The following is a 55,258-nucleotide window of genomic DNA, read 5'->3' as shown; positions in this document are numbered from 1 at the left end:
TTCCATGGCGGCCCCTGCGCACGGGGCGCGGCCGTCGGGGAGGCCCAAGAAGTGCAGTCGTCCGCCTTCCACGCCCAGGGCACTCACGGCCGCCTGCGTTTCCGTCTGACGTAGCGCCCGCAAGCGTGGCGCCGGATGGCTCCGGGATGAAGGATGGGACATGGAGCCGTCGGTGAGCACCACGACGACCGGCGGACGGCCGCGGGCGCAAGCCTCGGCGATCAGCCCGCCGCAACCGAGGCTCTCGTCATCGGGATGCGGCGCCAAAACAAGGGTCGTGCCGCCGACAGTGATCTCGTCCAGGGTCCCGAACGGCAGGCCCGCCATCCGCTCCAGGACCGCGCCTGCGCGTGTTAGGCGCGATGGCCCCGCCCTTCCGAGGTCGAGCAGACCGAACGCCGATTTTTTCAGACGACTCGCAACGATGAGCGGCGAAAGGCGGAAAGACGCAAAAGGCGCTACGCCTGCGCGCAACAGTTGATCTTTAGGAGGCGTCCTTCCCATTTTCAAGCCTATTCTCAAGCCACTCGGAGTGCTGACCCAATCAGTAACCAATAAGGAACGAAACCGACTCAGCTTGGAAGCTATACTTCAACGACAACAAGGCGGACGCGTTCACGATATTCTTTAGCGCTCAAAATTGCGAGAAGAAATGTTTCGATGGCGCTAGGTTCCTGTGAGATTGGTCTGAATCTGGATCGACACGGGCTCCGCAATGGCGATGTTACATCGTGAGGTGCTTTCACGATGCCTTGGCTATTTCGCAACGACTGTGGGCTTCGGTCGCGCGTGATGCCTCGCCGTCGTATCGTCCCCTCCCGCACAATCGCTGCATGCGACGGGTCGCCGGCGCGTTGGACGCCTTCCTGACTTCATGTTTTTCACGTCCGTTGCGCGCCGGGCGAGCCGCATTCGGCGTGCCCTTCCGCGCGTCGATCGCCGCATGGTCGTCGCGCGGGTTGCGTCCCGTCCCCGGAGCCGGCGCGTGCGGGTGAACGTCCTTCGCCCGGAGGAGCTGGACGAGGGCCAGCTCGCCGCATGGACGCGCTTCCAAAACGGCGACCCGCTGCTTGCGAGTCCTTTTCTCCGGCCGGAGTTCACGCGACTCGTCGCCCTCGTGCGGCGAGACGTGATGGCGGCAGTCCTGGAGGAGCACGGGGAACTGCGCGGCTTCTTCCCCTTCCAGCGTCGCCGGCGCTCGGGCCGGCCGGTGGCGGGAGGCCTTTCCGATTGCCAGGCCGTCATCGCCGCGCCGGGCTGGGACTTCGACGCGCGCGCCCTCGTCCGGGCCACCGGGCTCGCGGTGTACGAGTTCACGCGGATGCGGGCGGACCAATCCCCCTTCGCCCCGTTCCATCGCAAGGTCGTCGACTCGCCCGCGATCCGCCTGGACGGCGGCTTCGACGCCTACGCCCAGGAGCGCCGCGCGGCCGGGCGCAACGTCGTCACCCAAACCATGTCGCACGCCCGGCGCCTCGAGCGGCAGCTCGGGCCGCTGCGGTTCGTCATGCACGACCCGGACCCGCGGTCCCTCCACCGCTTGATCGACTGGAAGCGCGGGCAATACCAGCGGGACCGCTGGGGCGGCGCCCTGGACGTGTTTTCACACCGTTGGACGGTGGAACTGCTGGAGCGGGTCCACGCCGCGCAAGGGGCGGGCTTCGCGGGCGTGCTGTCGACGCTGTGGGCCGGGGACAGGATGGTCGCGGCCCACATGGGCATGCGCTCCTCCACGGTCCTGCACTACTGGTTCCCGGCTTATGACGAGACCCACGCGAAGCTCGCGCCCGGTCGGATCCTGCTGCTGGAGATGATACGCGGCGCGGCCGCGGCGGACCTCCGCGCGATCGAACTCGGGGCCGGCGACGACGGCTACAAGGACAGGTTCGCCAACGCCGCGTCCGCCGTCGCGTCGGGCTTCGTCGGCGCGCCCTCGCTCCAGCTCTGGGGCCGCAGGCTGTGGCACGCGGCCGAGGCCGTCGCACGCCGTGTGCCCGTCGCGTGGGGCAGGCGGCGAGCCGACGAGTTGCTCTTCCGCCTCGAATGGGAGCGGAGCCACAGGTAGGCCGCGGCCCGGCGCCCGGGAGCGGTTCAGGCCGTCCCCCGCCGCACGGAACGCACAAACCGCTTCACCGGGCCGTAAAGGCCGAGGCGCCGCAGCGCCCGACCCGTCACCGCCCGGATCGGCGAGGAACGGGGAGGCAGCAGCCCGGCCTTCCGCGCCTTTTCCAGCGCCGGCGAGACGTCGTACTCCACGCGCTTGACCGCCGCCGTGCAGCGCGCGGTGTCCAGGACGACGTAGGTGGCGCGGCGCTCTTCGGTCCTCGGCTGCCCGACCGTGCCGGGGTTGATGAGGTAGAGAGCGTCGTCCCGGAGGGCGACCTCGTCCTCCGCGCGGCTCCGAAAGACGCCGTTTCGTAGTTCATAGACGCCGAGCCGGTGCGTGTGCCCGAAGGCGCACACGCGCGCCCCCGACGGGTGCGCGGCGAGCGCTTCGAAGGCCCGCAGCCGGCGCTCGCAGGTGTCGAGCCTCGTCATCTCGCAACCGCCCTCGGGGAGCAGCGCGCCGTGCACCGCGACGACGGCGCCTTCCACGCAGGCCTGGAGCGGCATCTCTGCCAGGAAGCGGACGGCGCCGGCGCTCAGCCGCTTCCGCGTCCAGGCGACGCCCCGGGCGGCGTCGGCGCTGAATCCTTCGGTGGTGATGCGCCCGGCGACGGCCCGGTCGTGGTTGCCGGCGACGCAGATCGGGTCGCAGCGGCGAAGCAACGCGACGCATTCTTCGGGATCGGCGTGGTAGCCGACGATGTCGCCTAGGCACAGCAGCCTGTCCACGCCGTCCGCGGAGACGCTCTCCAGCGTGGCGCGCAGCGCTTCCAGGTTGGCGTGGATGTCCGAAACGATCGCAAGCCTCACCGCGGCCGCCCTGCCTCAAGCCCCGGCGTCGCGCGGGGCCGTTTCCGGCGCGCGGGGCCGCAAGCGGCGCAGCCATCCCCCGCTCAGGCGCCGGGCGCGTTGGTACACCTCTCCGTTGAGGCAAGGCATCGGGTCGCGCCAATCCAGGGACGCGTTCGCGTCGCAGCGCAGCATCCAGGGCAGCCACTCCGAAACCGGCACGCCCGCCGCCCTGGCGGCGCGCCAATCGTCCAGCGGTCGGCACCACGTCGCCCCGGCCCGCGCGGGAGAAACGGCGGGGCGCGGCGATCCGCACATGTCGGCGTGGACGAGGGCGGGCAGGTTCACGCCCGCGACCGCGCCCAGGTGGTGCCACAGGTTGAAACGGGGGTTGATCTCGAGGAGATGCAGCGTGCCGTCCGGGGCGCGCTTGAAATCGAGTTTCGCCACCCCGCGCAGGCCCAACTTCCGCACCAGGGCCCGGCCCAACACGGCGACGTCCGGCGCTTCGGAGAGTTCCAGCGCGGTGCTGTGGCCCAGCGACGGCGGGAGCGTCCGCACCTTCCGCCCGGTGAACTCGCCGGCGACGCCGCCCCGCTCGTCCACGTAGACGTGGTAGCTCTCCATGCGCGTCTCGGGGCCGGGGATGAGCTCTTGGACCAGGAGTTCCGCGCCCGCCGCGGACAAGCGCGGCCACAGGTCGCGCAACGCTTCCGGCGTTTCCGCGCGCACAGCCTTGCCGGCGCCGCCGATCGCTGACCAGCGGCGGTCCCGCGTGAGCGGCTTGACGACCACCGGGAAGCGCAACCCGAAATCCGCCGGCCGTCCGCCCGCCGCCGGATGGACGCGGCGCGTCGCGGGAACGGGCAAGCCGTGGCGTTCAGCCAGCGCTTGGAAGCGGCCCTTGTCCACGAAATCCTCCACCAGCTCCGGATCGGCGACCACGAAGCGGAAGGCACGCGCCAAGCGTTCCCGCTGCCGGGAGACGAGCAGGAGCTGCGAGTCCTCTTGGAAGTACAGGACCGGCGGCTCCGGCTGCGCCGATCCGAACCGCACCAGCGCCTCCACGAGTTCCTCGCCGCCCTCCCAGAAGTCCTTCCACGGGATGGCCGTCCGGGTGAAGCGGGAATGGACAGGCGGGCTTCCGGGGGCGGCTACGACGGCGCAGGCGATCCCCGCGAGGCCGAGCGGCCGGACGAGGTCCATGTCGCCCATGACGCAGGCCAGCGGCAGCGTTTCGGATGGTGTTTTCACAGGACCTGACCAAGCCTCCGCCAACTCGTTCCCAGGCCATTCTGCACGGGTCGCTGCGCATGGCCGGCCGCGGCTCGGCGGTTCCAAGAGGCGCGCGGCGGCACCATGTCCGCGCCCTGGACCGGAATCCACCGCGTGCCGCCGCGGTTGTCCAGATCGTGACTCGGGGACCGCCGCATGAGCGCCTGATCCCGCTTGGCTTGCTGTCCGGCCCCGGCGAGGCACGGCTCGGCCGGCACGGGAGAGGAGGGTCCACAGCCGGCCGAGCCGGCGGTGACCGCGTGACCAATTACATATCAGGTCCGCGGCGGAGCCCCCCTGGGACGGGGAGGAACGACCGGCAGGCTCGCCGTCGGGAAAGGCGCGCCGTCGTGGGAACTTCAGCCGAGAGCTACAAATGGCGGGACTCCGCGCGCGTGCGCAGCATCTGCGTGCGGTGACGCTTACTTCCCGGCGGCGCCGCGCGGTCCGGTCCGATCCGCGGCCCGGACCGCGCGGTCGCCCCGGGGACCGCGGCCGCCTGGGGAGGCCGGTCCCGGCCTCCTATCAACCGTTGCGCGTCGTCGTGCCCTTCACGCCAGGCAGCAAGAAGGCCGCGGGGCGGCGGTGCGGATCGGGGGTGCGGGGACGCCTGCCCGACTGCCAGGGCGAACGATCCGATCCGGTCTTTGTCCGTCCCGCGCCGCCAGGGGATGTTCCGGCCAAGTGCTTGGAAGGATGACAGGCGACAGCGGGATTGAACCCTGGCCTTCGCCGTGCCGGGAGATGCTCTGCCACGACAAACCCAGACATCATGGCGGTTCTGATGCATGGCCACCGGCTTTGGTGGAGCGGCCGATCGAGGAGGCGTTCGCGGCGCCCGGCCGTGCGCGCGCGCTGGCGCAGGACCGGATGGTGCTGGCGGCGCGGGCCGGAGAGCCCGGCTTGGCGCGCCGGCTCGAACGGGCCTATTTCGGCCAGGACGTCCCTACGGCGCCGCACGCCTGAGACGGCGCGGGCCGTGGGCCTCTTTAGGCGGCAGGAATCGGCATGAGCGGCTTCACCATCGCGCGCATCGGGGCCTTCGTCCTCCGTGCTCCCATCGCCGAGCCGGTGGTCACCTCGTTCTTCACCATCCGCGACCGGGTTTCCGTCCTGGTCCGGGTCGAGGACGCGGATGGCGCGCACGGCTGGGGCGAGGTGTGGTGCAACTTCCCGAGCTACGGCGCAGAGCACCGCGGCCTCGTGCTGCACCGGACGATCGCTCCGATGGCGCTCGGACGGACCGTGGACGACCCGGTCGCCTTGTGGCGGGAGCTGGCCATGCGCACCCACGCCTGGGCTCTGCAAAGCGGCGACGCCGGCGCCTTCGCCGCCCCGCTGGCCGGGCTGGACGCCGCGCTTTGGGACTTGAAGGCCCGCCGGGCCGGCCTGCCGCTGGCGCGCCTGCTCGGGGGCGAGGTCCGCGATGTGCCGGTCTACGCCAGCGGCCTCAATCCCGGGAACGGGCCGGAAACGGCCGAGCGCGCCCGCGCCGAAGGGCACCGGCGCTTCAAGCAGAAGATCGGCTTCGGGGAGGAGGTGGATTTCTCCAACCTCCGCCGCATCGCCTCAGGCTTGCGCGGAGACGAGGCGCTGCTCGTGGACGCCAACCAGGGCTGGACCGCCGAGGAAGCGCGGCGGATGGCGCTGCGGCTGAACGAACTCCCGCTCGGATGGGTCGAGGAGCCCATCGCCGCCGACCGTCCGGAGGCGGAATGGCGCGCCCTCGCGGAGGCCTACGCCGCCCCGTTGGCCGCCGGCGAGAACCTGCGCGGCCAGGACCTCCTGCGCGCCGCCTCCGATCCTTGGCTCGGCGTGGTGCAGCCCGACATCGGCAAGTGGGGCGGCGTGTCCGGCTGCTTCGCCGTCGGCCAAGCGGCCGTCGAGGCGGGCAAGCGGTACTGCCCGCACTGGCTGAGCGGCGGGATCGGCCTGATGGCGTCCGCCCACCTGCTGTCCGCCGTGGGCGGTCAAGGCCTGCTGGAGGTCGACAGCAACCCCAACCCGCTGCGCGCCTCCCTGGCACAACCGTTCCCGGACTTGGTCGAAGGGGCCTTCGTCCTCACCCACGCGCCGGGCATCGGGGTGGAGCCGGACATGCGAGCGGCAAGCCCTTTCCTCGTCGCCGAGCACGAAGCGGCGTAGCGGCGTACCCCCGCTGTGGGCGGCCGGTCCGACGAGGGCGGCTCGGTTTTCCCTTCGAGGCAGACCTTGGCAGCCGTCCAAGGGCGCAGGCCAATCCGGCGAAGCGCCCGACGCCGGGCAGTCACCGAGGATCACGGCCGGTTCGCCGGGCCGGCTCCGAGGTGGCGGCACCCGCCGTCCTGGGCGCATGATGCCGCATCAAGCCAGGGAGGAACCGCCATGACCGCCCTCAGCGCCCGCGACCTGATGACCGCCGAAGTCGTGACCTCGCCGCCCGAAACGCCCGTGATGGCGCTCGTCCGCCTGTTCACCGACCGCGGCGTCTCGGCGGTGCCGATCACGGACACCTCCGGCACCCTGCTCGGCATCGTCACCGAGCGCGACCTGATCCGGCGCTTGGCCGATGAGGACGAGCGGCCCGCGGGTTGGCTCGCCCGCTTGACCGATCGGCCGAACGCCAGGGCCGAACGCTACGCCCGAAGCCACGGCGCCACCGCGCGCGAGGTGATGACCGACGTGGTGGTGACGGTCGCGCCCGACGCCACCGCCAACCACATCGCCCACCTCATGGAGCAGCACGGCATCCGCCGCGTCGTGGTGGCGGAGCAGGGGCGCCTGCTCGGCATGGTCACCCGCACCGACCTCCTCCGCGCCCTCGTGGCGGACCAGCCGCCGGAAGGCGAGGTGTCGGACGAGCGCATCCGCGCCGCCATCCTGGCGGCGATGCAAAGGGAGTCCTGGGCCGACACCCTCCACGTCACCGTGGATGTGCGCGGGGGCGAGGTGGAGTTCTACGGGTTCAGCCGCTCCGCCTCGGTCCAGCGCGCGCTCCGCGTCCTGGCCGAGAACGTGCCCGGAGTGGGCAAGGTGACGGACAACACCCAGCAACTCCGGACGCTGCTCGAAAGCTGACGAGCCGCGCCCCGAAGCGCAGGCGCCCGCAGTGGGACGGGCTTTGTGATGCCTGCCGACACGAAGGGGCCGGTGCGGCAGGTGAGCGCCGTCGCTCACGACGCCGAGCGGCCAAGGTCGTCCGGGCTCCTGGCCACCAAGCCCCCCGCTGGGCTCGTCGGGTCGATGGCGCCCGCGCCCTAACCGGACCGACGCCGAGGGTGGGCTGTGCCGCCCCATCGTTGGGGGGCGGGACCCCCCTCCCTGCGCATCTGGACGCTCGCGCCGGCTGGAGGGGGACTAGGTGCGGCGCCCGGCTTCCATCCCCGCAGCGCGCGACCATCTGCCAGGCACGGGCGGACAGCGGCGGGGAACGGGCGATGACGGCACCACGGCGACTGCGGCTCGGCGCCTTCATGCGCCCCGTGAGCATCCACACCGGCGCTTGGCGCTATCCCGGCGCTTGGCCGGACGCCAACTTCAACTTCGCCGCCTACAAGCATTTCGCCCGGACGCTGGAGCGCGGGAAGTTCGACGCGCTGTTCCTCGCCGACCACATGGCGGTGCTGAACATGCCGACGGAGGCGCTGAAGCGCAGCCACACCGTCACCTCCTTCGAGCCGTTGACCCTGCTTTCGGCGCTCTCCACGGTGACGGAGCGCCTCGGGCTGATCGCAACGGCCTCGACCACCTACAACGAACCCTACCACGTCGCCCGCAAGTTCGCGTCGCTGGACCACATCAGCGGCGGCCGTGCTGGTTGGAACCTCGTCACCACCGCCAACCCGGACGCGGCGCTGAACTTCGGCCATGACGAGCACATGGCGCACGGCGAGCGCTACAAGCGCGCGCGCGAGTTCTTCGACGTGGTGACCGGCCTTTGGGACAGTTGGGCGGACGACGCCTTCGTCCGGGATGCCGGGAGCGGCGTCTTCTTCGACCCGGACCGCTTGCACGTCCTGAACCACAAAGGGCCGGAGCTGTCCGTGCGCGGTCCGCTCAACATCGCCCGCCCGGTCCAGGGCTGGCCCGTGGTCGTGCAGGCCGGCTCGTCGGAAGCGGGCCGGCAGATCGCGGCCGAGACGGCGGAAGCGGTTTTCTCCGCCCCTTCCACGCTCGCGGACGGCCAGCGCTTCTACGCCGACGTGAAGGGCCGCATGGACCGGCTCGGGCGCGACCGCGACAGCCTCAAGATCCTGCCCGGCTGCTTCGTCGTGGTGGGCGAGACGCTCGCCGGAGCGCGCGAGAAGCGGGCGCTCCTCGACAGCCTGGTCCACTACGACAGCGCCGTCGCGTCGCTCTCGGTCGCGCTCGGCGTGGACGCCTCGCGCTTCGACCCGGACGGGCCGTTGCCGGAGATCCCGGAAACCGAATCCAGCAAGAGCGGCCGGGAGCGGGCGATCGCGCTGGCGCGGCGCGAGAACCTCACCGTGCGCCAACTCGCCCAACGACTGGGCGGCTACGCGGGCTTGGCGATGGTGGGCACGCCGGCCTCGATCGCCGACGCGATGGAGGAGTGGCTCGCGACGGACGCCTGCGACGGCTTCAACGTCATGTTCCCCTACCTGCCCGGAGGCTTGGAGGAGTTCGTCGACCACGTGGTGCCTGAGTTGCAGCGGCGGGGGCTGTTCCGGCGCGAGTACGAGGGCGCCACGCTGCGCGAGAACCTCGGCCTGCCGCGGCCGGCCAACCGGTTCTTCCCGCCTCGCCCTTAGAGCAAGCGAGAGCGGAGGCCGACCGCCGCGGCGGTCCGGCGGGAACCCTGGCGACGACACCCGCCATTTCCCGAGCGTCGCCGGGAACGTGGCCGCGCCCCGTGGCCGAAAGCGGCACTGGGCGAGACATCCCGCGCTTCGACCAGGGCCGCACGGTTGGTCCAAGCCACCGCCTTTGTTGGCCACCCGCCACGCGGCGCCCCAGTCCGGCCGCGCAGGTCGACGTCGCGGTGGGCCTGCGCGCGTCGCGTCGCCAAGTCGTGCAAGGTTCCACCGTGTGCTGCCGCTCGGCTCCTCGGCGTCGAAAGCCGGACGGGCTTGCGCTTGCGCTTGCCTCCGCCGCAGCCTACCCGGCCCGCGCAGCGAAAGGCACCGAGCATGCCGCGAAAGACCACGCACGCACCGCCGCCGCCGAGCCGCAACGGCAGGGTCAGGGGCGCGGTTGGCGGTACCCCGGCCGACCGCCTGATCCGGGCGTGGCTGGACGGGGACCGCGACGGCTTCGAAGACCTCGCTGAGGAGTTCATCGCCGGCGGCAGGGACGGCGTGCTGGCGGCGGCCGTGCGGAAGCTGTCCGAAAGGTACGAGGACGACGCCGTCGAGGATTTCGCCGACGACCTGACGGAGGTGGCGGAGGCGGCCGAAGGCCAGCGCGATTTCAACTTCGCCAGCCTCGTGCTGCTGCCGGTCGTGGCCGAGGGAGGCCCCCCGCCCGACCCGGCGACGCTGGCCCGCGGCTTGGCCGCTTCGGGCGCGTTCCCGCCCGGGGCCGAGGTGGCCTTCGCGGCGGGATGGAGCACGGCCGAAGCCGTCCAGGCTTTGTCCCCGTGCGCCGTCCGGCGCGTACTGCTCGACGTCGCGGGCGGGCGGCCGTCCGCCGACCTGCCCCTTGCGCCGCCCGGCGGCGGATCGGACGGCGGGATCGCGGTGCTGGCCGGCGCCGTGGTGTTCAGGACCGAGCCATCCGAGGACGACGCCGATCTCGACCCGGAGGCGCTGGACGCCGCCGAGGAGGCGCAAGACCGCGAGCGCATGGACGCGTTCGAGCGCTGGCGGGCCTCGCTCGGACCGGAGGCCACGGAAGGCGCTCTCATCCTCCCGTTCTGCACGCCGTCGGCTTTGGCGTACGAAATCGGAGCCTTTCTCGACGGGGCCGGGCCAGAAGGCGGCGATGTGCTCGACGAGATCAGAGATTTCGTCGAAACGGCGAAGGGCGAGGCGGACGGCGAGGAGGTGCTGGCCCGTTTGACCGCCCGCGAAGGCGGCGTCGAGTTGGCGGTCCTGACGCGGTCGGGCCGGGAGCTGGACCGCCGCGTCTTCGACCTGGGGGACAGCGGCCTCACGGGCGCCGACGTATCGCGCTTCCTGGAAGGCAGCGTGCCCATCGTGGACGGGACCGGGTAGCCCGATCAACCCCGCGCGGCTTGACCGCCGAGCTCGACCCGGTGCTGGTTGGCTGGGGGCGGCATCCACCAAAAGGCGGATCAGGCTCCAAGAGGAGGCGCCCTTGGCCCGCATACCCTACGCCGACCCGAACAAGCCCGAAACCAAGGAACTGGCGGACCGCATCGTCCGCGAGCGCGGCAGCGTGCTGCACCTCTACGCCATGCTGCTGCACAGCGGCCCGGTCGCCGAAGGCTGGCTGCGGTACCTGACCGCCATCCGGCACGAATGCGCGCTGCCCGGGTCGCTCCGGGAACTGGTCATCATGCGGATCGCCCACCTGAACGGCGCGGCCTACGAGGCCGAGCAGCACGCCCCGATCGCGCTCAAGGAAGGGCTGACCCGGGCCCGGGTGGACGCCCTGCCGGACTGGAGGGGCACCGGCCTGTTCGACGTCACCCAAGAAGCGGTGCTGGCCTACTGCGACTCGATGACCCGCGAGATCCATGTGCCCGCCGAGACCTTCGCGCCGGTCCGGGATGCCTTGGACGAGCGGTGCTTGGTCGAGCTGACGGCCACCATCGGGGCGTACAACATGGTGTCCCGCTTCATCGAGGCCCTGGGCATCGACTCGAAGGACGACCTGTCCACCAAGGAGGCGAGCGGCCATGTTCGGCCTTGAAGGGAAAGTCGCCTTCGTCACCGGCTGCGGTTCGCAGTCGGCGGGGTGGGGCAACGGCAAGGCCATCGCCGTCCTGTTCGCGCGGCGGGGCGCGGCGGTCTACGGCGTCGACGTGAACCGGGAGGCGGCCGAGGAGACCCGGCGCATCGTCGAGGGCGAAGGCGGCACCTTCGTCGTCGGCGTCGGGGACGTCACGGATAGGGCGGCGGTCGATGCGCTGGTGGCCGATTGCGTGGCTCGCCTGGGGCGCGTCGACATCCTGGTCAACAACGTGGGCCATTCGTTGCCCGGCGACCCGGCCACCATGACCGAGGAGGCCTGGGACAGCCAGATCGACGTCAACCTCAAGAGCGCCTTCCTGTGCTGCAAGGCCGTCCTCCCGCGGATGGAGGCCCAGGGGAAGGGCGTGATCGTCTCCATCGCCTCGACCGCCGCCATCCGCTACACCGGAAAGCCCCAGGCGGGCTACGCCGCCGCCAAAGCCGGACTGGTGCAGTTCAGCCGCGTGGTGGCGATCGACTACGCCCGCCGCGGCGTCCGGCTGAACTGCGTGCTGCCGGGATTGATGGACACCCCGCTCGTGGAGAAGATCGCGCAGGACTTCGCCAGCCGCGAAACCGGGATGGACAGGGACGCCTTTTACCGCCGCCGGCACGGGCAGGTGCCGATGGGCCGCATGGGCGAGGCGTGGGACGTCGCGAACGCGGCGCTGTTCCTGGCGTCCGACGAGTCGAAGTACATCACGGGGACCGAGATCCTGGTGGACGGCGGGCTTTGCGCGGCCGCTCGCGGCTGAGGCGCGGCCCGCCGCACCGCCGATCGGCGGAAGGCCGGACACGCAGGGAGGGCAACGAGATGACCAAGTTCGCGGGACAAAGCATCGGCAGGCGGGCGGTCCTCGCCGCCGCGGCCTGGAGCGGCGCGGCGCCTGCGGCCGCTCAAAGCCGCTTCCCCAACCGTGCCGTGAGCATCGTCGTGCCGATCCCGGCCGGCGGCGGGACCGACTACGCCGCCCGGCTGATCGCGCCGCCGATGGGAACCTTGTTGGGCCAGCCCGTGGTGGTCGAGAACCGCCCCGGCGGCAACGACGTCGTCGGGCTGATGCACGTCGCCCGGTCGCAGCCCGACGGTCACACGCTCCTCATGGGCTACTGCGGGACGATGGCCGGGCGGGCGGCGATCGGCGGCACCGGCGGCGTGAGCACGACGGACGACTTCGTGCCCATCGGGCAGGTGTCCGACACACCGCAGCTCTTCGTCGTGCACCCCTCGCTGCCGGTCAACAACCTGCAGGAGCTGGTCGCCTACGCCAAGGCCAACCCCGGCAAGATCAGCTACGCCTCGGCGGGCAACGGCTCGATGCACCATCTCGGGACCGAACTGCTGAAGTCGCGGACCGGCATGGACATGCTGCACGTCCCTTACCGGGGGACCGGGGAAACCATCGGCGACCTCATCGCCGGCCGCGTCCAGTTCTACATGAACTCGCCCCCGCCGCTGGTCAGCTTGGTGCGGGACGGCAAGGTGCGGGCGCTCTGCGTCAGCTCCAACGAGCGGCATCCGGGCCTGCCGGACGTGCCCTCCTTGACCGAGAACGGCCTGCGCGACCTGCCCCTCAACGTCTGGTTCGCCCTTTACGCGCCGAAGGCCGTTCCAGCCGACGTCCGCCAGAAGCTCACCGAGACTTTGGAGCAGGCCCTGTCCGACGAGGGCCTCAGGAAGAGGGCGTTCGAAGCCGGGTCGCTGGTGAGGTACGCCGGGCCGGACGAGGTGGCCCGGAGGCTCCGCTCCGAGATCGCGGGCTGGAAGGACACGGCGCAAGCCGCCAACATACGCGCCGACTGAACTGCTTGGACGCGGCACTGCATCGCCGCCGGTCGCGGAGCGGGCGGGCAGCATCCCGGCGAGGCGCTCCGTCGCCGTGGAGTGCGGCGCCGGCGACGCCAGGGTGTGTGGCGCACGCGGCCCCGCTCCTGGTGTCGGACGGAGCTCGCTGCTCCGTAGCGGCCGAAATCGTCGTTGGGCGCGAGCGGACCCCGGCAGATCATCGAGGAGGGAGGGCCGCTTGCCGAACGCATCGGACAACGAGGCGCCGCTGCCGCGCGTGGTGGCGCTCGAAGGGTGTTCCAACCTGCGCGACCTCGGCGGCTACCGCGCCGCCGACGGCCGCCGCGTGCGGTTCGGGCGCGTGTTCCGTTCCGCCTCCCTCGCCGGGCTGACCGAAGCGGACCTGACGGCCTTCGGCGCGACCGGCATCCGCACCGTCTGCGACCTGCGCGGCGAGCGCGAAGCCGCCCGCGCCCCCTCGCGCCTGCCGGCCGCGGACGCGCCGGAGGTGGTGCGCCTGCCCATCGAACCGCGGGTCGGCGCTTCGCTGCGCGACCTGCTCGCCCGGGAAGAGGCGACGGGCGAGGACGTCCACGACCTGCTGCGCACCGCCTACACGGCCTACGCGACCGACCACCTGCCGCGCTACCGGGCCTTGTTCGACTTGCTGCTGCGCGAGGAGCGGCTGCCGTTGCTCTTCCACTGCTCGGCCGGCAAGGATCGCACGGGGTTCGGCGCGGCCTTGGTCCTGACCGCGCTGGGGGTGCCGCGGGAAACGGTCGCCGCGGATTACCTCTCCACGAACCGCATCTGGAAGCGCGAGCACGCGCTGCCGCCGAACACGCCGGCCGATGTGCGCGACACCCTGCTGACCGCCCACCGGCCGCTGCTCGAGGCCGCGCTCGACCTAGCCGTTTCCCGCCACGGCGGCAGCCTGGAAGCGCTGCTGGAGCACGGCCTCGGCCTCCATCCCCCACGTCTCGCCCGGCTGCGCGCGGCGCTGCTGGGATAGCGGCCCGCTACGTGCCGGGGTCGATGCGCCGCGCCAGTTCCCAGGCGCGCTCGGCCATGTCGCGGTAGCGGTCCCTGTAGCCGATCGCCCGCGGGTCCGCGGCGTTGCCGTCCAGCGCCCGGCGCCACACGCCGGCGATGATGGACGCCAACCGGAACATCGAGAACGCCACGAACACGTCGAGCACCGGGGGCACAGGCCGCCCCGCATGGGCGCAGTAGCGGGACACGAATTCCGCCTCTGTCGGGATGCCGGTGCCGGACAGGTCGGTGCCGAGCACGCCGGAAACGCCGTCCGGCCCCGGCTCGAAGTGGTAGGTCAGGCAGGCGTAGCCCAGGTCGGCCAGCGGGTGGCCGATGGTGGCCAGCTCCCAATCCAGCACGGCGACGATCCGCGGCTCGGTCGGGTGGATGATGAGGTTGCCCAGGCGGAAGTCGCCGTGGGCGATCGTCGCCTCCTCGTCGGCCGGCAGGTGCCGCGGCAGCCAAGCGGCGAGCCGGTCCATCTCCGGCATCTCCTCGACGCGCGCCGCTTCCCATTGCTGCGTCCACAAGGCCACTTGGCGCGCCATGTAGCCCTCGGGCCTGCCGAACCCCTCCAGCCCCGCGGCGCGCCAGTCCACGCGGTGCAGCGCCGCCAGCACCCGCGCCATGTCCTCGTACACCGCCGCGCGCTCGGCCGGCGTGCCGGTCCTCATCACGCGGTCGAAGAAGACCCGGCCGGGGACGTGGTCCATGACGAAGAAGGCGGTGCCGATGACCGACGCGTCCTCGCACAGCGAACGGACCGGCGGCACCGGCACCCCGCTGCCGGCCAGCGCGCGCAGGATGCGGTACTCGCGCTCCACCGCGTGGGCGCGGGGCAGCAGCTTGCCGGGCGGCTTCTTGCGAAGGACGTAATCGCCGGCTTCCGTGCGCAGATGGAAGGTCGGATTGGACTGGCCGCCCTGGAACTGCCGCACCTCCACCGGGCCGTCGAAGCCCGGCAGGTGTTCGCGCAGGTGGCGCGCCAGGGCGGCCTCGTCGAAGCGGTGCCGGTCCAGCACCGGCACCAGCTCGGGCATGCCGCCGCCGGCGCTCATGTCACTCCGCGGCCCGCGCCGAGGCCTCCGCCCGCGGCGGCTTGTGCTTCGCCAGTTCCATGCGGCCGAGCTGGAAGCGGTGCACCTCGTCCGGCCCGTCCACGATGCGGAGCGTGCGGGCGATCTTGAAGAAGTGGGCGAGCGGGAAGTCCTCCGTCACGCCGCCGCCGCCGTGCGCCTGGATCGCCCAGTCGATCACCTGGCAGGCCATCTGCGGCGCGGCCACCTTGATCTCGGCGATCTCCGCGCGCGCCACCTTGTTGCCCACCGTGTCCATGCGCCAGGCCGCGTGCAGGGTCAGCAGCCGCGCCTGGTCGATCAGGATGCGGGATTGCGCGATGCGCTCGATGATCACGCCCTGCTCGGCCAGGGGCTTGCCGAAGGGCCGCCGCTCCAGCGAGCGCTTGCACATCAGCTCCAGCGCCCGCTCGGCCAGGCCGATGGCGCGCATGCAGTGGTGGATGCGTCCGGGGCCGAGGCGGCCCTGCGCGATCTCGAAGCCGCGGCCTTCGCCAAGCAGGATGTTCTCCGCCGGCACCCGCACGTCCTCGAACAGCAGTTCGGCGTGGCCGTGCGGCGCGTCGTCGAAGCCGAAGACCGGCAGCATGCGCTTTATCGTCAGGCCGGGCGTGTTTCGCGGCACCAGGACCATGGATTGCTGGCGGTACTTGTCCGGGCTGTCCGGCGCCGTCTTGCCCATGACGATGAAGATCGCGCAGCGCGGGTCGCCGGCGCCCGACGACCACCACTTGCGGCCGTTGATGACGTAGTGGTCGCCGTCCCGCACGATCCGCGTTTGGATGTTGGTGGCGTCCGAGGACGCGACGTCCGGCTCCGTCATGGCGAAGCAGGAGCGGATCTCGCCTTCCAGCAGGGGGTCGAGCCACTCGCGCTTCTGCGCGTCGGTGCCGTAGCGGTCGATCGTCTCCATGTTGCCCGTGTCGGGCGCGGAGCAGTTGAACACCTCGCTCGACCAGGGGACGCCGCCCATGATCTCGGCCAGCGGCGCGTATTCCAGGTTGGAGAGGCCGGCGCCGCGCTCCGAATGCGGCAGGAACAGGTTCCACAACCCGGCGGCGCGCGCCTTGGGCTTCAGCTCCTCGACGATCGGCACCGGCTGCCAGCGGTCGGGCGCTTCGGCGAGCTGCTGGTGGTAAAGCCGGTCGTTCGGGCGGATGTGGTCGTCGAAGAAGTTCAGCAGCCGGGAGCGCAGCTCCTCGACCCGTTCGGAATAGGCGAAGTCCATGGCGCTCCCTCCCCGGCGCGCCGGGGCCGGGAAAGCCGGTCCGCAGCGGCCTTGCTGCCCGTTGCCGCGCAGCGTGGCCCAGCGGTCCCGCCCGGGCAAGGCGGCCGCGCGATGCTTGCCAAGTGGCGCGGCGCCGGCCAGCGTTTCGCGCGTCCCCGCCTCGAGAGGGTGCCAAGGTGAAAGCCGTGATGTGCCGCGCCTTCGGACCGCCGTCGGGGCTGACGCTGGAGGAGGTGCCCGCGCCGCGGCCTGGGCCGGGCCAAGTGCTGATCCGGGTCGAGGCCTGCGCGGTGAACTTCCCGGACACGTTGATCATCCAGGGCCGGTACCAGACGCGCCCGCCGCTGCCCTTTTCCCCGGGCGGCGAGGTGGCGGGCGCGGTGGCCGAATTGGGCGAAGGCGTGGCCGGGCCGCCGCCGGGGACCCGCGTGCTGGCCATGACGAGCCACGGCGGCTTCGCCGAAATGGCCGTGGCGGGGGCGGACGCCGTGGTGGCGGTCCCGGAGGGCGTGGACGCCGTGACCGCCGCGGCGCTCTCCTACGCCTACGGGACGACGCTCCACGCCCTGCGCGACCGCGCCGCGCTGCGGCCGGGCGAAACGGTGCTGGTGTTGGGCGCGGCCGGCGGCGCCGGCTTGGCCGCCGTGCAATTGGCGAAGCTGATGGGCGCGCGGGTGGTCGCCGCAGCGTCCGCCGGCAAGCTGGAAACCTGCCGGGACGCCGGCGCCGACGCGGTGGTGGACTATCGGCAGGAAGGATGGCGGGAAAGGGTGCGCGAGCTGACCGGGAGCACCGGGGGCGTGGACGTGGTCTACGACCCCGTGGGCGGCCCGTACTCCGAACCGGCGTTGCGCTCGCTCAATTGGGGCGGCCGCCACCTGGTCGTCGGCTTCGCCGCCGGGGAGATCCCGCGCATCCCGCTCAACCTGCCGCTGCTCAAGGGCTGCGGCATCCTCGGCGTGTCCTACGGCGCCTTCGCCAAGCGGGAACCGAACGCGAACCGGGCGCTGGTGGGCCGGCTTTTCGCCTGGGTGCTGGAAGAACGGCTGCGCCCGCGCATCTCGGCCACCTACGGGCTGGAGGACGCGGCCGCGGCGCTGGACGCGCTACTGTCGCGCAACGTCACAGGGAAGGTCGTGCTGGTCACGGAGCCGCAGCCCGCCGCACGATGAGCGCGTCCGCCGCCGCCTGACGGCCGCCGGCTCCGATACGCGGCGGACGTGTAGTCGAGCGCCCCAATGAATTCCGGCCCGGCCAACCGCCTCAGGCCGGCGGCAGGACCCTGGCCGCGCGATAGCCCGCGATCTGCTCCGTGAACATGGCCCAAGTGTCGACGGAGCCGGTGAAGCCGGCGGCGCGCGCCGCGGCCATGGAGGACAGCACGTCCCACTCCAGGCCCAAGAAGAAGTCGGCGAACGCCCAGTCCGCCACCCGTTCGAGCGGCAGGACGAGGCCGTGCCGCGCGCGGACGCGCTCCCAAACCGGGGCCTTGTCCGCCATCCAGCGCGCCAGCGGCATGGTCCGCACGGCGCCGACCCGCAAACCGAACAGCTCCGCCAGATGCGGCCAAAGCTCGCGCCAGCGGAAGCAGTCGCCGTTGGCCACATTGAAGGCGCGGTCGGCGCAGCGCGGCTCGCCCAGCATCCACAGCACGCCGTCCGCCAGCAGGGCCGCGTCCGTGACCTCGAGCAGCGCCTCCCAGGCGCCGGGCTTGCCGGGGAAGTCGAAGGGCAGGCCCAGCTCCCGGCAGATGGCGGCGTAGGCGCCGAGCGTCGAAACCATGTTGCGGGCGCGGCCGGGGACCACGTCGAGGACGAAGCCGGGCCGGCTCGCGGTCCACGCCCAAGCCTTGCCGCGCCGGCGCTCGGAGACGAGGTCCTGTTGATCGTAGTAGAAGTTGGGCGGCATGTGGCGCGGGTCGTCCTCCCGCGCCGGCGTGCGGTAGGGCCCGATGTGCATCCCGTACCACTTGCCGCCCTGCACCAAGTGGATGTGCGCGAAGCGCGGGAGCGAGGCCTCCGCCGCGTCCAGCAGGTTGCGCAGCATGGCGAGGTTGCCCCCCACGTCCTCGACCCCCGACTCCGCGTGCGGCGCGCGGGAGGCGTATACGACGTGGGTGATGTCCGGCCTCGCCGAGAGGGCGCGCGCGAGGCCCGCCGCGTCCAGGAGGTCGGCGGCTATCCAGGACCCCACGCCGTCCGGGACCCGGCGCGACAGCCCGACCGCCCCGAAGCCGGGCGCGGCGGTCGCCGCGCGCTCGGCGATGCGGGCCGCGGCGGCGCCGCTGGCGCCGACGACCAGGACCACGCGCGCCTCGGCCATAGCTCCGTCCCCCCCCTCGCTGCCTGGCCAGCGTACCGCGCCCGCGGCCCTGTCGCACGACCCGGCGCGGACCCGGGATGCCGCGGTCGCCGTGGCGCCTTCTCCCCCGCGCCGTCGTGGCCGCGGCCCGACGCCGCGTGGTAGCTTCCGGCGCCCACCGAGGGACGACCCAGCCCGGTGACGACGCCGGTCCGCAAGATCATCCACGTCGACATGGACGCCTTCTTCGCGTCGGTCGAGCAGCGCGACGACCCGGCGCTGCGCGGGCGCCCGGTCGCGGTCGGCGGGGCGGGCGGGCGCGGCGTCGTCGCGGCCGCCAGCTACGAGGCCCGGGCCTTCGGCGTGCGCTCGGCCATGCCCTCGCGCACGGCGCTGCGGCTGTGCCCGGACCTCGTCTTCGTGCCGCCCCGCTTCGAGGTCTACCGCGCCGTGTCCCGGGTGGTCCGGGGCGTCTTCGCCGGGTACACGCCGCTGGTCGAACCGCTCTCCCTCGACGAGGCCTACCTCGACGTCACCGAAAACCTGAAGGGCGTCCCGACGGCCGTGCGGGTGGCGAGCGGAATCCGGGCGGAGATCCTCGAGCGCACCGGGCTGACCGCCTCGGCGGGCGTGTCCTACAACAAATTCCTGGCCAAGCTCGCCTCGGGCCAGCGCAAGCCGGACGGGCAGTTCGTCATCACCCCGGAGACGGGTCCGGCCTTCGTCGAAGGCCTCGAGGTCTCGCGCTTCCACGGCGTCGGCCCGGCCACGGCGGCGAAGATGGCGCGGCTCGGCATCCGCACGGGCGAGGACCTGCGGGCAAGGCCGCTGGCCTTCTTGCGGGAGCACTTCGGCAAGGCGGCCGCGGCGCACCTCCACGCCGTCGCGCGCGGGGAAGACGACCGGCCCGTGCGGCCGGACAGGCCGCGCAAGTCGGCGGGCAGCGAGACCACCTACCCGCGGGACCTCGGCGACCCGGGCGAGGTGGAGGCCGGGGTCGAGGCCCTGGCGGACGAGGTCTGGAGGTGGTGCGAGGGGGCCGGAACCTTCGGCCGCACCGTGACGGTGAAGGTGCGCTACGCCGACTTCCGCACCCTGACCCGCAGCCGCACCGGCGCGGGGCCTATCAGCAGCAGGCCGGCGCTGGCGGGCGCCGCCGTCGAGCTGGTCCGGGGCGTGTTCCCGCTCGAGAAGAAGGTCAGGCTGCTCGGGGTGGCCGTGTCCGGCTTCGGAGCGGGCGAGCGCGAGGACGATGCCCAGGTCGCCTTCGACTTCGGGCGGCCGGGTTAGCGCGGGCGGCGTGCCCGGCAGGACCGCACGGCGGCCCGCCCGCTCCCGCAGACAAGGCCTTTCCCTCCTGCCTCGCCTCTCGTTAGCCTCGGCCCGCATTTCGCGCGGGAGGGCGGCCGGCCATGCAATACGTGTGCGACGCCGCGGGGCGGAAGACTTGGTTCCGGATCGAGACGGAGGCCGAGGCCGCCCGGGAGTCGGAGCTGATGCGCCACGCCGTCGAGAAGCACTTCCGGCGGGCGCGGGAGCAGGCCTCGCAGGCCTACAGGCCTGCGCCGGGCCCCTACATCGAGCAGGACATCGGGCGCGCGGCGCACGTCCGCCGCACCATGCCGGTGTTCCTCACGCTGCGCGACGCGGACGGGAACGCGCTCGCCACCGCGATGCTGCCGCCGCAGGCGGGACGGGTTGACCCGGCTTGCAGCCCGATGGTTGTCGGCCCCGGGAACGCCGATCCCTACCCGGAGCACGCCGACGCCATCGGCGCCCTGGGCAGGCATTTCAGCCTCGTCCTCGACCGGGCCCGCTGCTACCCGTACCACCGGTTCTGAGCGGACCTTGGGCCGCCGTTCTCGCGCCGCGACAACCGGCGCCACGCGGGCCTGACCGAGCGCGGTGCGGGTGTCGGGGCCTCGAGCGCGCCACACGCCCGCGACCTGTGGGCGAGGGCGCCGCGCGGTCGGGAGCTAGGCCGCCGGCGCCACCGAAAGGCCGCGCACCTTGTGGCGCTCGATGAGGCGGGCGACCAGTCCTGACGCCTTCGCCTCCTCGACGAACCCGCGCAGGAACGCCGCCCCGGCCCCGTTGGCGCGGGCGGTGCCGATCGCTTGCTGCACCGCGGTGAATTTCCCGTCGAGGATGCGGGACCCGGGAAGCGCCTCCGCGTCGGCCAGCAGGCGCGGCCGCAGGCCGGCCAGGGCCTCCAGCCCGTCGTCCACGAACCGCTTGAAGGCGCTGTCGATGGTGTCCGTCCGCACCAGGGCCGCGTTCCGGATGTTGCGTTCCAACCAGAGGTCGTAAGCCGCCCGGGCGGTGACCGCGATCCGCACCCCGGGGCGGTCCACCTCGGCGACCGAGGCGATGGGCGATCCCGACGGCACCAGGTAGGTCGCCTCGATTTCGCAGTAAGCGGCGGTGAACGCGATCTTCTCCGCGCGCTGCGGCTCCGCGCCGATCAAGCCGATGTCCCACGCACCCGTCCCGGCCGCGTCCGCCAGTTCGCCCGGCCTCGCATACGGCACGTAGCGGACCGGCACGCCGAGCCGGTCGGCGATGGCGCGCGCCATGTCCGGCGACACGCCCTCCGGCTCGCCGGAGGCGCCGCGGCCGGTGACGAGGAGAAAGTTGCCCAGGTTGATGCCGGCGCGCAGCACGCCGGTGGGCGCCAGTTGGGATAGGACGTCCTGGGACATCGGCCGGGCTCCGTCGTTTCGGGATGAAGGTGGCCCACCCGCCGGTGCGGGGCCGTCGGGGGAGGCCGCCGCAGCGGGACGGCACAGGGCGCCAGCTGCGAGGACCGCCATCAGCCGTCGGCGGTGCGGCATCCTCATCTCCTCCGACCCCGCCGGCGGCTCTGGCGCAGCTCTGCGGCAGGGGATTGCATCGCATCGGGGATGCGGCGGCAAGCGGCTGCCCACCACCGGCCGGCCCGGGGGGCGGACGGCCCCGCTCGACGACTTCGCTTCGCCACGTGCTTCCGGGGGGCCGCCGCTCAGGCGCTCTCGATCTCTTCCCGCAGGAGTTCGAGGGCGAGCCATTCCTCCTCGGCCACGTCCAGCTCCGCCTGCTGCGCGGCGAGCGCCGCCGTGAACCTGTCGAAGCGGGCGCGGTCGCGGGCGTAGAGGCCCGGGTCGGAGAGCGCTTGCTGCAGCTTGCCGATGCCGTCGCGCAGCGTTTTCATCCTGCCCGGCAGCGATTGCAGGGCGTGCATCTGGCGCGGCCTGAGCTTCCGCGTCGGGGCGGGAGGAAGCCGCGCCGCCGGCCGAACCGCCGCGGCCGCCGCACCCGCGGCCTTGGGCGCCGCCCGCGGCTCCGTTTCCACGCCGCGTCCCCTCTGCGCGACCATGTCGCTGTAGCCGCCCGCGTATTCCTGCCAGCGCCCGCCGCCCTCCGCGACGATCACCGAGGTCGCCACCCGGTCGAGGAAGTCGCGGTCGTGGCTCACCACCAGCACCGTGCCGCCGTAGCCGGACAGCACCTCTTCGAGCAGGTCGAGGGTTTCCAGGTCCAGGTCGTTGGTCGGCTCGTCCAGGACCAGGAGGTTGGACGGCGTCGCCAGCGCCCGGGCCAGCATCAGCCGCCCGCGCTCGCCGCCCGACAGCACGCCCACGGCCGTGCGCGCCTGGTCCGGCGAGAACAGGAAGTCCTTCATGTACCCGACGACGTGGCGCGGGACGCCGTTGACGAAAACCGTGTCGCCGCTTCCGCCCGTCAGCACCTCCGCCAAGCCGGCCGCCGGGTCGAGGCTGTCCCGCTTCTGGTCGAGGCCGACGGTCGACAGCCCCGTGCCGAGCCGCACCGCGCCCGAGTCGGGCGGCATGGCGCCGGTCAGCAGCGAGAGCAGCGTGGTCTTGCCCGCCCCGTTCGGCCCGACGATGCCCACCCGGTCGCCGCGCATGATGCGCGTGGAGAAGTCCCGCACCACCGTCCGTCCGCCGAGCGACTTGGCGACGCCTTGGGCCTCGATCACCAGCGTGCCCGAACCGGAGGCTTCGGCCGCCGCCATGCGCGGGCCGCCCTGGGGCCGGAGGGCGTCGCGTCGCCGCTGCCGCAGCGCGGCCAGCTCGCCCACGCGCCGCATGTTGCGCTTGCGCCGCGCGGTGACGCCGTAGCGGAGCCAGTCCTCCTCGCGCAGGATCTGGCGCCCGAGCTTGTGGCGTTCGCGCTCCTCCTCTTCCAGCACCGCGTCGCGCCAAGCCTCGAATGACGCGAAGCCCTCGTCGAGCCGCCGGGTGGCGCCGCGGTCCAGCCAAACCATCGCGCGGGACAGCGTTTGGAGGAGGCGCCGGTCGTGGCTGACCAGCACCAGCGCCGAGCGGGACGCGGCCAACTCGGCTTCCAGCCAGGAGATCGCCGGGAGGTCCAAGTGGTTCGTCGGTTCGTCGAGCAGCAGGATGTCGGGCGAGGGAGCCAGGGCTTGCGCCAGCGCGACCCGTCGGGCCTCCCCGCCGGACAAGCGCCGCGGGTCCTCGTCGCCCGTCAGGCCGAGCTGCTCGAGGAGGTACCGTGCCCGGTGGGTGTCGTCGCCCGGTCCCAGTCCCGCTTCGACGTAGGAAAGGGCCGTCTTCGCCCCGCCGAAATCCGGCTCCTGCGCGAGGTAGCGCAGCGTGGCGCCGGGCTGGAGGAATCGGGTACCGTCTTCCGGCGCCAGCGAGCCCGCGGCGATGCGTAGCAGGGTGGATTTCCCGGAGCCGTTGCGGCCCACCAGGGCGAGCCGCTCGCCGGGCGACACCGCGAGGGTGGCGTCCCGCAACAGGGCGGTCGTGCCGACCGAGAAACGGGCGTCTTGCAAAAGGAGAAGCGGCGGGGCCATGGGTTCAGCCGTCCGGATCGCTCTGCGCGTCGACGGCCGGTGGCCGCGACGCCCGTGCCCGCGGGCGGCCGTGGGCGTGCGAAGGGAAGAACAGCCCCGCCGGCGTCTCCGGCGTCGCCGCAGGTGCCGTCATCATCCGGGCAGGTCGCCGAACTTGCCGCCGCCGAGGTCGGCGGCGAAGCTCGCGGTCCAGTCCGAGCCGTCACCGAGAGGGTAGACCGTGACCGCGTCCGTCCGCAGGCACCTCACGCCCACATCGCCCTTCCGCGCTTCGACCTCGGCCGTTTGGGGGTCGAACACCTCTTCCTGAAGCTCGAAGTCGGACGCTTCGAAGCCTTTCTCGCGCGCCGCTGCCGCGAATGCCCCGAGTTGGCCGTCCGTGATCAAGAGATACGAGGCCACGCTTTCCTCCCCTGTGCGCAGTGGCGTTCAAAAACGATCTCGGCGGCCCCCCACGTGCTTCGCCTTTCACGGCGGAACAAGAAGCCAAGAGCGCCCGTGAGCCGTGGCGACCCGCCCGGCCCGTCCGCGATCCGCTTGGTAGCAAGCGGCGGCGCCCGCGCTAAGTGTCGCCGGCCGACGGCCGCCGGCCTCACGGGCCATCCCGGCGGGAACAACCGCCCTCTCCGCGCGCCCGGTAGGAGGGTCGGCGTTGAAGAAGGCCGGTCAGAAGACGACGAGGCGACGCGCCCGGGACGGCGGCTGGCGGCTGCTGGATGCGCTTTGAACCGGGATGGAGCCGCTGCCGCCTGCGCGGCCGAGGCGTCCGGTTCCGCCGCCGCCCGCGCCAAGTGCTTGAAAAGTGGTGGGCGATAGTGGGATTGAACCACTGGCCTTCCCCGTGTCAGGGGGACGCTCTCCCGCTGAGCTAATCGCCCGGCCCGCCGGGTGTTTACCGCGCCGCCGGGGGACCGGCAAGAGTCCTCGCCTTGCCGGACGTACTTGCCTATGGCCTTATCGCCGACCTGCCATGGATCTGCCCCCCGACCTCACCCCCGGCGCGCCCCTGTCCACGCCCGACGAGGAGGCGTGCGCGCCGCCGCCTTACCTCCTGACCCGTCCGGCCGGGGGCACGCCGGCCGTGCCGCTCGTTTTCGCCTCGCCGCATTCCGGCCGCGCCTACCCCGCCAGCTTCGTCGCCGCGGCGCGGCTCGACCCGGTGGCGCTCCGCCGCAGCGAGGACGGGTTCGTGGACGAACTGTTCGCCGCGGCGCCCGGCTTCGGGACGCCGCTGCTCGCGGCCACCTTCCCGCGCGTGTTCTGCGACGTGAACCGCGAGCCCTGGGAACTCGACCCGGGCATGTTCGACGAGCCGCTGCCCCCGTGGGTGAACACGGCCAGCCCACGCGTCGGCGCCGGGCTCGGCACCATCGCCCGCGTGGTGGCGACGGGCGAGCCGGTGTACCGGCGCAAGCTCACCTTCCGCGAAGCGGAGGGGCGCATCCGCCGTTTCTGGCAGCCCTACCACGCCGCGCTGGCGGCGCTGATCGCCGAAACACGCGACGAGTTTGGCTGCTGCCTGCTCATCGACTGCCATTCCATGCCCACGCACCCCGCGCAGGCCGGCAACCCGCCGGATTTCGTGCTGGGCGACGCCCACGGCACCTCCTGCGCGCCGCGCGCGACGCGGCTGGTGGAAGAAGCGCTGTCCGACATGGGCTACCGCGTGCGCCGCAACGATCCGTATGCCGGCGGCTACGTCACCCGCCACTACGGCCGCCCGCGTGATGGCGTCCACGCCTTGCAGATCGAGGTCGCGCGGCCGCTTTACATGAACGAGGAGCGGATCGAGCGCTTGCCTGGCATGGCGGCGTTGCAGGCCGATCTCACGACGCTGATTGCGACGTTGCGCGGCATGGACTGGTCCTTCCTGCGCTAGCCGTCCGCCGGGTCGAACCTCGGCGCGCCTGACGAGAGGGTGAAGCGCCACGCCCTTCCATCTTCGCATCGTTCGTGCGACTGCCCTACGCATGCCCCGGAAGCGCCCGATTCGCGGTGCGACCATCCGGGGCACGGCGCGGCCCGGCCGCGCCGGCGTGGCGTGCGTCGGGCCTCGGACCGCCCGTTCGCCGCGACGGAAACGCATCGCGGGCCCGCCCGGGTCCGTCCACCGGGAGGGCCCCCTTTGCGCCGTTTGCTGCTGCCGAGCGTCATCGCCTTGTCCCTGTCCTGCGCGGCGCCCGCCTCGGCGACGCGCGGCGCGGGGCCGGCGACCGATCCGGGGCAGCTCTGCCGCCAAGCCATCCTCGCCGCGGAGCGGGAGCACCGCCTGCCGGCCGCGCTGCTCCACGCCATCGCGCGCGTCGAGTCCGGCCGGCCAGACCCGCGCACGGGCGCCGGCGTGTCCTGGCCGTGGACGATCAACGCCCAAGGCCAGGGCCGCTTCTTCGAAACCAAGGAGGCCGCCATCGCCGCCGTGCGCGCCTTGCAGGCGCGCGGCGTCACGGTGATCGACGTGGGTTGCTTGCAAGTGAACCTGCACCACCACCCGCGCGCCTTCGCCAGCCTGGAGGAAGCCTTCGACCCGATGGCGAACGCGCTCTACGCGGGCCTCTTCCTCACCCGCCTGCACCAGAACGCGCGCAACTGGGAGCGCGCGGCGGCGCATTACCACTCGCAGACACCCGAGCGCGCCGAAGCCTACCGCTTGAAGGTGCTGGCGGCGTGGCCCGGCATGGCGCACCGCTTGGCGGCGGAGCGCCTGCGCGAAGCCGCCGAGCGCGAACGCGACGCGATGTTCGAGGCGTGGGGCGGCGCCGGCGGCCGGCCGTCGCCGACCGCGTCGGGCATCGGTTTTCAGGCCGTCGCCCTGGGCCTTTCGCAGCGCGGGAGCCGCGCCGCCGTGGCGGGCAGGGGGCTCCTCGACCCGGTCCCGGCGGAGATCGCGGTGGCCCGCCGCGCCGACCGGGCCGCGCGTCCGCGCCCCCAAGAAGTGGCCGAGGCGGCGGCGACGCCGCGCCGCCGCTGACCCCTCAGCCGCCGAATTCGGCCCGCAGCGCCGCGCCGTGCGCGTCGAGCGCCGGCACCGGGCCGAGCGCGCGCACGCCGTCCGAGAGCCGCGCCGCGGGCGCGTTGACCGCCACCGGCCCTTCCGGCGTCTCCACCGCGACGCGCCGCAGCGCCGGGTGGTCGCGCAGGCCGGCGCAGTCGTTGACGAAGCCGTACGCCGTGTTGGAGCGGCGGAGCTTGGCCGCGCACTCGTCGCGCGTGAGGGAGGCGAACATGCGCCCGATGTGCGCGTCCACCACCGGGCGATTGGCCACGCGCTCGTTGTTGACGCGGAAGCCCTCGCGCTGCGGCAGGTCCGGTTCGTCCAGGAAGTGCGCGCAGAAGGAGACCCACTCGCGCTCGTTCTGGATGGAAATCAGCACCAGCGAGCCGTCCTTGGTGGCGAAAGCGCCGTAAGGACAGATGGACGGATGGGCCAAGCCGATGCGCGGCGGCTCCCTGCCTGTGCCCTCGAACTGGAGCAGCGGCACCGTCATCCAGTCCGCCATGCCGTCGAACAGCGACACCGCGATGCCCTTGCCGCGGCCGGTCACGCCGCGGTGGATCAGCGCCTCCAGCACCGCGGCGTGGGCGTTCATGCCGCAGGCGATGTCGCAGGCCGAGACGCCGACGCGCCCCGGCCCCTCCGGCCGCCCGGTGACGGAGGCGAGGCCGCTCTCCGCCTGCACCAGCAGGTCGTAGGCCTTCATGCCGGCGTACTCGCCCTCCTCGCCGTAGCCGGAGATGTCCACGGTGATGAGGCGCGGATGCTTCTCGCGCAGCGCGGCGCTGCCGAAGCCGGCGCGGGCCATGGCGCCGGGGGCGAGGTTCTGGATGAACACGTCGGCGCGGGCCAGCATCCGCGCCAGCAGCGCCTTGTCCCCCGGCTCCTTGATGTCGAGCGCGATGCTCTCCTTGCCGCGGTTCAGCCACACGAAGTAGCTGGACTGCCCGCGCGCAACCGCGTCGTAGCCGCGGGCGAAGTCGCCCTCGGCCCGCTCGATCTTGACCACGCGCGCCCCCGCGTCGGCCAAGCGGGACGAGCAGTAGGGCGCCGCGACCGCCTGCTCCATGGAAACGACGAAAAGCCCTTCGAGCGGGCGCGAGGCGGTCGTCTCATTCGCCATGCGATTCACGCTCCTCGCTGCGCTGCGCTGCGCTGCGGTGCTGCGCGACCGCATGGCTAGTAGCTCCGCGGCAGGCCGAGCACGTGCTCGCCGACGTAGCTCAGGATCAGGTTGGTGCTGATCGGCGCCACCTGGTACAGCCGCGCCTCGCGGTACTTGCGCTCCACGTCGTACTCCTCGGCGAAGCCGAAGCCGCCGTGGGTCTGGATGCAGGCCTCCGCCGCGGCCCACGAGGCGTCGGCGGAGAGCATCTTGCCCATGTTCGCCTCCTCGCCGCAGGGCAGGCCGTCCTCGAACTTCTCGAACCCCAGGCGCAGCAGCGCCTCGGCGGCGCGCATCTGCGCGTAGGCGCGGGCGATGGGGAACTGGACGCCCTGGTTCTGGCCGATCGGCCGGTTGAACAGCACGCGCTCCTTGGCGTAGCCCACCGCCTTGTCGATGAACCACTTGGCGTCGCCGATGCACTCGGCCGAGATCAGCAGCCGCTCGGCGTTCATGCCGTCCAGGATGTAGCGGAAGCCGCGGCCCTCCTCGCCCACGAGGTTCTCCGCCGGCACCTCCATGTTGTCGAAGAAGAGCTCGCAGGAGTTGTGGTTCATCATGGTGCGGATCGGCCGGATGGTCAGGCCGTTGCCGAGCGCCGCCCGCATGTCCACGATGAGGGTGGAGAGGCCCTCCGTGCGCTTCGAGATCTGCTCCCGCGGCGTGGTGCGCGCGAGCAGCAGCATCAGGTCCGAATGCTCGGCGCGGCTGGTCCAGATCTTCTGGCCGTTGACGACGTACTTGTCGCCCTCCCGCTTCGCGAAGGTGCGGAGCATGGTGGTGTCGCTGCCGCTGGTGGGCTCCGTCACGCCAAAGGCCTGGAGGCGCAGCTCGCCGGTGGCGATCTTGGGCAGGTAGCGCTTCTTCTGCTCCGGGCTGCCGTGCCGGAGGATGGTGCCCATGATGTACATCTGGGCGTGGCAGGCGGCGGCGTTGCAGCCGGCGCGGTGGATCTCCTCCAGGATGGCGCCCGCGGCCGAGAGCGGCAGGCCGGCGCCGCCGTATTCCTCCGGGATCAGGGCGCCGAGGTAGCCGGCCTCCGTCAGCGCCTGCACGAACTCGGTGGGGTAGGCGCGCTCCGCGTCCAGCTTGCGCCAGTATTCGCCGGGGAAGCGGGCGCAGAGCTTGGCGACCTCCTCGCGGATCTCGGGGTGGTCTTCGGCGCGGCGGAGCGGCTGGTCCATGGCGGCTTTGTTTCCTTTCTCATCTCCGGGTTTGGACCCGCCGCGGGGGGGCTGGCAAGGCGGCGGGGAACCCGGCGGCGGGCGTCGCGCGTTGGGCCGGCATGAACCCTCGTTCCGTCACGCTCCGGCCCCGTCCCCCCTGGTTCGGCGGCACCCTCCAGACCGTGCGCGCCCTGCGCTGGCCGATCCCCGCGGCGCTGCCGCCGGGCCATCGGTTGTGGCTGCCGCTGCCGGATGGCGACGCGCTGGCCTCGACCCTGCACCTGCCGTCCGCCGCGGGGTCGCCCGCGAAGCCGCTCGCCGCGCTGGTGCACGGGCTGACGGGCAGCGAGGACGATCCCTACCTGCGCGAGCACGCCGCGGGTCTGCTGCGCCGCGGCTTCCCGGTGCTCCGGATCAACCTGCGCGGCAGCGCCAAGAGCCGGTCGCGCAGCACCAGCCACTACCACCTGGGCCGCTCGGCCGACCTCGCGGCGGCGTTGTCGGCCTTGCCGGACGCCCTGACCGGGAGGGGCATCGTGGTGGCCGGATGGTCGCTCGGCGGCGCGCTCGCCCTCCTGCTGCTCGCGCGCGAGGGCGAGCGGCGGGACGTGGCGCCCATCCTGGCCGGTGCCGCGATCTGCCCACCGCTCCAGCCGGAGGTGGCGCACCAAGCGATCGACGCCAACGCGGTGCTCGGCCGGGCGTTGCTGGCGCTGTACCGGGCCGAGGTGCTGGCGGTGCCCGCGCGCGACCTGGACGCCGACCTCCGCCGCGCCGCCGCCCGCGCCACGTCCCTGCACGAGTTCGAGGCGACCGTGACGGCGCCGCGCTTCGGCTACCCCTCCTACGAGGTGTTCACCGAGATGGAGCGGCCCGCCGCCGTTCTGCCGGACATCCGCGTGCCGACCCTGCTGCTGATGGGCGGCGACGACCCGCTGGTGCCGGCGGCGGAGTCTATGGAGGTGATCGACTGGGACGCGTGCCCCGCGGTCGCGCCCCTGGTGGTGCGGGGCGCCGGACATTGCGGCTTCTACGACCTCGGGCGGGAGAACCTGTCCGTCCGGGCCATCGGCGCCTTTTTCGAGGGAGCGGCGGGCGGGGCCGCCGCTGCGGATGTCCCGGTCATTGAGAGGGCCGCGTCGGCCGCCGCAAGGGTCGCCGATCCGGCCCCGGCCTGAGCGGGGCTTTGTTCCTCACGTCCTCACCGACCCTCGCCCGCCGCCCTCGGACGAGAGGCGCGATTCGGGTGCTGGCAAAGCACCTCGGCTCAACCCGGTTGGTGAAGTGGGTTTTCCCGTTGCTTGAGCGTTTGGGCGCTCAGAACCCCGGGCGCGGCGTCAGCTCCATCAGCGCCGTGCCGAGCCCGCCGTCCACCAGGATCTCGGCGCCGTTGACGTAGGAGGCGCGCGGGCTGGCCAGGAACAGCACGGCGTCGGCGATGTCGGCGGGGGTGCCGATGCGGCGGCTGGGGAGCATCGCCTCCCGCCGCTCCTTGATGCCGGGCGCGGCATAGAAGGCCTCCGACATGGGCGTGCGGATGAAGCCGGGGCTGACCACGTTGCTGCGGAGGCCGGACGGCCCCCATTCGAGCGCCAGTTGCCGGGACAGCATGGCGACCGCGGCCTTGCTCGGGCTGTAGGCGCCGGAGCGCGGCTGCGGGTTGGAGGCGGCGATGGAGGCGATGTGGACCAGCGCGCCGGAGCCGCGCTCCGTCATGCCGCGGCCGAAGGCCTGGGCGCAGAGCAGGTAGCCGGTGAGGTTCACCGCCAGCAGCGCGTCCCACTCCGCCACCGGCAGGGTGGAAAGCGGGCCGGGCCGGAGGACGCCGGCGTTGTTCACCAGGATGTCGGCCGGGCCGAGGCGCGCGGCCACCGCCTCCGCCGCCGCCCGCACGCTCGCCTCGTCCGTGGTGTCGCAGCCGAGCGCCACGCACCGCGCGCCCTGGCCCGACATGTCAGCGGCCAGCGCCTCGCAGGCCGCCGCGTCGCGATCCAGCAGCGCGACCGCCGCGCCCGCCGCCGCGAAGCCGGCCGCCATCGCCCGCCCCATGCCGCCCGCCGCGCCCGTGACGACCGCGATCTTGCCCGCGAGCCCGAGCCAGTCTTGCCCCTCAGCCATCGCCGTTCCTCCCGCCTTTCCCGTGATCACACGCGGTCCCGGCGGGGCGGGTCAAGCGACGGGGCCGCCTCCGCCCAGCCCGGCGTGCGGCGCCGCGGCCTCGTCTTCGAGGAACGGGCCTTCCACTGCCATCGGCCGCCGGCCGCGCGCCGCCACCTTCGCCGCCGGGAGCTGCACCGGCAGCCAGGGCAGGGGGCCGCCTCGGGCGCGCGGCAGGTCGGCTTCGCGCAACCCGAACACGACGCGGCCGATCCCGGCGACATAGGACGCGGCGGCGCACATGGCGCAGGGTTCGGTGGACGAATAGAGCGTGGCGCCGGACAGGCGCTCCTTGCCGTGCGCGCGGGCGGCGTTGCGGATCGCGGCCACCTCCGCGTGCGCCGTGGGGTCGCCCTCGGTGACGGCCCGGTTCCCGGTTTCGGCCAGGGGCGCGCCGTCCGTGGCCAGCAGCACCGCGCCGAAGGCCCCGTCGCCCCGCGCTCTCGCTTCGTGCGCGAGGGCGATGGCGCGGCGGAGGCGGGCGGCGTCTTCCGGCGTCACCGGCCGCGCAGCAACCGCGCCGCCTCGGGCGCGAAGTAGGACAGCACGCCGTTGGCGCCGGCGCGCTTGAAGGCCAGCAGGCTCTCCATCATGGCGCGCTCGCGGTCGAGCCAGCCGTTGTTCGCCGCCGCCGTGATCATCGCGTATTCGCCGCTCACTTGGTAGGCGAAGGTCGGCACGTCGAAGCGCTCCCGCACCCGGCGCACGATGTCGAGATAGGGCATCCCCGGCTTGACCATCACCATGTCGGCGCCCTCCGCGAGGTCCAGCGCCACCTCGCGCATCGCCTCGTCCGAGTTCGCCGGGTCCATCTGGTAGGTCTTCTTGTCGCCCACGAGCGCCTGCGCGCTGCCCAGCGCCTCGCGGAACGGGCCGTAGAAGGCGCTCGCGTACTTGGCGGCGTAGGACATGATGCGGGTGTCGATGAAGCCTTCCGCGTCCAGCGCCCGGCGGATGGCGCCGACGCGGCCGTCCATCATGTCGGACGGCGCGATCACGTCGATGCCGGCTTCCGCCTGGTTCACGGCTTGGCGGACCAGCACGGAAACGCTGTCGTCGTTGTGGACGTAAGCGCCGACGCGCGTGTCGCGGATGACGCCGTCGTGGCCGTGGCTGGTGTAGGGGTCGAGCGCCACGTCGCCGACCAGCCCGACCTCCGGGAAGGCGCGCTTCAGCTCGCGCGCGGCGCGGCAGATCAGGTTGTCCGGGTTTAGCGCCTCCGTGCCCTCGGCGTCCTTGGCTTCGGCGGGCGTGACGGGGAAAAGGGCCACGGCGGGGATGCCCAGCTCCGCCGCCTTCTCTACGTGCTTGGCCAAGCGGTCCACCGTGACGCGAACCTGCCCCGGCATGGATGCGACTGGGGTTTCCGCGTCCCGGCCTTCCATGACGAAGACCGGCCAGATCAGGTCGTCCGTGGTCAGCGCGGTCTCGGCGACGAGGCGGCGCGTCCAGGCGTCGCGCCGGTTCCGCCGCATCCGGACGGTGGGGTACGCGCCGGGCGTCGCAGCCGCTTCCGGCGCGAACTCGACGCGGCCGATGTCGCCGGCGGCCGCGTCCCTGCGTCGGTCGGCGTTCATTCGGCCGCCTTGGCCCGCGCGGGCGAGGACGCCGCCGCGAGCGCCTGTTCCAGGTCCGCCAGGATGTCGTCGATGTGCTCGATGCCGATCGAGAGCCGCACGTAGCCCGGGGTCACGCCCGACAACGCCTGGTCCTCCAACGAGAGCTGGCTGTGCGTGGTGGTCGCCGGGTGGATCGCCAAGGAGCGCGCGTCGCCGATGTTGGCCACGTGGTAGAACAGCTTCAGCGCGTCGATGAAGCGCGCCCCCGCCTCGGCGCCCCCGGCCAGTTCGAAGCCCATCAGGCTGCCGTAGCCGCCCTTGAGGTAGGCGTCGGCGCGGCGCTTGGCCTCGCCCTGCATCAGGCTCGGGTGGATCACCTTGGTCACGCCCTCCCGCCCGGCCAGCCAGCCGGCGACGCGGGTAGCGTTGGCGTTGTGGCGCTCCATCCGGAGCGGCAAGGTCTCCAGACCCTGGATGGCCAGGAACGCGTTGAAGGGCGCGAGCGGCGCGCCCATGTCGCGCAGCAGGCAGGTGCGCATCCGCACGATGTAGGCCACGGGCCCCATCGGCTTCGTGGCCTCCGTCCACACCGCGCCGTGGTAGCTCGGGTCCGGCTTGTTGAGCGTCGGGAAGCGGTCGCCCCACTTCGCCCAGTCGAAGTTGCCGCCGTCGATCACCGCGCCGCCGATGGCGGTGCCGTGCCCGCCGATCCACTTCGTGGTGGAGTACATCACCACCGCCGCGCCGTGGTCGAAAGGCCGGCACATCACCGGCGCCGCCGTGTTGTCCATGATGAGCGGCACGCCGAGTTCGCGGCCGATGGTCGCCACCTCGCCGATCGGGAAGACCTGGAGCTTCGGGTTGGGCAGCGTCTCCGCGTAGTAGCAGCGCGTGCGCGCGTCGGTGGCGCGGCGGAAGTTCTCCGGGTCGGCCGGGTCCACGAACCGCGTCTCGACGCCGAACTGCTTCAGCGTGTTGGCGAAAAGGTTCCAGGTGCCGCCGTAGAGGTCGGTCGAGGACACGACGTTGTCGCCCGCCTCGCACAGGTTCATCACCGAAAAGGCGCTAGCCGCCTGGCCCGACCCCAGCGCCAAGGCCGCCGCCCCGCCCTCCATCGCCGCGAGGCGCGTTTCCAGCGCGTCGCAGGTGGGGTTCATGATGCGGGTGTAGATGTTGCCCATCTCCTGCAAGCCGAACAGCCGCGCGGCGTGGGCGGTGTCCTGGAACTGGTAGGAGGTGGTCTGGTAGATCGGCACCGCGACGGCGCCGGTGGTCGTCTCCGCCCGGTGGCTGCCGCCGTGGAGCGCGAGGGTCTCGGGGTTGGTCGAGGTCGGCCGGCTCATCGTCCCCTCCGTCGTGTCGCCTGGGCGGCGCTGCGGTTCAGGCGGTAGTCGTGCCACGCCGGGCGGGCGGGCGCAAAGCGCCTCCGGTAGGCGCCTCGGCGGGCAGCCGCGGGATTGCTGACTCCGCGAGTCGCCTCGGCGCGGACCGTTGAGAGCGAAGGCCCCGCTTCCACGATCAGCTTTACGTCCACGCCAGATTGCAGCTACAATTTGCGCGTGGCCTACAGGTGGGACGAAGCCAAACGCGCCGCGAACCTCGCCAAGCACGGCGTTGATTTCACGGAAGCCGAAGGCTTTGACTGGTCTGCCGCCTTGGTGCGGGCCGACCTCCGCGCCGACTACGGCGAGGTTCGGCTCGTCGGCATGGCGCCGATCGGGGACAGGCTGCACGTCCTGGTCTTCACGATCCGCCGCCGGGGCCTGCGCGTCATCAGCTTACGACGGGCGAGCGCGAAGGAGTTGAAACGCTATGAAGCCGAAGCTTAGGGCACCCACCCCGGAGGAAGAGGAGGCGATCCAGCGGGGCATCGCCGCCGACCCCGACAACCCCGAATGGACGGGAGCCGACTTCGCTGCCGCCCTGCCCGCCGCCGAGGTGGTCCCGGCCGTCGCCGCCGCCCACGCCCGGCGCCGGGCGCGCGGCCCGCAGAAGGCGCCCACCAAGCGCCTCGTTTCCATCCGGCTCGACCGCGACGTGCTGGACGCGCTCCAAGCGTCCGGTCGCGGCTGGCAGGTGCGCGTGAACGAGATCGTCCGCCGCGCGGTCCTAGGCGACAAAGGGTAGGCGCTCGCCCCCGCCCGTCAGCGGATCGCCACAGGGTTGATGATCGCCTGCACCGCGCCGCGGTAGCGCGGCTGGCCGAGCGTGAACATGAACTCCGACACCCCGTCCCGCACCAGGGCGGAGGTGTCGAGGTTCTCCAGGATGTGGATGCCGTTCTGGGCCAAGAGGATCTGGTGGCCCTGCCAGACCACGTTCGGGTCCTTGAAGGGCACGCACTCCACGCCCCAGGTGTCGGCGCCGACCGCGCAGGGCTGCATCCCGGCCAGCAGCTGCGCCCCGGCGCCGTCGATGCCCGGCTCCTCGTCGCCGAACCGCTTCGGGTTCTCGGGCAGCGTCGAAAGCCAGCCGGTGTGCAGCACCACCGCGTCCCCTGGCGTGACGCGCACGTTCTGCTGCTGCATCGCCTGGCGCAGCTCGTCCGCCGTCACCAGCTCGCCGCCGTCGAGGCGCGGCTTGCCCTTGAACTTCGCCAGGTCCACGAGCACGCCGCGCGTGACCATGGGCGGCACGTTCTCCACGCCGAGCTTGGTGACGCCCGTGGTGCGGACGAAGTCCTGCGCCTTGTTGCCGTTGTAGAAGGTGTAGTCCACGCCGAGGTGGGCGAAGGTGTCGATCTGGGTGCCGACGCCGAGCCAGCCCGAGATCATGTCGTCCACGTAGGACATCTTGTTGTTGCCGAAGGTCTGGCCGCCCTCCTGGCCCGGCATCAGGACGGTGACGCCGACGCTGCGCGGCGGGAAGGCGGGGGTGGAGCGGTCCACCACGATGCCCATCGGGTAGGCGCGGCCCTGCGTCACCAGCCGGGCCGCCTCCTGCACCTTCTGCGGCGTCAGCAGGTTCATGTTGCCGAGCGTGTCGTTGGGCCCGAAGCGGGAGGTCCGGACGGGGCCGGCCGCGGCCGCCGTGCCCCCGGCCTGCGCCTGGACCGGCGTGGCGCGGAAGCCCTCGCGGACGGCGAGGCAGCCGCCGCACACGGCGCCGAAGAAGTGCCGGCGTGAGATCCCTTGCATCCTGTTCCCTCCCCATCGTTGCGCCCGCCGCCGGAAAGGCGCGGCGGGCGCAACGATGGTGGCTGAGGCGCCGCGGGCTCCGCAACCGCCGATCCGCCAAGCGCGAACCGGCCCCCCGGGCGCGCCACGGCTCGACACCAATCCTTGGGTACGGCGTTCCGGCCCGCCACAGGAGGTGGTATCCTCGGCGGATGGCCCCCGCTCCCCAATCCCCCGTCGCCATTGGAGGCGACCACGCCGGGCTGCCGCTCAAGCGGGCGTTGCAGGAGGCGTTGGCCGCCGGCGGACACGAACTGCTCGACTTCGGCACCAACGAGGCGGCGAGCGTGGACTACCCGGACTTCGCCCACCTCGTCTGCGCCGCCGTGCAGGACGGGCGCGCCCGCTTCGGCGTTCTGGTCTGCGGCAGCGGCATCGGCATGGCCATCGCCGCCAATCGCCACAAGGGCATCCGCGCCGCCGTGCTGCACGACGCCACCGAAGCGCGGCTGACCCGCGCCCACAACGATGCCAACGTCGCCGCCTTCGGCGCCCGCCTGGTCGGGCCGGAGGTGGCGCTGGACGCGCTCAAAGCCTTCCTGTCCACACCATATGAGGGCGGGCGGCACGACAAGCGCCTCGCCAAGCTCCTTCCGCCTGACCCTTCGCCGGGATCATGAATCCATGAACGAAACCAGCCCAGCTTCCAGCCCCGCCCGCTTCTTCGGCGCCTCGCTCGCCGAAGCCGACCCGGACCTCGCCGCCGCCATCGGCCGCGAGCTGGCCCGGCAGCAGGACGGCATCGAGCTGATCGCCTCCGAGAACATCGTCTCGCGCGCCGTCCTGGAGGCGCAGGGCTCGGTGCTGACCAACAAGTACGCCGAAGGCTATCCCGGCCGGCGCTACTACGGCGGCTGCGAGTTCGTGGACGAGGCCGAAACCCTGGCGATCGAGCGCGCCAAGAAGCTGTTCAACTGCGGCTTCGCCAACGTGCAGCCGCATTCCGGCGCGCAGGCGAACCAAGCCGTGTTCCTGGCCCTGCTCCAGCCGGGCGACGCCTTCATGGGCCTCGACCTCGCGGCCGGCGGGCACCTGACGCACGGCTCGCCCGCCAACCTGTCGGGCAAGTGGTTCAAGCCCGTGCCCTACACGGTGCGGCGCGAGGACCAGCTCATCGACATGGAGGAGGTGGCCCGCATCGCCCGCGAGAGCCGGCCGAAGCTCATCATCGCCGGCGGCTCCGCCTACGCGCGGCAGTGGGATTTCGCCCGGTTCCGCCAGATCGCGGACGAGGTGGGCGCGCTGTTCATGGTGGACATGGCGCACTTCGCCGGGCTGGTGGCGGGCGGCGCGCACCCCTCGCCCTTCCCGCACGCCCACGTCGCCACCACCACCACGCACAAAACGCTCCGCGGCCCGCGCGGTGGCATGATCCTGACGAGCGACGAGGCGCTGGCGAAGAAGTTCAACAGCGCCGTCTTCCCCGGCCTCCAGGGCGGGCCGCTGATGCACGTGATCGCCGCCAAGGCGGTGGCCTTCGGCGAGGCGCTGCGGCCGGAGTTCCGCGCCTACTCCAAGGCGATCGTCGCCAACGCGAAGGCGCTCGCGGAGGAGCTGCGCGGCCAGGGACTCGACCTCGTCACCGGCGGCACGGACAACCACCTCCTGCTGGTGGACCTGCGGCCGAAGCGCGTGACCGGCAAGGCGGCCGAGGCGGCGCTGAACCGCGCCCACCTCACCTGCAACAAGAACGCCATCCCCTTCGACCCGGAGAAGCCGATGGTGACGTCGGGCGTCCGCCTCGGCACGCCCGCCGGCACCACGCGCGGCTTCGGCGAGGCAGAGTTCCGCGAGGTCGGCCGGCTGATCGGCGAGGTGCTGGACGGCCTCGCCCGCGCCAACGACGCGGCCGAGGGCAACGCCGCCGTCGAGGCTTCGGTGAAGGCGCGCGTCCTGGAGCTGTGCGGGCGCTTCCCGATATACCGGGACTAGTTACAAGAAGAAGGAGAAGGCCGGGATGCGCTGCCCCTATTGCGGTCGGGACGACACGCAGGTGAAGGACAGCCGCCCGGCCGAGGAGGGCGCTGCCATCCGCCGCCGCCGCTCCTGCCCCGGCTGCCACAGCCGCTTCACCACCTTCGAGCGGGTGCAGCTCCGGGAGCTGACGGTGCTCAAGAGCGACGGACGCCGCGTGCCCTTCGACCGCGAGAAGCTCGCCCGCTCCATCCGCATCGCGTTGCGCAAGCGGCCGGTGGACGAGGACCGGATCGAGCGCATCGTCAACGGCATCCAGCGCAAGCTGGAGGTGGAAGCGGATTCGGAGGTCACGTCGCGCCAGATCGGCGAGATCGTGATGGAGGCGCTGCGCGCGGTGGACCAAGTGGCTTATGTCCGCTTCGCCAGCGTGTACCGCAACTTCGGCGAGGCGAAGGACTTCCGGGCGTTCCTGGGCGAGTTGGAGCCGGGGTAGCCGCGCCCGGCCCGGTGGAAAGGAGCGCCGCCGCATGATGCCCCACGACGTCACGGAGCACGTGCTACGCGGCCCTTCGGGCCACGCCAGCTTCTACCTCGCTTGCGGCGCCGAGGACGCGCCGCTCATCGTCTTCGTCCACGGCTGGCCGGAACTGTCCGAGAGCTGGCGCCACCAACTGCCCTGCTTCGCCGCCCTCGGCTTCCGCTGCGTCGCGCCCGACATGCGCGGCTACGGCCGCTCCTCCGTGCCGGCGCGGCGGGAAGACTACACGATGCGGCCGATCGTGCGCGACATGCTCGAACTGCTCGACGGGCTAGGCCGCGAGCGCGCCGTTTGGGTCGGGCACGACTGGGGAAGCCCGGTGGTGTGGAGCCTCGCCGCGCACCACGCCGGGCGCTGCCACGGCGTGGCCAGCCTGTGCGTGCCCTACATCGCCGGCGGCTTCGCGCCGCCGAACGTCATCCCCCTCGTGGATCGGGAAACCTACCCGGAGGCGGACTGCCCCGCCGGCCAGTGGGACTACCTGCTCGCCTATGAGGAGGACTGCGCCGCCGCGGTCGCCGCCTTCGAGGCCGATCCCGCCGCCACCGTCCGGGCGCTGTTCCGCGCCGGCAACGCGGCGGCCCGCGGCAAGCCCGCCCGCACCGCCACGATCCGGCGCGACGGCGGCTGGTTCGGCGGCGCCGGCCGGGCGCCGGACGTGCCGCGCGACCCCGCCGTGCTGGCGACCGAGGCGGAGATGCACCGCTACGCCGCCGCCCTGGGCCGCAACGGCTTCGCCGGCCCCTGCGCCTGGTACATGAACCACGCCAGCAACCAAGCCTACGCCGCGGCCGCGCCCGAGGGAGGGCGGCTGTCCATGCCCGTGCTGTTCCTGCACGCGGCCCACGACCAAGTCTGCGAGACGATCGATTCCCGCCTCGCCGAGCCGATGCGGCGGGACTGCGCCGACCTGACGGAAGCGACCGTCGCCTCCGGCCACTGGATGGCGCAGGAGAAGCCCGCCGCGGTGAACGCCGCCCTCGCGCGCTGGCTGGCGACGCGGCTGCCGGGGGTCTGGCCGAAGCCCTGACCGGGAGCCGGGCCGCTTCCCCGTGGGGACGCATGCCCGGCGGCGCCGGCCGACAGGGCCCCGGCCCTTGCCGAACCGCCCGCCCCCGCGCTCAAACCGCCCTGCATGGCTGCCCCCGACGATCTCCACCACATGCGCGCCGCCCTGTCGCTCGCGCGACGGGGCCTCGGCAGCACCTGGCCGAACCCTTCGGTCGGCTGCGTGGTCGTGCGCGACGGCTCGGTGGTCGGGCGCGGCTGGACCCAACCGGGCGGCCGCCCGCACGCCGAGACGGAGGCTCTGGTGCGCGCGGGGGAAGCGGCCCGGGGCGCGACCGTGTACGTCACCCTGGAGCCTTGCTCGCACTGGGGCCGCACGCCCCCTTGCTGCGACGCGCTGGTCGCCGCCGGCGTCTCGCGCGTGGTGGTGGCGACCGGCGACCCGGACCCGCGGGTGGACGGGCGCGGCCTCCGCCGGTTGCGGGACGCCGGGATCGCCGTGGAGGCGGGACTGCTGGAAGCCGAGGCCCGCGCCGTCATCGCCGGCTTCGTCCGTCGCATCACCCTCGGCCTGCCGCTCGTCACCCTGAAGCTCGCCACCAGCCTGGACGGGCGGATCGCCACCGCCACGGGGGAGAGCCGCTGGATCACCGGCGCCGCCGCGCGCCGGGCGGCGCACGGGCTGCGGGCCACCCACGACGCGGTGCTGGTGGGCAGCGGCACCGTCCTGGCCGACGACCCGGACCTCACCTGCCGCGTCCCCGGCATGGCCCGCGTGCCCATCGCGCGGGTGGTGGCCGACACGCGGCTCAGGACGCCGCTCGCCTCCCGGCTGGTCGCGACCGCGTTCGCCGCCCCAACTTGGATCGCCACCCGCACCGGGCAGCCGCCGGCGGCGTTGGCGCCCTACCTCGAAGCCGGCGTCGAGATCCTGCCGATCCGTGCGAGAGAAGGGGGGGTGGACCTCGCCGCCCTGCTCGGCGCCCTGGCCCAGCGGGGCGTGACGCGGGTGCTGGCGGAGGGCGGCGCCGGCCTGGCCGCCGGGCTGTTGCGGGCCGGGCTGGTGGACCGGGTCGCGTGGTTCCACGCCCCGGGCGTCATGGGCGGCGACGGATTGCCCGCCGTACGCCCCTTGCCGCTGAAAAGCCTGTCCGCCATGCCCAGATTCCGCCGCGTGGCCAGCCGCGCCGTGGGCGAAGACTGGTTGACCGAATTCGAGCGATGCGAGGACAGCGGGCCGCCATGTTCACAGGAATCGTGACCGACCTCGGCACGGTGCGGGAGGTCCAGCCCATCGGCGGCGGGCACGACATGCGCCTGGTCATCGGCACCTCGCCCGCCTTCCTGGCCGAGCCGGCGCCGGCTGCGGTCGGCGCCTCCATCGCCTGCTCCGGCGTCTGCCTCACCGCCGTGCAACTCGGCGGCGACTGGTTCGCGGTGGACGCCTCGGCCGAAACGCTGTCCAAGACCACCCTCGGCCGGGCGCGCGGGGGCACCCGCATCAACCTCGAACGCTCGCTCCGATTGGGCGACGAACTCGGAGGCCATCTGGTGTCCGGGCACGTGGACGGGGTAGCCGAGGTGCTGTCCGCCACGCCGGAGAACGCCTCCGTCCGCTACCGCTTCCGCCTGCCGCCAGGCCTGTCGCGCTTCGTCGCGGTCAAGGGCTCCATTGCGATAGACGGCGTCTCGCTCACGGTGAACGAGGTTGACGGCGATGCCTTCGGGGTCAACATCATCCCCCACACCGCCGCCGTCACCACCTTCAGCACCCTGCAACCGGGCTCCTTGGTGAACATCGAGATCGACACGCTGGCGCGCTACGTCGCCCGGCTGAAGGAGACCGCATGAGCGCCACTCCGCCGCCCGGCGCGACCGCCGAAGCGCCGCCGCAGCGCGTCCACTTCCACGACTTCGTGTCGCCCACGGAGGAACTGCTGGACGAGGCGCGCTCCGGGCGCATGTTCGTGCTGGTGGACGACGAGGACCGCGAGAACGAGGGCGACCTCGTGATCCCCGCGCAGTTCGCCACGCCCGAGGCCATCAACTTCATGGCCAAGCACGCGCGCGGCCTGATCTGCCTGGCGCTCACGCGCGGCCGCGTGGAGAAGCTCGGCCTGCCGCTGATGGCCCAGGCCAACGGCACCCGGCACCAGACCGCCTTCACCGTCTCCATCGAGGCGCGCGAGGGCGTCACCACCGGCATCTCCGCCGCCGACCGCGCCCACACCGTCGCCGTCGCCATCAACCCGGAAACCGGGCGGGACGACATCGTCACCCCCGGCCACGTCTTCCCGCTGGTGGCGCGCGACGGCGGCACCCTGGTCCGCGCCGGCCACACGGAGGCGGCGGTGGACTTCGCGCGCCTCGCCGGCCTCAACCCCTCGGGCGTGATCTGCGAGATCATGAACGACGACGGCTCCATGGCGCGGATGCCCGACCTCGTCGCCTTCGCCCAGCGCCACGGCCTCAAGCTCGGCACCATCGCCGACCTGATCGGCCACCGCCGCCGCACCGAGCGCCTGGTCCGCCGCGTCGCGGAAGGCCACATAGACCACGCGGTGGGCGGCGAATGGCACCTCGTGGTCTACACCAGCACCCTGGAGTACGGCGAACACCTGGCGCTGGTGAAGGGCGACGTACCGGGCGCGGCCGGCGACGCGCCGGCCATGGTGCGGATGCACGCGGCCAACCTGCTGCACGACATCATCGCCGGCTCAGGCACGGGCGACCTGCACAGCGCCATGGCGATGATCGCCGAAGCCGGCCGCGGCGTCGTCGTGGTGATCCGCGACGGGCGCCCCACCGGCGTCAGCGAGCAGGTCCGGCTCGGCGGCCGCGACCGCCGCGTGGTGCCGCCCGAGATCCGCGACTACGGCATCGGCGCGCAGATCCTCGCCGACCTCGGCGTGCGCGACATGGTGCGGCTGTCCGACAACCCGCGGCCGATCGTGGGGCTGGAAGGCTACGGGCTGCGGGTGGTCGAGACCCGGCCTTTGCGCAAGGGAGGGCCGGGCGCGTGAGCACTATAGACGCGGTTTCGCGGGAGACGCCTTCCATACCGGGGCCGCCGCCGCGCCTGCTGGTGATCCAGGCGCCGTACTACGAACAGGTGGTGGGCGGGATGCGCCGCGGCGCGGAAGGCGTGTTCGCCGAAGCCGGCGCGGGCGTCGAGGTGGTGGACGTGGCCGGCGCCTTCGAGCTGCCGGCGGCGCTGCGCATGGCGCTGTCGCAAACCGGCACGCGCTTCGACGGTTATCTGGTGCTCGGCTGCGTGGTGCGCGGCGAGACCGACCACTACGACCACATCTGCCGGGAGACCTGCCGGGGCGTGATGGACCTTTCGACCGAAACCGGCGCCGCCATCGGCTTCGGCCTGCTGACGGTGGACACCCTGCAACAAGCGGTGGCCCGCTCCGGCGAGAACAGGATGAACAAGGGCGCGGAAGCGGCGCAGGCGCTGCTCGGCCAAGTGGCGCTGCGCCGGCGTTGGAAGCTCGCGTGAGCGGCGCCAGAAAACACGCGCCGCGCCGGAGTAGCGGCGGCGGCCGGCCGCGCACCGGCGCCCGCGTCGCGGCGGTGCAGGCGCTCTACCAGAGCGAGCACTCGGGCGAGGCGGCGGAAACGGTGATCGACCAGTTCATCCGCCACCGCCTGGGCGCGCTCCCGGGCCAGGACGGCTTCGAGGACGGCCGCGTGCCGGAGGCCGACGTGCCGCTCTTCGCCGCCATCGTCCGCAAGGCGGCGGCGAACGGCGAGGCTGTGGACACCGTCATCTCCAACCACCTCGGCGTCGATTGGCCCATGCCGCGACTAGACCCGGTGCTGCGCGCCCTGCTGCGCGCCGGCGCCGCGGAACTCATGGGCGGCGCGCAGCCGCCGGCGCGGGTGGTGATCAACGAGTACCTCGACATCGCCCACGGCTTCTTCTCCGGCGAGGAGCCGCGCTTCGCCAACGGCGTGCTCGACGCCGTGGCGCGCTCCCTGCGGCCCGAGGAGTTCCCCGCCGCCGGCCGGGCCTGACCCCGTGCCGCCGTCGCCGCCGCTGCCGGGCGAGTTCTCGCTCATCGCGCGGCACTTCCGGCGGCTCGCCGGCCCCGGCTCGCTCGACCTCTCCGACGACGCCGCGGTGTTCGACCCGCCGCCGGGGCGGCAACTCGTGGCGGCGGCGGACGCGATGGTGGCCGGCGTCCACTTCCTCCCCGGAGACCCGCCGGACACGATCGGCCGCAAGCTGCTGCGCGTGAACCTGTCCGACCTCGCGGCCATGGGCGCGGCGCCGCTCGGCTACCTGCTGACCGCGGCGCTGCCGCGCGGCACGCCCGACGAATGGACCGCTTCCTTCGCCGACGGCCTGGAAGCGGACAACCGCGCCTTCGGCGTCCACGCGCTCGGCGGCGACACGGTGTCCACGCCGGGGCCGGCGACCTTCTCGCTCGCCATCCTCGGCACCGTCGCGCCCGGCGCGGCGCTGCTGCGCGGCGGCGCGAGGCCGGGCGACCGCCTCTGGGTGTCCGGCACGCTCGGCGACGGCGCGCTCGGCCTGCGCGTGCTGCGCGGGGAGTTGGCGCCGGACCCGGCCGGGCACCTCGCGCGCCGGTACATGCTGCCGGAGCCGCGCTTGGCCCTGGGCGCCGCGCTGGCCGGCGTGGCGACGGCGGCGATGGACGTGTCGGACGGGCTGGCGCAGGACCTGGGCCACCTGTGCCGCGCGTCCGGATGCGCCGCCACCGTGGACGCGGCGGCCCTGCCGCTGTCGGACGCGGCCCGCGCCGCGGTCGAAACGGACCCCGCGCTGCTGTCATTGGTGCTCGCCGGCGGGGACGACTACGAACTCCTCTTCGCGGCTCCTCCGGCGCTGTCGGAGGAGGTGCTGACCCGTGCGGCGGCGGCCGGCACGCCGGTCACGCCGGTCGGCGCCTTCGCCGACGGGCCGCCGGAAGTGTCGGTGCTGGGCGCGGACGGGGCGCCCGTGCCGCTGCCGCAAGGAGGTTGGAGCCATTTCTGACGCGCCGTCCCCGAGCGCCATGAAGCGGCAGGTCCTGCTGCTGTTCTTCTGCTCCGCGCTGACGCAGGCCAGCACCGTCGGCCAAGCGGTCATGGCGGCGCTGATCGGCCACTCGCTCGCCGAGGACAAGTCGCTCTCGACCCTGCCCGTCGCCATCCAGATGACCGCCACCATGGCCGCCTCCATCCCGGCCGGCATCGTCTTCGCCCGGCTCGGGCGGCGCCCCGGCTTCATCCTGGGCGCGGTGGCGGCGCTGGTCGGTTCGCTCACCTTCGCGGCCGGGGTGTGGTGGGGCAGCTTCCCGGTCTACTGCCTGGGCGCCGTGTTCGCCGGCCTGGGCTTCGGCGTCGGCCAGCACTACCGCTTCGCCGCGGCCGAGGTGGCGACGCCGGGCTACCGGCCGCGCGCCATCTCGCTGGTGATGACGGGCGGCGTGCTCTCCGCCGCGCTCGGGCCGGAGATCGTCAAGCACACGCGCGACATGGTGGTGCCGCACCTGTTCCTCGGCACCTACCTGACGCTCGCGCTGCTGCCGCTGCTCTGCATCGCGCTGCTGTCCTTCGCCCGGCTGCCGCCCCCGCCGCCCCGCAACGCCGGCGGCGCGCCGGTGCGGGAGATCGTCGCCCGCCCGGCCTTCGTCGCCGCCGTCGTCACCGGCATGGTCGCGTTCGGCACCATGAACCTCATCATGACCTCGACGCCGGTGGAGATGATGCTCTGCGGCTTCGGCATCGGCGCCTCCGCGACCGTCATACAGGCGCACGCCGTCGCCATGTACGGGCCGGGCTTCTTCACCGGCCGGCTGATCTCCCGGTTCGGCACGGCCCGGGTCGCCGCCACGGGCGCCGCGCTGTCGGCGCTGTGCGTGCTCGTGGGCCTGCAAGGGCAGGGCTTCTGGCACTTCGCGGCGGCGCTGACGCTGCTCGGCGTCGGCTGGAACTTCATGTTCGTCTCCGCCACCACCATGCTCTCCGCCGCGCACGACCCGGCCGAGCGCGTCAGGGCGCAGGCGGCCAACGACCTGATCGTCTTCGGCACCGTCGCCTGCACCGCCTTCCTGTCCGGGGCGGTCCACGCCGGCGGGGGCTGGGCGGCGCTGAACCTCTCTATCCTGCCGCCGCTCGCGGTGGCGGTGGCGCTGCTGGCTTGGCAGCGGTGGCGCGCGAGCGGACGTGACGCCGCCTCAACAGTAGCGCCGTCGCCCGCAGTCCCGGCGAGCGGACGTCCAGCGCACCGCTGACCGATGCGGCTATAGAGCCTATCGCCGGTCGTGCTCGATCCACTGAAGGAATTCGGCCGGGCGCAGCACCTGGATGCCGCGCCAGGGACGCAGCACCAGCAGGTCTTCGTCGCCGGTCACGATCGCGTTCGCCCCTGCCGCCAGCGCCAGTTCGAGATAGCGGTTGTCCTTGGGATCGCGGCAGTCCCGCGGCTCGACCCAGAGCGCGGCCGCGGCCAGCAGTTCGAGGGCTTCGCGGCGGCGGTCCTCCGTCACAACGCGCGCGAACTTCGGGCGCGCCAGGACTCCGGCGATCTCCCGCTGCACCGCGTCCGACAAGGCGATGGTGGTCCTCGCCCGCGCGACGGCCAAGGCACGGCGAGCCGTTCCGTTCGGGTTCAGCGCAGCCGAGACGACGGCGCTCGCATCGACGACGGTGACGCTCAGCCCCGGCGCTCCGCGTTGTAGGCCGCCAACTCGGCCTCGATCTCGGCCTCTGTGAGGCCGGCTTCCCGCGCCTCGGCCGCGGTGCGCTCGAACAGCGCGACCAGCGGATCATCGGCGCCGGGCCGGACCAACCGATCCACGAGGCGCCCGACCGCCTCCAGCCGCCGCGCGTCGGAGAGGGCGGCCGCCATTACCGCCTCAACGGGAATTTCGATCTTCGACGCCTGGCTCATGGCGAGACTCCAATCATGACCCCATCCTATCGGGGACGCCGGCCGGAACCACCCTGGGCCGCTGAGCCTCGGCCCGCGCGCCGGGGCGAGGTTGCGGAGGAGGTGGGCGGCGCTCGATCTTGCCATCCCGCCGCCCGCGGCCCAGGTGGGCGGACCGCCGTTCCCGCCCCGGCATACGTTGCGACAGGAGTGACCCCATGCCCCACCCGGCCCTCTCGCCCGACGCCGTCGCCGTCGTCACCGGCGGCGCGTCCGGCATCGGTTTCGCCGCCGCCGTGCGCTTCGCCCGCATGGGCCTGAAGGTCTGCATCGCCGACCTCGGCGGCGACCGCCTCGCCCACGCCGCCGAGGCGCTGGCCGCCGCCGCCCCGCGCGGTGGCGCCGACGTCATGGCCGTGGCGACCGACGTCGCGGAGGCCGACGAGGTGCGCCGGCTGGAGGCCGCCGTCCGCGAGCGCTTCGGCGGCACCGACGTCCTGATGAACAACGCCGGCATCCAGCCCGGCAGCGGCGTGTTCGGCCCGGCGGAGAACTGGCGGCGGGTGCTCGGCGTGAACCTGTGGGGCGTCGTCAACGGCACGCAGGCCTTCGTGCCGGGGATGATGGAACGCGGGCGCCCGGGCCTCGTCATCAACACCGGCTCCAAGCAGGGCATCACCACGCCGCCCGGCGACCCGGCCTACAACGTGTCCAAGGCGGGGGTGAAGGCCTTCACCGAGGCGTTGCAGCACGAACTGCGCAACACGCCGGGCTGCCGCCTCAGCGCGCACCTGCTGATACCGGGCTTCGTCTTCACGCCGCTCACCGCGAAGGGCCGCGCCGACAAGCCGGCCGCGGCCTGGACGCCGGAGCAGACCGTGGACTTCATGCTGGAGCGCCTTGAGGCAGGCGACTTCTACATCCTCTGCCCCGACAACGACGTGCCGCGCGCGCTCGACGAGCGCCGCATCCTGTGGGCGGCGGGCGACATCGTGGAGAACCGGCCGCCGCTCTCGCGCTGGCACCCGGACCACGCCGCGGCCTTCGCCGCCTTCGTGGAAGGGGAGAAGGAGCGCCCCTGACGACCGGGCGCGACCGGCCGCGCCTGGACATCGCACGATCAATAGGCTAATATTCCTAGATGACTTCCGCGCCCGACGCAAGCCCCCGTCCCACCCAGCCGCTTGAGGGGAGGGGTTTGTCCAAAAGCGACGAAGGACGGTCCCGATTCCGCCCGACGCCGCCGCCGTCCATCACCGGGAGCGCGCGGCGCCCCGCGCCTCGGCCCCGTTCCGCAAGGGAGGGCATTTTGTCCGAAAGCGCCAAAAGCCGCTTCCATCCAGCGGCGCCGCCGGCGAAAGGCGGCGCGGGGCGCCCCTCCTCCCGCTTGGACGCTTGGCCCCGGCGCGCGGCAGCGGGGATTTTGTCCGAAAGCGACGAAAGGCGTTCCCGACCGATGATGGAACCGACGGAGACCGGAGCGGCCCACCCCCCGCCGCACCGGCGCGGCCCGCCCCGCCGCCTGGAAGGGGCATTTCGTCCGAACGCCGCAAAAAGCGGTTCCGCCCGATGACCGCCTCCGCCACGCGCCGCCGCGCGCCGCCCAAGGCCGCGGTGTTCGACGCCTACGGCACGCTGCTCGACGTCCACGCCGCCGTCGGCCGCCACGCCGCCAGGCTCGGCGACAAGGCGCAGCCGCTCTCCGCGCTCTGGCGGAGCAAGCAGCTCGAAGCGACCTGGATTTTGTCCGCTTGCGGCGCCTACGAGGATTTCTGGGCCATCACCGACCGCGCCCTCGGCCACGCCATGCGGGTCCACGGCGTTTCGGACGCGGCGCTCCGGGCCGACCTCCTGTCCGCCTACCGCGAACTCGACGCCTACCCCGACGCCGCGCCCACGCTCCAAGCCCTGCGCGCGGCCGGCCTCGGCACCGCCATCCTGTCCAACGGCACGCCGGAGATGCTGGCGAGCGCCGTGGCGGCCGGCGGGCTCGGCCCGCTGCTGGACGACGTGCTCTCCGTCCACCCGCTGCGACGCTACAAGCCCGACGCGCGCGTGTACGCTTTGGCCACCGAGCGCTTCGCGTGCCAGCCGCACGAGATCGCCTTTGTGTCCTCCAACGCCTGGGACGCCTACGGCGCCGCTCGCTTCGGCTTCCGCGTGTTCTGGGCGAACCGCGCCGGCGGGCCGTTGGAGTATTGGCTCGACGAGTTGGCAGAAGCGGCGCTGCCCGGCCTCGCCGCCCTGCCGCAGCGCTTGGCGTGACGCCCGCCGCGCGCCTCGCCGCCGCCATCGACCTGCTCGGCGCGATCGAGCAGGCCGGCCGCAAGCCCGCCGACGCGGTCGCCAACGACTTCTTCCGCGCCCGCCGCTACATCGGCGGCGGCGACCGCCGCGCCGTTTCCGATCGGGTCTGGGGCGTGCTCCGCCGCCGCCTGCGCCTCGGCTGGTGGCTGGAACTCGTGGGGGCGCAACCGACGCCGCGCCTGCTGGTCGCCGCCGACCTGCTGCTGGCCGAGGGCCTGGACCCCGCCGCCGTGGCGCGGCAGGCCTTCTCCGGCGGCCAGTACGCGGCGGCGGCGCTCGATTTGTCCGAAGAGCGCGCGCTGCGCGCCATCGCCGCCCGCCGCCGCTCCGGCGGGGCGCTGGAGCACCCGGGGATGCCGGAGGCCGTGCGGCTCGAACTGCCGGACTGGGCGCTGCCGGGCTTCCGCGCCCGGTTCGGCCCCCGCCTCGCCGCCGAGGCGGCGGCGATGCAGGAGCCCGCGCCGCTCGACCTCCGAGCCAACCTGCTGAAGACGACGCGCGAGGGCGCGGCGGCGCTGCTTGCGGCCGAGGGGATCGAAACGGAGCCGACGCCGTTCTCGCCTTGGGGCCTGCGCGTGCCGGAGCGCCGCCCCGTCACCTCCACCCGCGCCTTCCAAGAGGGGCTGGTGGAGGTGCAGGACGAGGGCAGCCAGCTCGTCGTCCTGCTGACCGGCGCCGAGCCGGGGATGCGCGTGGCCGATTACTGCGCCGGCGCCGGCGGCAAGACGCTGGCGCTCGCGGCCGCGATGGGCAACCGCGGCCGCATCACCGCCTGCGACGTTTCGACGCCGCGGCTGGAGGGCGCCGTCCGTCGGCTGCGCCGGGCCGGTGTGGACAACGCCGAGCGGCACCTGCTGGAGCCGGGCGACCGTTGGGCCAAGCGCCGCGCCGGGACCTTCGACCGGGTGCTGGTGGACGCCCCCTGCACCGGTACGGGCACCTGGCGGCGCAACCCGGACGCCCGCACCCGCACCGGCCCGGAGGACCTCCGTGAACTCCTGCCCAAGCAGGCCGCGATCCTGGACGCCGCCGCCGGCTTGGTGCGGCCCGGCGGCGGGCGCTTGGTGTACGCGACCTGTTCGGTCCTGCCCGAGGAGGACGAGGAGCAGGTCCGCGCTTTCCTCGGCCGCCACCCCGATTTTGGCCTCTTGCCACTTTCCGCCGCTTGGGCCGAAGCTGGAACCGTTCCGCCGCCCGGGGACGGCGAATTCCTCCTGACAAGCCCGGCCCGGCACGGAACCGACGGCTTCTTCGCCGCGATCCTGCAACGTGGGCGTTGACCGGCCGAACACGGAGAAAGGGAGCGCGCAGCATGATCTGCGTCCGCCGCGCCAGGCCTGGCGATGCCGCCGCCATCGGCGCCGTCCACGTGTCCGCTTGGCGCAACACCTACGCCGGCGTGCTCCCGGACGATTACCTCGCCGGCCTCTCCGCCGTGCGCCACGCGGCCGGCTACGAGCGGGCGATCGCCGACCGGCGCAACGGCCACGCCATGTTCGTCGCGGTCGCGTCCGGCCCCGACGCGCCGCCGGGCAGGCCGGAGGGCGGGGGGGACGGGGGCGGCGCGGTGGTCGGCTTCGTGTCCGGCGGCAGGGGGCGGCGCCCCGGCCTGTGCGGCGAGCCGGTGGCCGGGAGCGGGGAGGTGGAGACGCTCTACCTCCTGGACGACTACCGCGACCGCGGCATCGGCCGGCGCTTGATGCGCGCCATGGCGGCCCATCTGGCCGCGGTCGGCTGCCGCTCGGCCGTGCTCTGGGTGCTCAGCGACAACCCGACGCGGTGGTTCTACCAGCGCCTGGGCGGCCGCGCGGCGGCGCGGGAGGTGATCCGCTTCGCCGGCCGGCAGGTGGAGCAGACGGCCTACCTCTGGGACCCCATCAACATCCTGCTGATGGCGACCGCGTCGGCGCCCGAGCGTTGACCCGCCCCGCGGACGCCCGACGCTTGCGGCGCGCGGCGCTCCCGTGCTGCAAGGCGCCATGACAGACCCCGCCGCCCCCCCGGCCGCTCCCTTGGCCGCCTCCGGGCACGACCGCATCCTGATCCTCGACTTCGGCAGCCAGGTCACGCAACTCATCGCACGCCGCCTGCGCGAGAACGGCGTCTACTGCGAGATCTGGCCCTGCAACGCCGCCCCGGACGCGCGCATCGCGGAGTTCGCCCCGCGCGGCGTCGTCCTCTCCGGCGGCCCGGCCAGCGTGACCACGGACGAGAGCCCGCGCGCGCCGGACTTGGTCTTCCGGATGGGCGTGCCGGTGTTGGGCATCTGCTACGGCCAGCAGACGCTCGCGGCGCAGCTCGGCGGCGCGGTCGAGAATTCCGACCACCACGAGTTCGGCCGCGCCTTCGTGGACGTGACGGGCGAATGCGCCATCACCAAGGACCTTTGGGCGCCGGGCGCGCGCGAGCAGGTCTGGATGAGCCACGGCGACCGCATCACGCGCCTTCCCCCGGGCTTCCGCTCCGTGGCGAGCAGCGAAGGCGCGCCCTTCGCCGTCATCGCCGACGACGAGCGCCGCTTCTACGGGACCATGTTCCACCCCGAAGTGGCGCACACGCCGCACGGCTCCCAGCTCCTCCGCAACTTCGCCCAAGGCGTCTGCGGCTGCCGCGGCGACTGGACGATGGCGGGCTTCCGCGCCGAGGCGGTGGAGCGCATCCGTGCCCAGGTCGGCAGCGGCCGCGTGGTGTGCGGCCTCTCGGGCGGCGTCGATTCCTCCGTCGCCGCCGTGCTGCTGCACGAGGCGATCGGCGACCAGCTCACCTGCATCTTCGTGGACCACGGCCTGCTCCGCGCCGGCGAGGCGGAGGAGGTGGACCGCACCTTCCGCGACCGCTTCAACATCCGCCTCGTCCACCGCGACGCGAGCGACGTGTTCCTCAAGGCGCTGGCGGGAACCACCGACCCGGAGCGGAAGCGCAAGACCATCGGCAGCCTCTTCATCGACGTGTTCGAGGAGGAGCAGGCCAAGATCGGCGGCGCCGATTTCCTGGCGCAGGGCACGCTGTACCCGGACGTGATCGAGAGCGTGTCCTTCGCCGGCGGCCCGAGCGTCACCATCAAGTCGCACCACAACGTCGGCGGCTTGCCGGAGCGGATGCGGATGCGCCTGGTCGAGCCGCTGCGCGAGCTGTTCAAGGACGAGGTGCGGGCGCTCGGCCGCGAGCTGGGGCTTCCGGAGGCGATCGTCGGCCGCCACCCCTTCCCGGGGCCGGGCCTCGCCATCCGCATCCTCGGCGAGGTGACGCGCGAAAGCTGCGACATCCTCCGCAAGGCCGACCGCATCTACCTGGAAGAGATCCGCGCCGCCGGCCTCTACGACGCCATCTGGCAGGCCTTCGCCGTGCTGCTGCCGGTGCGCTCCGTCGGCGTGATGGGCGACGGCCGCACCTACGACCAGGTCTGCGCGCTGCGCGCGGTGACGAGCACGGACGGCATGACCGCCGACGTGTACCCTTTCGACATGGGCTTCCTGACGCGCGTGTCGAACCGCATCGTCAACGAGGTGCGCGGCATCAACCGCGTGACCTACGACATCACCTCGAAGCCGCCCGGCACCATCGAGTGGGAGTAGCGGCGCGGCCGGGCATGGTCCCCGGCCGCGCCGTCCTTCAAGCCGGGTTCAGATGAACCACTGGCCCGTGGCTTCGTAGTTCGCCATCGCCTGCGCGGCGAGCGCTTCCCAATCCACGGGCTGCGCAGCCTGTTCGACGGGCGCCGGGGCAGGGGGCGGCTCCTCCGGCGCGGCCACCAGCGCGGCCTCCAGCGCGGCCTCGACCGGCTCCGCTTGCACCACGGCCGCCTGCTGCACGCCCGCGCCGCCCTGGCGGCCGCCGTCGGCGACGGAGATCCTCGCCCAGTCGACGTGCAGGTTCACCTGCGCGGGCGTGGTGGCGTCCGGGCCGCCGTTGAACCAGGTTTGCCCGTCGCTCGACACCCAGCCCGAGAAGCCGAGCGCCATCGGCTCCTGCGGCACGTTCGACGTCGTCGAGTACATCTCCCGGCCGTCGATGTAGTAGGTCAGCCGCTCGGGCGTCCAATCCACCGCGTAGGTGTGCCACTGCGAGGTGTCGAGGCTGAAGCTCTGGCCCTCGTAGTGGTCGGCGCCGCCGCCGCCGTCCCAATGGACGGTGAAGTGCGCCTTGCTGCGGTCGCCTTCCGGCGTTTCCAGCAGGTCGATCTCCGGCGGGTAGACGTTGTCCGTCGGCCAGAGGACGAGCACGCCCTGCGTGCCCTGGCCGGGGTCCACCTTCGCGCGGACCTCGAAGCGGCCGTAGGTCTGGCCCTCCCAGCCCTGCGACAGGCCGCCCGCGCTCCACCAGCCGCCGTGGTCGGTCATGCTGATCGTCAGCTCGCCATCGCCCACACGCACGTCGTCGTTCGACCACTGGAAAGCGCCGCCGTTGCCCGAGTCGCCGCCGTACATCACCGGCCAGGTGTCGCGGTCCACCGCGCTCCCGTTGAACCCGTCGAACAGGACGGTGCGCCAGCCATCGGCGTTGAGCGCGTTCGGGTTCTCGTCGTTGTAGGTGCCCATTCCGAGTCGGTTCTCCAATCCGTCCGGCGCGGCGTTCCCGTCGCGTCCCGGACTGCTCCGTTGCGGAAATGTCAGGACCGGGCCGCCGTGAGGGCGCGGCCTGGTGTGGGCGCGCCGCGGCCGCGGCGCGTCCGGTCGGACGCCCGCGTCCCATCGACCGCGCGCCGGGAGGCGGGCGGCAGGGGAGAGGGCGCGTCGTGTCGTGGAGGCCGCCGCCGTTGCCGCGGCGGCCCGAGGACCGGGCTAGTGGGTGCCGATCCGGTCTTCCGGCTGGCGCGGCGCGGCCGTCACCTGCCCGCCCACCGCTTCGCCCCGGCCGGTTTCGGCGCCGTCGAAGGTCGAATGGGCAGCGGCGGGGAAGAGCGGCGCGTCGTCCAAACTTGGTGTCCTTCTCCGGCGTAAATCACTCATAAGTTGATGAGCGTTGCGCCCTGTTAATCCAAAGGTGATCGCGAATACAAGAGTTGTATTTGAGGAACCGTGGTGTTCCGAAATGGAAAAGCGCGCGCGTGATTCGGCACGCGCAGGCCATGTCCGCCGGGCGCCCGCGTCAGGTCGTGGGTTGGGACAGGATGGCGCGATGCAGGCGCTGGACGTGGGAATTGTAGTCCGAGTTGATGTTCGTGCCGTCGTAGTTCAGGTTCGAACTGCCCGAGTAGCGGATGCTGAAGCGCCGCGGGTCATGGAGGATGTCCACCACAGCCTGCTGGCCGCGGCGGCTCAACGTGCTGCGCAAGAGGCTGGGCGCGCGACTCGATGACCCAGCCCTGGGAAGCGCCGGCGCGCCGGATCTGTTCGGCGCGTATCGCGCTGGAACCGCGGCCGCTGAACTCGCCGCCGATCTCCCGTTGCAGGGGACCTGGCGGCAGGCCGCCACGGCCGCCCCGGCGAGGCCGATCCCGAAGGCGTTCCGGAGAAGGGCGCGACGCTCCATGGGGCTGCTCCCGATGCGGCAGAGCGGTTCCGGTTTCCCGGGGGATGTGCCCCGGCGCGGCGGTCGCGCAACCGGGCTCGGCCCCGCCCGGACCAGCCCTGCGCAGCGCGCGAAGATCACGATTGCAAAGCGCGCCGCGCTCGGGTTCCTTCTCCGCCGACCTCACGCTTTCGGGAAAGGCCCTCATGCCGCTGGACACGACCACGACCGCCGCCGCGCCGGACGCCCCGTCCACTCCGCCCGCCGCGGAATGCGACGTGCTGGTGATCGGCGGCGGCCCGGCCGGGTCCACCACGGCGGCGCTGCTCGCGGAGCGCGGCCGCCGCGTGGTGCTGGTCGAGAAGGACGTCCACCCGCGTTTCCACATCGGCGAATCGCTGCTGCCGCAGAACCTGCGGGTCTTCGAGCGGCTCGGCCTGCGCGAGGACCTCGCCCGCATCGGCGTGTTCAAGCCGGGCGCGGCCTTCGTCTCCGACGCGCACGATGGCAAGCAGGTGGCCTTCCCCTTCGCCGAGGCCACCAACCGCGACTACACCCACAGCTACCAGGTGAAGCGCGCCGAATTCGACGAGATGCTGTTCCGCAACGCCGCCGCCCGCGGCGCGGAGGCGCACGAGGGGATGCGCGTGACGGAGGTGGCGCTCGACGCCGCCCGCGGCTCGCTCGTCACGGCCGAGGACGCGCGGGGCAACGCGCGGACCTGGCGCGCGCGCTTCGTGGTGGACGCCTCCGGGCGCGACACCTTCTTCGCCAGCCGCATGGGCAGCAAGAAGCGCAACAGCCGCAACAACACGGCGGCTTTGTTCTCCCACTTCAAGGGCGTGAAGACGCGCGACGGCTCGGCGGAGGAGGACGGCTACATCGGCATCCACCTCTTCGAGCACGGCTGGTTCTGGTTCATCCCGCTCCAGGGCGGGATCATGAGCGTCGGCGTCGTCAGCGACCCGGACTTCTTCAAGCGCCGCCGCGGCACGCTCGACGAGTTCCTGCGCGAGGCCATCGCCATGTGCCCCTCCACGGCGGCGCGGGCGCGGGACGCGGAGATGGTGATGCCGGCGCAGGCGACGGGCAACTACTCCTACCGCTCGGACACGATGGCCGGCGACGGCTGGCTCATGGTCGGCGACGCCTTCGCCTTCATCGACCCGGTCTTCTCCTCGGGCGTCTGCCTCGCCATGGCGAGCGGCGACTTGGCGGCCGACGCCGTCCACACCTGGCTCGACGACCGCGCCGCCGCCGCGCCGGCGCTGCGTCGCTTCGAGAAGAAGGTGCGCGGCGCCATCGGCTCGCTCTCCTGGCTGATCTACCGCATCAACGACCCGGTCATGCGCGACATGTTCATGGCGCCGAGCAACCGCTTCCGGATGCGCGAGGGCTTGGTCAGCATGCTGGCCGGTGACGTCCACAGGAACCCGCACCTCCGGGTGCCGGTGCTGGCCTTCAAAACGTGCTACTACGGCCTGCGCGTCGCGCGCCGGCTCGGCTGGCGGCCGGACGGGGCGGGCATGGTGCGCGTCGCAACGCCCGCCGCGCCGGCGACGGCCGCGGCGGAAGCGGGCGCGACGGCCACGGCGCGGTGAGGAGGCCCCTGGCTCAGCGCGCGCCGGCTTCGAGCCAGCGGCCCGCCGCCGCGTCGGCGC

General features: G+C 72.9%; 56 protein-coding genes and 1 tRNA gene (1 of these 57 only partly in view). 35 read left to right on the top strand and 22 right to left on the bottom strand.

Features of this window, described 5'->3' with window-relative positions; all coding sequences use genetic code 11:
• On the bottom strand, positions 1–327 hold the 5' end (the start) of the coding sequence (locus tag ABD067_RS17770; RefSeq protein ID WP_343896705.1) for a PIG-L deacetylase family protein. Its footprint begins 381 nt before the window's first position; 327 of the gene's 708 nt are visible here — the first part of the coding sequence; the start codon lies at positions 325–327; its stop codon lies off the left edge, out of view.
• A 658-nt stretch (positions 328–985) separates the two neighbouring features.
• On the opposite strand from ABD067_RS17770, the gene ABD067_RS17765 reads away from it, so the two are divergent.
• Positions 986–2,065 carry a GNAT family N-acetyltransferase gene (locus tag ABD067_RS17765; RefSeq protein WP_343896704.1) on the top strand — a complete coding sequence of 360 codons (1,080 nt, stop codon included), beginning with the start codon at positions 986–988 and terminating at the stop codon, positions 2,063–2,065.
• Positions 2,066–2,091: 26 nt separating this feature from the next.
• On the opposite strand, the gene ABD067_RS17760 is transcribed toward ABD067_RS17765, so the two are convergent.
• On the bottom strand, positions 2,092–2,916 hold the full coding sequence (locus tag ABD067_RS17760; protein WP_343896703.1) for a metallophosphoesterase family protein: 825 nt from the start codon (positions 2,914–2,916) through the stop codon (positions 2,092–2,094).
• Between the two features lie 15 nt (positions 2,917–2,931).
• Positions 2,932–4,149 carry a carboxylate--amine ligase gene (locus ABD067_RS17755; RefSeq protein WP_343896702.1) on the bottom strand — a complete coding sequence of 406 codons (1,218 nt, stop codon included), beginning with the start codon at positions 4,147–4,149 and terminating at the stop codon, positions 2,932–2,934.
• 825 nt (positions 4,150–4,974) lie between these two features.
• On the opposite strand from ABD067_RS17755, the gene ABD067_RS17750 reads away from it, so the two are divergent.
• The 9 genes from ABD067_RS17750 (at position 4,975) to ABD067_RS17710 (ending at position 13,825) form a co-directional block, all read left to right on the top strand.
• Positions 4,975–5,136, top strand: coding sequence for a hypothetical protein (locus tag ABD067_RS17750; protein ID WP_343896701.1), 162 nt, complete (start codon positions 4,975–4,977; stop codon positions 5,134–5,136).
• Positions 5,137–5,178: 42 nt separating this feature from the next.
• Positions 5,179–6,315 (top strand): mandelate racemase/muconate lactonizing enzyme family protein, encoded by a 1,137-nt coding sequence (locus tag ABD067_RS17745; protein WP_343896700.1) that lies wholly within the window; start codon positions 5,179–5,181, stop codon positions 6,313–6,315.
• A gap of 219 nt (positions 6,316–6,534) precedes the next feature.
• A complete protein-coding gene (locus ABD067_RS17740; RefSeq protein ID WP_343896699.1) occupies positions 6,535–7,227 on the top strand; it encodes a CBS domain-containing protein in 693 nt (230 codons plus the stop codon).
• A 359-nt stretch (positions 7,228–7,586) separates the two neighbouring features.
• Positions 7,587–8,921, top strand: a complete 1,335-nt coding sequence (locus ABD067_RS17735) for an LLM class flavin-dependent oxidoreductase (RefSeq protein ID WP_343896698.1) — start codon at positions 7,587–7,589, stop codon at positions 8,919–8,921.
• A gap of 378 nt (positions 8,922–9,299) precedes the next feature.
• The gene (locus ABD067_RS17730; RefSeq protein WP_343896696.1) at positions 9,300–10,325 is read left to right on the top strand and encodes a serine/threonine-protein kinase; all 1,026 of its coding nucleotides are present in this window, start codon (positions 9,300–9,302) and stop codon (positions 10,323–10,325) included.
• Positions 10,326–10,428: 103 nt separating this feature from the next.
• Positions 10,429–10,986 (top strand): carboxymuconolactone decarboxylase family protein, encoded by a 558-nt coding sequence (locus tag ABD067_RS17725; RefSeq protein WP_343896695.1) that lies wholly within the window; start codon positions 10,429–10,431, stop codon positions 10,984–10,986.
• Positions 10,973–11,782, top strand: coding sequence for an SDR family NAD(P)-dependent oxidoreductase (locus ABD067_RS17720; protein WP_343896694.1), 810 nt, complete (start codon positions 10,973–10,975; stop codon positions 11,780–11,782). The genes ABD067_RS17725 and ABD067_RS17720 overlap by 14 nt, the downstream gene beginning before the upstream one ends.
• A 59-nt stretch (positions 11,783–11,841) precedes the next feature.
• Entirely contained in the window at positions 11,842–12,831 is a 990-nt protein-coding gene (locus ABD067_RS17715) for a Bug family tripartite tricarboxylate transporter substrate binding protein (protein WP_343896693.1), read from the top strand.
• A gap of 220 nt (positions 12,832–13,051) precedes the next feature.
• Positions 13,052–13,825, top strand: coding sequence for a tyrosine-protein phosphatase (locus ABD067_RS17710; protein ID WP_343896692.1), 774 nt, complete (start codon positions 13,052–13,054; stop codon positions 13,823–13,825).
• A 7-nt stretch (positions 13,826–13,832) separates the two neighbouring features.
• Here the strand turns inward: ABD067_RS17710 and ABD067_RS17705 are convergent, their stop codons facing one another.
• Both ABD067_RS17705 and ABD067_RS17700 read right to left on the bottom strand, forming a co-directional pair.
• A complete protein-coding gene (locus ABD067_RS17705; RefSeq protein ID WP_343896691.1) occupies positions 13,833–14,906 on the bottom strand; it encodes a phosphotransferase family protein in 1,074 nt (357 codons plus the stop codon).
• Between the two features lies 1 nt (position 14,907).
• Complete coding sequence (locus ABD067_RS17700; protein ID WP_343896688.1) at positions 14,908–16,152, bottom strand: acyl-CoA dehydrogenase family protein; 1,245 nt, start codon at positions 16,150–16,152, stop codon at positions 14,908–14,910.
• Positions 16,153–16,340: 188 nt separating this feature from the next.
• Here ABD067_RS17700 and ABD067_RS17695 point away from each other — a divergent pair, with 188 nt between their 5' ends.
• On the top strand, positions 16,341–17,324 hold the full coding sequence (locus ABD067_RS17695; protein WP_343896687.1) for an NADPH:quinone oxidoreductase family protein: 984 nt from the start codon (positions 16,341–16,343) through the stop codon (positions 17,322–17,324).
• A gap of 91 nt (positions 17,325–17,415) precedes the next feature.
• On the opposite strand, the gene ABD067_RS17690 is transcribed toward ABD067_RS17695, so the two are convergent.
• Positions 17,416–18,474 carry an SDR family oxidoreductase gene (locus ABD067_RS17690; RefSeq protein ID WP_343896686.1) on the bottom strand — a complete coding sequence of 353 codons (1,059 nt, stop codon included), beginning with the start codon at positions 18,472–18,474 and terminating at the stop codon, positions 17,416–17,418.
• Positions 18,475–18,651: 177 nt separating this feature from the next.
• On the opposite strand from ABD067_RS17690, the gene dinB reads away from it, so the two are divergent.
• Positions 18,652–19,743: a DNA polymerase IV gene (gene dinB / locus ABD067_RS17685; protein ID WP_343896685.1), complete on the top strand. Its 1,092-nt coding sequence runs from the start codon at positions 18,652–18,654 to the stop codon at positions 19,741–19,743.
• A 122-nt stretch (positions 19,744–19,865) separates the two neighbouring features.
• The gene (locus ABD067_RS17680) at positions 19,866–20,294 is read left to right on the top strand and encodes a hypothetical protein (RefSeq protein WP_343896684.1); all 429 of its coding nucleotides are present in this window, start codon (positions 19,866–19,868) and stop codon (positions 20,292–20,294) included.
• Positions 20,295–20,429: 135 nt separating this feature from the next.
• Here the strand turns inward: ABD067_RS17680 and ABD067_RS17675 are convergent, their stop codons facing one another.
• The 4 genes from ABD067_RS17675 to ABD067_RS17660 all read right to left on the bottom strand — a co-directional run bounded on the left by ABD067_RS17675 (position 20,430) and on the right by ABD067_RS17660 (position 24,153).
• Positions 20,430–21,155 (bottom strand): ABC transporter substrate-binding protein, encoded by a 726-nt coding sequence (locus ABD067_RS17675; RefSeq protein WP_343896683.1) that lies wholly within the window; start codon positions 21,153–21,155, stop codon positions 20,430–20,432.
• A 299-nt stretch (positions 21,156–21,454) separates the two neighbouring features.
• Entirely contained in the window at positions 21,455–23,275 is a 1,821-nt protein-coding gene (locus ABD067_RS17670) for an ABC-F family ATP-binding cassette domain-containing protein (protein ID WP_343896682.1), read from the bottom strand.
• A 132-nt stretch (positions 23,276–23,407) separates the two neighbouring features.
• A complete protein-coding gene (locus tag ABD067_RS17665) occupies positions 23,408–23,677 on the bottom strand; it encodes a hypothetical protein (protein WP_343896681.1) in 270 nt (89 codons plus the stop codon).
• 401 nt (positions 23,678–24,078) lie between these two features.
• Positions 24,079–24,153: transfer RNA gene (locus ABD067_RS17660), tRNA-Val, on the bottom strand.
• A 92-nt stretch (positions 24,154–24,245) separates the two neighbouring features.
• Here ABD067_RS17660 and ABD067_RS17655 point away from each other — a divergent pair.
• Both ABD067_RS17655 and ABD067_RS17650 read left to right on the top strand, forming a co-directional pair.
• On the top strand, positions 24,246–25,154 hold the full coding sequence (locus ABD067_RS17655) for an N-formylglutamate amidohydrolase (RefSeq protein WP_343896680.1): 909 nt from the start codon (positions 24,246–24,248) through the stop codon (positions 25,152–25,154).
• A gap of 246 nt (positions 25,155–25,400) precedes the next feature.
• A complete protein-coding gene (locus ABD067_RS17650; RefSeq protein ID WP_343896679.1) occupies positions 25,401–26,243 on the top strand; it encodes a lysozyme family protein in 843 nt (280 codons plus the stop codon).
• Positions 26,244–26,247: 4 nt separating this feature from the next.
• On the opposite strand, the gene ABD067_RS17645 is transcribed toward ABD067_RS17650, so the two are convergent.
• The gene (locus tag ABD067_RS17645; protein ID WP_343896678.1) at positions 26,248–27,390 is read right to left on the bottom strand and encodes a CaiB/BaiF CoA transferase family protein; all 1,143 of its coding nucleotides are present in this window, start codon (positions 27,388–27,390) and stop codon (positions 26,248–26,250) included.
• Between the two features lie 56 nt (positions 27,391–27,446).
• Positions 27,447–28,616, bottom strand: coding sequence for an acyl-CoA dehydrogenase family protein (locus tag ABD067_RS17640; protein WP_343896677.1), 1,170 nt, complete (start codon positions 28,614–28,616; stop codon positions 27,447–27,449).
• A 101-nt stretch (positions 28,617–28,717) separates the two neighbouring features.
• On the opposite strand from ABD067_RS17640, the gene ABD067_RS17635 reads away from it, so the two are divergent.
• Positions 28,718–29,776, top strand: a complete 1,059-nt coding sequence (locus tag ABD067_RS17635) for an alpha/beta fold hydrolase (RefSeq protein WP_343896676.1) — start codon at positions 28,718–28,720, stop codon at positions 29,774–29,776.
• A 139-nt stretch (positions 29,777–29,915) separates the two neighbouring features.
• Here the strand turns inward: ABD067_RS17635 and ABD067_RS17630 are convergent, their stop codons facing one another.
• From ABD067_RS17630 to ABD067_RS17615, 4 genes are read right to left on the bottom strand one after another with little or no spacing between them, the layout of a single operon-like run.
• Positions 29,916–30,716 (bottom strand): SDR family NAD(P)-dependent oxidoreductase, encoded by an 801-nt coding sequence (locus ABD067_RS17630; RefSeq protein WP_343896675.1) that lies wholly within the window; start codon positions 30,714–30,716, stop codon positions 29,916–29,918.
• Between the two features lie 51 nt (positions 30,717–30,767).
• On the bottom strand, positions 30,768–31,256 hold the full coding sequence (locus tag ABD067_RS17625; protein WP_343896674.1) for a nucleoside deaminase: 489 nt from the start codon (positions 31,254–31,256) through the stop codon (positions 30,768–30,770).
• On the bottom strand, positions 31,253–32,332 hold the full coding sequence (hemB, locus tag ABD067_RS17620) for a porphobilinogen synthase (protein WP_343896673.1): 1,080 nt from the start codon (positions 32,330–32,332) through the stop codon (positions 31,253–31,255). The genes ABD067_RS17625 and hemB overlap by 4 nt, the downstream gene beginning before the upstream one ends.
• Positions 32,329–33,657, bottom strand: a complete 1,329-nt coding sequence (locus ABD067_RS17615) for an O-acetylhomoserine aminocarboxypropyltransferase/cysteine synthase family protein (RefSeq protein ID WP_343896672.1) — start codon at positions 33,655–33,657, stop codon at positions 32,329–32,331. Before ABD067_RS17615 ends, hemB begins: the two co-directional genes overlap by 4 nt.
• Before the next feature lie 216 nt (positions 33,658–33,873).
• On the opposite strand from ABD067_RS17615, the gene ABD067_RS17610 reads away from it, so the two are divergent.
• Together ABD067_RS17610 and ABD067_RS17605 are read left to right on the top strand one after the other, a co-directional pair.
• Entirely contained in the window at positions 33,874–34,143 is a 270-nt protein-coding gene (locus ABD067_RS17610) for a BrnT family toxin (RefSeq protein ID WP_343896671.1), read from the top strand.
• Positions 34,127–34,441 carry a BrnA antitoxin family protein gene (locus ABD067_RS17605; protein ID WP_343896670.1) on the top strand — a complete coding sequence of 105 codons (315 nt, stop codon included), beginning with the start codon at positions 34,127–34,129 and terminating at the stop codon, positions 34,439–34,441. Before ABD067_RS17610 ends, ABD067_RS17605 begins: the two co-directional genes overlap by 17 nt.
• A 17-nt stretch (positions 34,442–34,458) precedes the next feature.
• Here ABD067_RS17605 and ABD067_RS17600 read toward each other — a convergent pair whose 3' ends face one another.
• Positions 34,459–35,451, bottom strand: coding sequence for a cyclase family protein (locus ABD067_RS17600; RefSeq protein ID WP_343896669.1), 993 nt, complete (start codon positions 35,449–35,451; stop codon positions 34,459–34,461).
• Between the two features lie 191 nt (positions 35,452–35,642).
• Between ABD067_RS17600 and rpiB the strand changes: the two genes are divergently transcribed.
• The 11 genes from rpiB (at position 35,643) to ABD067_RS17545 (ending at position 45,201) form a co-directional block, all read left to right on the top strand.
• The gene (rpiB, locus tag ABD067_RS17595) at positions 35,643–36,110 is read left to right on the top strand and encodes a ribose 5-phosphate isomerase B (protein ID WP_343896668.1); all 468 of its coding nucleotides are present in this window, start codon (positions 35,643–35,645) and stop codon (positions 36,108–36,110) included.
• Positions 36,111–36,114: 4 nt separating this feature from the next.
• Positions 36,115–37,422 carry a serine hydroxymethyltransferase gene (gene glyA, locus ABD067_RS17590; protein ID WP_343896667.1) on the top strand — a complete coding sequence of 436 codons (1,308 nt, stop codon included), beginning with the start codon at positions 36,115–36,117 and terminating at the stop codon, positions 37,420–37,422.
• A gap of 25 nt (positions 37,423–37,447) precedes the next feature.
• A complete protein-coding gene (gene nrdR / locus ABD067_RS17585; RefSeq protein ID WP_343896666.1) occupies positions 37,448–37,900 on the top strand; it encodes a transcriptional regulator NrdR in 453 nt (150 codons plus the stop codon).
• Between the two features lie 34 nt (positions 37,901–37,934).
• The gene (locus ABD067_RS17580; RefSeq protein ID WP_343896665.1) at positions 37,935–38,975 is read left to right on the top strand and encodes an alpha/beta hydrolase; all 1,041 of its coding nucleotides are present in this window, start codon (positions 37,935–37,937) and stop codon (positions 38,973–38,975) included.
• 105 nt (positions 38,976–39,080) lie between these two features.
• Positions 39,081–40,214, top strand: coding sequence for a bifunctional diaminohydroxyphosphoribosylaminopyrimidine deaminase/5-amino-6-(5-phosphoribosylamino)uracil reductase RibD (gene ribD / locus ABD067_RS17575; RefSeq protein ID WP_343896664.1), 1,134 nt, complete (start codon positions 39,081–39,083; stop codon positions 40,212–40,214).
• On the top strand, positions 40,196–40,804 hold the full coding sequence (locus ABD067_RS17570) for a riboflavin synthase (RefSeq protein WP_343896663.1): 609 nt from the start codon (positions 40,196–40,198) through the stop codon (positions 40,802–40,804). The genes ribD and ABD067_RS17570 overlap by 19 nt, the downstream gene beginning before the upstream one ends.
• A complete protein-coding gene (gene ribB, locus ABD067_RS17565; RefSeq protein WP_343896662.1) occupies positions 40,801–41,976 on the top strand; it encodes a 3,4-dihydroxy-2-butanone-4-phosphate synthase in 1,176 nt (391 codons plus the stop codon). The genes ABD067_RS17570 and ribB overlap by 4 nt, the downstream gene beginning before the upstream one ends.
• Positions 41,973–42,458 (top strand): 6,7-dimethyl-8-ribityllumazine synthase, encoded by a 486-nt coding sequence (gene ribH, locus ABD067_RS17560; RefSeq protein ID WP_343896661.1) that lies wholly within the window; start codon positions 41,973–41,975, stop codon positions 42,456–42,458. The genes ribB and ribH overlap by 4 nt, the downstream gene beginning before the upstream one ends.
• Positions 42,455–42,976 carry a transcription antitermination factor NusB gene (nusB, locus tag ABD067_RS17555; protein ID WP_343896660.1) on the top strand — a complete coding sequence of 174 codons (522 nt, stop codon included), beginning with the start codon at positions 42,455–42,457 and terminating at the stop codon, positions 42,974–42,976. Before ribH ends, nusB begins: the two co-directional genes overlap by 4 nt.
• Positions 42,977–42,980: 4 nt before the next feature.
• A complete protein-coding gene (gene thiL, locus ABD067_RS17550) occupies positions 42,981–43,961 on the top strand; it encodes a thiamine-phosphate kinase (protein WP_343896659.1) in 981 nt (326 codons plus the stop codon).
• Positions 43,962–43,980: 19 nt separating this feature from the next.
• Positions 43,981–45,201, top strand: a complete 1,221-nt coding sequence (locus ABD067_RS17545) for an MFS transporter (RefSeq protein ID WP_343896658.1) — start codon at positions 43,981–43,983, stop codon at positions 45,199–45,201.
• Between the two features lie 18 nt (positions 45,202–45,219).
• Here the strand turns inward: ABD067_RS17545 and ABD067_RS17540 are convergent, their stop codons facing one another.
• The gene (locus ABD067_RS17540) at positions 45,220–45,627 is read right to left on the bottom strand and encodes a putative toxin-antitoxin system toxin component, PIN family (RefSeq protein WP_343896746.1); all 408 of its coding nucleotides are present in this window, start codon (positions 45,625–45,627) and stop codon (positions 45,220–45,222) included.
• A complete protein-coding gene (locus ABD067_RS17535; RefSeq protein WP_343896657.1) occupies positions 45,624–45,860 on the bottom strand; it encodes a hypothetical protein in 237 nt (78 codons plus the stop codon). The genes ABD067_RS17540 and ABD067_RS17535 overlap by 4 nt, the downstream gene beginning before the upstream one ends.
• A 197-nt stretch (positions 45,861–46,057) precedes the next feature.
• On the opposite strand from ABD067_RS17535, the gene ABD067_RS17530 reads away from it, so the two are divergent.
• The 5 genes from ABD067_RS17530 (at position 46,058) to guaA (ending at position 51,721) form a co-directional block, all read left to right on the top strand.
• Positions 46,058–46,921: an SDR family NAD(P)-dependent oxidoreductase gene (locus ABD067_RS17530; protein WP_343896656.1), complete on the top strand. Its 864-nt coding sequence runs from the start codon at positions 46,058–46,060 to the stop codon at positions 46,919–46,921.
• Between the two features lie 487 nt (positions 46,922–47,408).
• Complete coding sequence (locus ABD067_RS17525; RefSeq protein ID WP_343896655.1) at positions 47,409–48,104, top strand: haloacid dehalogenase type II; 696 nt, start codon at positions 47,409–47,411, stop codon at positions 48,102–48,104.
• A complete protein-coding gene (locus ABD067_RS17520) occupies positions 48,101–49,426 on the top strand; it encodes an RsmB/NOP family class I SAM-dependent RNA methyltransferase (RefSeq protein ID WP_343896654.1) in 1,326 nt (441 codons plus the stop codon). Before ABD067_RS17525 ends, ABD067_RS17520 begins: the two co-directional genes overlap by 4 nt.
• Before the next feature lie 32 nt (positions 49,427–49,458).
• Positions 49,459–50,067: a GNAT family N-acetyltransferase gene (locus ABD067_RS17515; protein WP_343896653.1), complete on the top strand. Its 609-nt coding sequence runs from the start codon at positions 49,459–49,461 to the stop codon at positions 50,065–50,067.
• A 58-nt stretch (positions 50,068–50,125) separates the two neighbouring features.
• Positions 50,126–51,721, top strand: coding sequence for a glutamine-hydrolyzing GMP synthase (guaA, locus tag ABD067_RS17510; RefSeq protein ID WP_343896652.1), 1,596 nt, complete (start codon positions 50,126–50,128; stop codon positions 51,719–51,721).
• Between the two features lie 48 nt (positions 51,722–51,769).
• Here the strand turns inward: guaA and ABD067_RS17505 are convergent, their stop codons facing one another.
• The 3 genes from ABD067_RS17505 to ABD067_RS17495 form a co-directional block, all read right to left on the bottom strand.
• Positions 51,770–52,684: a glycoside hydrolase family 16 protein gene (locus ABD067_RS17505; RefSeq protein WP_343896651.1), complete on the bottom strand. Its 915-nt coding sequence runs from the start codon at positions 52,682–52,684 to the stop codon at positions 51,770–51,772.
• A 243-nt stretch (positions 52,685–52,927) separates the two neighbouring features.
• Positions 52,928–53,062, bottom strand: a complete 135-nt coding sequence (locus ABD067_RS17500; protein WP_343896650.1) for a hypothetical protein — start codon at positions 53,060–53,062, stop codon at positions 52,928–52,930.
• A 172-nt stretch (positions 53,063–53,234) separates the two neighbouring features.
• Positions 53,235–53,381: a hypothetical protein gene (locus tag ABD067_RS17495; protein WP_343896649.1), complete on the bottom strand. Its 147-nt coding sequence runs from the start codon at positions 53,379–53,381 to the stop codon at positions 53,235–53,237.
• 422 nt (positions 53,382–53,803) lie between these two features.
• On the opposite strand from ABD067_RS17495, the gene ABD067_RS17490 reads away from it, so the two are divergent.
• A complete protein-coding gene (locus tag ABD067_RS17490; RefSeq protein WP_343896648.1) occupies positions 53,804–55,198 on the top strand; it encodes an NAD(P)/FAD-dependent oxidoreductase in 1,395 nt (464 codons plus the stop codon).
• Positions 55,199–55,258: the final 60 nt, after the last annotated feature.

Origin of the sequence: Craurococcus roseus (assembly GCF_039523795.1) — a bacterium.
Lineage (GTDB): Bacteria > Pseudomonadota > Alphaproteobacteria > Acetobacterales > Acetobacteraceae > Craurococcus > Craurococcus roseus.
Note: the sequence above shows the minus strand (reverse complement) of the source record. Positions and strands in the feature narration are given on the sequence as shown.

Bases quoted from the DNA above. Each gene is read 5' to 3' on its own strand.
- ABD067_RS17505 (WP_343896651.1), bottom strand. From the start codon at position 52,684: ATGGGCACCTACAACGACGAGAACCCGAACGCGCTCAACGCCGATGGC.
- ABD067_RS17700 (WP_343896688.1), bottom strand. From the start codon at position 16,152: ATGGACTTCGCCTATTCCGAACGGGTCGAGGAGCTGCGCTCCCGGCTG.
- ABD067_RS17655 (WP_343896680.1), top strand. From the start codon at position 24,246: ATGGATCTGCCCCCCGACCTCACCCCCGGCGCGCCCCTGTCCACGCCC.
- ABD067_RS17530 (WP_343896656.1), top strand. From the start codon at position 46,058: ATGCCCCACCCGGCCCTCTCGCCCGACGCCGTCGCCGTCGTCACCGGC.
- nrdR (WP_343896666.1), top strand. From the start codon at position 37,448: ATGCGCTGCCCCTATTGCGGTCGGGACGACACGCAGGTGAAGGACAGC.
- ribB (WP_343896662.1), top strand. From the start codon at position 40,801: ATGAGCGCCACTCCGCCGCCCGGCGCGACCGCCGAAGCGCCGCCGCAG.
- ABD067_RS17525 (WP_343896655.1), top strand. From the start codon at position 47,409: ATGACCGCCTCCGCCACGCGCCGCCGCGCGCCGCCCAAGGCCGCGGTG.
- ABD067_RS17715 (WP_343896693.1), top strand. From the start codon at position 11,842: ATGACCAAGTTCGCGGGACAAAGCATCGGCAGGCGGGCGGTCCTCGCC.
- ABD067_RS17735 (WP_343896698.1), top strand. From the start codon at position 7,587: ATGACGGCACCACGGCGACTGCGGCTCGGCGCCTTCATGCGCCCCGTG.
- ABD067_RS17535 (WP_343896657.1), bottom strand. From the start codon at position 45,860: ATGAGCCAGGCGTCGAAGATCGAAATTCCCGTTGAGGCGGTAATGGCG.
- ribD (WP_343896664.1), top strand. From the start codon at position 39,081: ATGGCTGCCCCCGACGATCTCCACCACATGCGCGCCGCCCTGTCGCTC.
- guaA (WP_343896652.1), top strand. From the start codon at position 50,126: ATGACAGACCCCGCCGCCCCCCCGGCCGCTCCCTTGGCCGCCTCCGGG.
- ABD067_RS17705 (WP_343896691.1), bottom strand. From the start codon at position 14,906: ATGAGCGCCGGCGGCGGCATGCCCGAGCTGGTGCCGGTGCTGGACCGG.
- ABD067_RS17720 (WP_343896694.1), top strand. From the start codon at position 10,973: ATGTTCGGCCTTGAAGGGAAAGTCGCCTTCGTCACCGGCTGCGGTTCG.
- ABD067_RS17630 (WP_343896675.1), bottom strand. From the start codon at position 30,716: ATGGCTGAGGGGCAAGACTGGCTCGGGCTCGCGGGCAAGATCGCGGTC.
- ABD067_RS17580 (WP_343896665.1), top strand. From the start codon at position 37,935: ATGATGCCCCACGACGTCACGGAGCACGTGCTACGCGGCCCTTCGGGC.
- glyA (WP_343896667.1), top strand. From the start codon at position 36,115: ATGAACGAAACCAGCCCAGCTTCCAGCCCCGCCCGCTTCTTCGGCGCC.
- hemB (WP_343896673.1), bottom strand. From the start codon at position 32,332: ATGAACGCCGACCGACGCAGGGACGCGGCCGCCGGCGACATCGGCCGC.
- ABD067_RS17490 (WP_343896648.1), top strand. From the start codon at position 53,804: ATGCCGCTGGACACGACCACGACCGCCGCCGCGCCGGACGCCCCGTCC.
- rpiB (WP_343896668.1), top strand. From the start codon at position 35,643: ATGGCCCCCGCTCCCCAATCCCCCGTCGCCATTGGAGGCGACCACGCC.
- ABD067_RS17740 (WP_343896699.1), top strand. From the start codon at position 6,535: ATGACCGCCCTCAGCGCCCGCGACCTGATGACCGCCGAAGTCGTGACC.
- ABD067_RS17615 (WP_343896672.1), bottom strand. From the start codon at position 33,657: ATGAGCCGGCCGACCTCGACCAACCCCGAGACCCTCGCGCTCCACGGC.
- ABD067_RS17680 (WP_343896684.1), top strand. From the start codon at position 19,866: ATGCAATACGTGTGCGACGCCGCGGGGCGGAAGACTTGGTTCCGGATC.
- ABD067_RS17645 (WP_343896678.1), bottom strand. From the start codon at position 27,390: ATGGCGAATGAGACGACCGCCTCGCGCCCGCTCGAAGGGCTTTTCGTC.
- ABD067_RS17730 (WP_343896696.1), top strand. From the start codon at position 9,300: ATGCCGCGAAAGACCACGCACGCACCGCCGCCGCCGAGCCGCAACGGC.
- ABD067_RS17745 (WP_343896700.1), top strand. From the start codon at position 5,179: ATGAGCGGCTTCACCATCGCGCGCATCGGGGCCTTCGTCCTCCGTGCT.
- ABD067_RS17545 (WP_343896658.1), top strand. From the start codon at position 43,981: ATGAAGCGGCAGGTCCTGCTGCTGTTCTTCTGCTCCGCGCTGACGCAG.
- ABD067_RS17605 (WP_343896670.1), top strand. From the start codon at position 34,127: ATGAAGCCGAAGCTTAGGGCACCCACCCCGGAGGAAGAGGAGGCGATC.
- ABD067_RS17675 (WP_343896683.1), bottom strand. From the start codon at position 21,155: ATGTCCCAGGACGTCCTATCCCAACTGGCGCCCACCGGCGTGCTGCGC.
- ABD067_RS17690 (WP_343896686.1), bottom strand. From the start codon at position 18,474: ATGGCCGAGGCGCGCGTGGTCCTGGTCGTCGGCGCCAGCGGCGCCGCC.
- ABD067_RS17670 (WP_343896682.1), bottom strand. From the start codon at position 23,275: ATGGCCCCGCCGCTTCTCCTTTTGCAAGACGCCCGTTTCTCGGTCGGC.
- ABD067_RS17640 (WP_343896677.1), bottom strand. From the start codon at position 28,616: ATGGACCAGCCGCTCCGCCGCGCCGAAGACCACCCCGAGATCCGCGAG.
- ABD067_RS17695 (WP_343896687.1), top strand. From the start codon at position 16,341: ATGTGCCGCGCCTTCGGACCGCCGTCGGGGCTGACGCTGGAGGAGGTG.
- ABD067_RS17600 (WP_343896669.1), bottom strand. From the start codon at position 35,451: ATGCAAGGGATCTCACGCCGGCACTTCTTCGGCGCCGTGTGCGGCGGC.
- ABD067_RS17570 (WP_343896663.1), top strand. From the start codon at position 40,196: ATGTTCACAGGAATCGTGACCGACCTCGGCACGGTGCGGGAGGTCCAG.
- ABD067_RS17635 (WP_343896676.1), top strand. From the start codon at position 28,718: ATGAACCCTCGTTCCGTCACGCTCCGGCCCCGTCCCCCCTGGTTCGGC.
- ABD067_RS17515 (WP_343896653.1), top strand. From the start codon at position 49,459: ATGATCTGCGTCCGCCGCGCCAGGCCTGGCGATGCCGCCGCCATCGGC.